This window comes from Sphingomonas sp. DC1600-2 (assembly GCF_049897605.1).
Classification (GTDB): domain Bacteria; phylum Pseudomonadota; class Alphaproteobacteria; order Sphingomonadales; family Sphingomonadaceae; genus Sphingomonas.
The window spans coordinates 1-48,024 of the sequence record NZ_JAFCWO010000012.1; the positions used below are offsets into that span (position 1 = coordinate 1).

Annotated in this window: 32 protein-coding genes; 8 read left to right on the forward strand and 24 right to left on the reverse strand. The window is 64.6% G+C overall.

The genetic code is table 11. The annotated features are described in order from the left end of the window. Nucleotides 1-193 precede the first annotated feature (193 nt). Nucleotides 194-817 carry an alpha/beta hydrolase gene (locus tag ACP7BL_RS15480; protein ID WP_231565029.1) on the forward strand — a complete coding sequence of 208 codons (624 nt, stop codon included), beginning with the start codon at nucleotides 194-196 and terminating at the stop codon, nucleotides 815-817. Here ACP7BL_RS15480 and ACP7BL_RS15485 read toward each other — a convergent pair. Both ACP7BL_RS15485 and ACP7BL_RS15490 read right to left on the reverse strand, forming a co-directional pair. Next, entirely contained in the window at nucleotides 814-1,491 is a 678-nt protein-coding gene (locus tag ACP7BL_RS15485; protein WP_426258777.1) for a FadR/GntR family transcriptional regulator, read from the reverse strand. The two genes, ACP7BL_RS15480 and ACP7BL_RS15485, sit on opposite strands and share 4 nt — an antisense overlap. Nucleotides 1,492-1,527: 36 nt before the next feature. After that, nucleotides 1,528-2,874 (reverse strand): GntP family permease, encoded by a 1,347-nt coding sequence (locus ACP7BL_RS15490; RefSeq protein WP_426258778.1) that lies wholly within the window; start codon nucleotides 2,872-2,874, stop codon nucleotides 1,528-1,530. 322 nt (nucleotides 2,875-3,196) lie between these two features. Here ACP7BL_RS15490 and ACP7BL_RS15495 point away from each other — a divergent pair, with 322 nt between their 5' ends. Next, nucleotides 3,197-3,469, forward strand: coding sequence for a helix-turn-helix domain-containing protein (locus ACP7BL_RS15495; RefSeq protein WP_033964489.1), 273 nt, complete (start codon nucleotides 3,197-3,199; stop codon nucleotides 3,467-3,469). Nucleotides 3,470-3,597: 128 nt separating this feature from the next. Here ACP7BL_RS15495 and ACP7BL_RS15500 read toward each other — a convergent pair whose 3' ends face one another. Further along, nucleotides 3,598-6,498 carry a TonB-dependent receptor domain-containing protein gene (locus ACP7BL_RS15500; RefSeq protein ID WP_426258779.1) on the reverse strand — a complete coding sequence of 967 codons (2,901 nt, stop codon included), beginning with the start codon at nucleotides 6,496-6,498 and terminating at the stop codon, nucleotides 3,598-3,600. A gap of 225 nt (nucleotides 6,499-6,723) precedes the next feature. Between ACP7BL_RS15500 and ACP7BL_RS15505 the strand changes: the two genes are divergently transcribed. Then, nucleotides 6,724-8,247 (forward strand): permease, encoded by a 1,524-nt coding sequence (locus ACP7BL_RS15505; protein ID WP_426258780.1) that lies wholly within the window; start codon nucleotides 6,724-6,726, stop codon nucleotides 8,245-8,247. After that, nucleotides 8,244-9,248: a serine hydrolase domain-containing protein gene (locus tag ACP7BL_RS15510; protein WP_426258781.1), complete on the forward strand. Its 1,005-nt coding sequence runs from the start codon at nucleotides 8,244-8,246 to the stop codon at nucleotides 9,246-9,248. The genes ACP7BL_RS15505 and ACP7BL_RS15510 overlap by 4 nt, the downstream gene beginning before the upstream one ends. Nucleotides 9,249-9,339: 91 nt before the next feature. On the opposite strand, the gene ACP7BL_RS15515 is transcribed toward ACP7BL_RS15510, so the two are convergent. The 3 genes from ACP7BL_RS15515 to dacB all read right to left on the reverse strand — a co-directional run bounded on the left by ACP7BL_RS15515 (nucleotide 9,340) and on the right by dacB (nucleotide 12,613). Further along, a complete protein-coding gene (locus ACP7BL_RS15515; RefSeq protein ID WP_426258782.1) occupies nucleotides 9,340-10,182 on the reverse strand; it encodes a hypothetical protein in 843 nt (280 codons plus the stop codon). A 141-nt stretch (nucleotides 10,183-10,323) separates the two neighbouring features. Then, nucleotides 10,324-11,148, reverse strand: coding sequence for a phytanoyl-CoA dioxygenase family protein (locus tag ACP7BL_RS15520; protein WP_426258783.1), 825 nt, complete (start codon nucleotides 11,146-11,148; stop codon nucleotides 10,324-10,326). A gap of 10 nt (nucleotides 11,149-11,158) precedes the next feature. Then, nucleotides 11,159-12,613 (reverse strand): D-alanyl-D-alanine carboxypeptidase/D-alanyl-D-alanine endopeptidase, encoded by a 1,455-nt coding sequence (gene dacB, locus ACP7BL_RS15525; protein ID WP_426258784.1) that lies wholly within the window; start codon nucleotides 12,611-12,613, stop codon nucleotides 11,159-11,161. Between the two features lie 196 nt (nucleotides 12,614-12,809). Here dacB and ACP7BL_RS15530 point away from each other — a divergent pair, with 196 nt between their 5' ends. Both ACP7BL_RS15530 and ACP7BL_RS15535 read left to right on the forward strand, forming a co-directional pair. Then, the gene (locus tag ACP7BL_RS15530; protein ID WP_426258785.1) at nucleotides 12,810-14,786 is read left to right on the forward strand and encodes a S9 family peptidase; all 1,977 of its coding nucleotides are present in this window, start codon (nucleotides 12,810-12,812) and stop codon (nucleotides 14,784-14,786) included. Then, the gene (locus tag ACP7BL_RS15535) at nucleotides 14,783-16,720 is read left to right on the forward strand and encodes an amidohydrolase family protein (protein ID WP_426258786.1); all 1,938 of its coding nucleotides are present in this window, start codon (nucleotides 14,783-14,785) and stop codon (nucleotides 16,718-16,720) included. Before ACP7BL_RS15530 ends, ACP7BL_RS15535 begins: the two co-directional genes overlap by 4 nt. Nucleotides 16,721-16,723: 3 nt before the next feature. Here ACP7BL_RS15535 and ACP7BL_RS15540 read toward each other — a convergent pair whose 3' ends face one another. The 9 genes from ACP7BL_RS15540 to ACP7BL_RS15580 form a co-directional block, all read right to left on the reverse strand. Continuing rightward, nucleotides 16,724-18,286, reverse strand: a complete 1,563-nt coding sequence (locus ACP7BL_RS15540; RefSeq protein ID WP_426258787.1) for an N-acyl-D-amino-acid deacylase family protein — start codon at nucleotides 18,284-18,286, stop codon at nucleotides 16,724-16,726. Then, nucleotides 18,283-19,272 carry an N-acetyl-D-Glu racemase DgcA gene (dgcA, locus tag ACP7BL_RS15545; protein WP_126849203.1) on the reverse strand — a complete coding sequence of 330 codons (990 nt, stop codon included), beginning with the start codon at nucleotides 19,270-19,272 and terminating at the stop codon, nucleotides 18,283-18,285. The genes ACP7BL_RS15540 and dgcA overlap by 4 nt, the downstream gene beginning before the upstream one ends. Next, nucleotides 19,256-20,263, reverse strand: a complete 1,008-nt coding sequence (gene dgcN, locus ACP7BL_RS15550) for an N-acetyltransferase DgcN (RefSeq protein ID WP_033964637.1) — start codon at nucleotides 20,261-20,263, stop codon at nucleotides 19,256-19,258. Before dgcN ends, dgcA begins: the two co-directional genes overlap by 17 nt. Before the next feature lie 82 nt (nucleotides 20,264-20,345). Next, complete coding sequence (locus ACP7BL_RS15555; RefSeq protein WP_033964632.1) at nucleotides 20,346-21,230, reverse strand: LysR family transcriptional regulator; 885 nt, start codon at nucleotides 21,228-21,230, stop codon at nucleotides 20,346-20,348. Continuing rightward, nucleotides 21,227-22,393 carry a serine hydrolase domain-containing protein gene (locus tag ACP7BL_RS15560; protein ID WP_426258788.1) on the reverse strand — a complete coding sequence of 389 codons (1,167 nt, stop codon included), beginning with the start codon at nucleotides 22,391-22,393 and terminating at the stop codon, nucleotides 21,227-21,229. The genes ACP7BL_RS15555 and ACP7BL_RS15560 overlap by 4 nt, the downstream gene beginning before the upstream one ends. 1 nt (nucleotide 22,394) lies before the next feature. Then, nucleotides 22,395-24,434 carry an amidohydrolase family protein gene (locus tag ACP7BL_RS15565; RefSeq protein ID WP_426258789.1) on the reverse strand — a complete coding sequence of 680 codons (2,040 nt, stop codon included), beginning with the start codon at nucleotides 24,432-24,434 and terminating at the stop codon, nucleotides 22,395-22,397. 196 nt (nucleotides 24,435-24,630) lie between these two features. Continuing rightward, a complete protein-coding gene (locus ACP7BL_RS15570) occupies nucleotides 24,631-27,615 on the reverse strand; it encodes a TonB-dependent receptor (protein ID WP_426258790.1) in 2,985 nt (994 codons plus the stop codon). A 90-nt stretch (nucleotides 27,616-27,705) separates the two neighbouring features. Then, the gene (locus tag ACP7BL_RS15575) at nucleotides 27,706-28,656 is read right to left on the reverse strand and encodes a FecR family protein (RefSeq protein ID WP_426258791.1); all 951 of its coding nucleotides are present in this window, start codon (nucleotides 28,654-28,656) and stop codon (nucleotides 27,706-27,708) included. Continuing rightward, nucleotides 28,653-29,219, reverse strand: coding sequence for an RNA polymerase sigma factor (locus ACP7BL_RS15580; protein ID WP_426258792.1), 567 nt, complete (start codon nucleotides 29,217-29,219; stop codon nucleotides 28,653-28,655). Before ACP7BL_RS15580 ends, ACP7BL_RS15575 begins: the two co-directional genes overlap by 4 nt. 87 nt (nucleotides 29,220-29,306) lie before the next feature. Between ACP7BL_RS15580 and ACP7BL_RS15585 the strand changes: the two genes are divergently transcribed. Further along, the gene (locus tag ACP7BL_RS15585) at nucleotides 29,307-30,254 is read left to right on the forward strand and encodes a metallophosphoesterase (RefSeq protein WP_426258793.1); all 948 of its coding nucleotides are present in this window, start codon (nucleotides 29,307-29,309) and stop codon (nucleotides 30,252-30,254) included. Nucleotides 30,255-30,300: 46 nt separating this feature from the next. Here ACP7BL_RS15585 and ACP7BL_RS15590 read toward each other — a convergent pair whose 3' ends face one another. The 6 genes from ACP7BL_RS15590 to ACP7BL_RS15615 all read right to left on the reverse strand — a co-directional run bounded on the left by ACP7BL_RS15590 (nucleotide 30,301) and on the right by ACP7BL_RS15615 (nucleotide 41,762). After that, nucleotides 30,301-32,634, reverse strand: a complete 2,334-nt coding sequence (locus ACP7BL_RS15590; protein WP_426258794.1) for a TIM-barrel domain-containing protein — start codon at nucleotides 32,632-32,634, stop codon at nucleotides 30,301-30,303. A gap of 32 nt (nucleotides 32,635-32,666) precedes the next feature. Beyond that, nucleotides 32,667-34,814: an alpha-glucuronidase family glycosyl hydrolase gene (locus ACP7BL_RS15595; protein ID WP_426258795.1), complete on the reverse strand. Its 2,148-nt coding sequence runs from the start codon at nucleotides 34,812-34,814 to the stop codon at nucleotides 32,667-32,669. 152 nt (nucleotides 34,815-34,966) lie between these two features. Then, complete coding sequence (locus ACP7BL_RS15600; RefSeq protein ID WP_426258796.1) at nucleotides 34,967-36,838, reverse strand: glycoside hydrolase family 2 protein; 1,872 nt, start codon at nucleotides 36,836-36,838, stop codon at nucleotides 34,967-34,969. A 12-nt stretch (nucleotides 36,839-36,850) separates the two neighbouring features. Beyond that, the gene (gene uxuA / locus ACP7BL_RS15605) at nucleotides 36,851-38,035 is read right to left on the reverse strand and encodes a mannonate dehydratase (protein ID WP_033964636.1); all 1,185 of its coding nucleotides are present in this window, start codon (nucleotides 38,033-38,035) and stop codon (nucleotides 36,851-36,853) included. 47 nt (nucleotides 38,036-38,082) lie between these two features. After that, nucleotides 38,083-39,399, reverse strand: a complete 1,317-nt coding sequence (locus ACP7BL_RS15610) for an alpha/beta hydrolase family protein (RefSeq protein ID WP_137902353.1) — start codon at nucleotides 39,397-39,399, stop codon at nucleotides 38,083-38,085. A 47-nt stretch (nucleotides 39,400-39,446) separates the two neighbouring features. Then, nucleotides 39,447-41,762 carry a TonB-dependent receptor gene (locus ACP7BL_RS15615; RefSeq protein ID WP_126849215.1) on the reverse strand — a complete coding sequence of 772 codons (2,316 nt, stop codon included), beginning with the start codon at nucleotides 41,760-41,762 and terminating at the stop codon, nucleotides 39,447-39,449. Nucleotides 41,763-41,942: 180 nt separating this feature from the next. On the opposite strand from ACP7BL_RS15615, the gene ACP7BL_RS15620 reads away from it, so the two are divergent. Further along, nucleotides 41,943-42,728, forward strand: coding sequence for a FadR/GntR family transcriptional regulator (locus ACP7BL_RS15620; protein ID WP_231565206.1), 786 nt, complete (start codon nucleotides 41,943-41,945; stop codon nucleotides 42,726-42,728). A 10-nt stretch (nucleotides 42,729-42,738) separates the two neighbouring features. Here the strand turns inward: ACP7BL_RS15620 and ACP7BL_RS15625 are convergent, their stop codons facing one another. From ACP7BL_RS15625 to aqpZ, 3 genes are all read right to left on the reverse strand, one after another. Then, the gene (locus ACP7BL_RS15625; RefSeq protein WP_426258797.1) at nucleotides 42,739-45,141 is read right to left on the reverse strand and encodes a TIM-barrel domain-containing protein; all 2,403 of its coding nucleotides are present in this window, start codon (nucleotides 45,139-45,141) and stop codon (nucleotides 42,739-42,741) included. Then, nucleotides 45,138-46,403 (reverse strand): MFS transporter, encoded by a 1,266-nt coding sequence (locus ACP7BL_RS15630; RefSeq protein WP_426258798.1) that lies wholly within the window; start codon nucleotides 46,401-46,403, stop codon nucleotides 45,138-45,140. Before ACP7BL_RS15630 ends, ACP7BL_RS15625 begins: the two co-directional genes overlap by 4 nt. A 734-nt stretch (nucleotides 46,404-47,137) precedes the next feature. Next, nucleotides 47,138-47,872: an aquaporin Z gene (gene aqpZ, locus ACP7BL_RS15635; protein WP_221885188.1), complete on the reverse strand. Its 735-nt coding sequence runs from the start codon at nucleotides 47,870-47,872 to the stop codon at nucleotides 47,138-47,140. Nucleotides 47,873-48,024: the final 152 nt, after the last annotated feature.

The window sequence follows — 48,024 nt, forward strand, 5'->3', positions numbered from 1 at the left end:
CCAAAACCACGAAAGGAAAAATCACCAGCTTGACCCAAAACCCGCTCTGCGGGACATACCTTCACCCGGGTCAATTCTCGATGGAAATACCGGGTCACTTCTCAGCGGAAATCTACAGCATGCCAATGGCGCGGCGATCATCATCGCGCCCGGCGGTGGCCACCGTATGTTGGTGTGGGTGAATGAGGGGTTGATGCCCGCCCGTGCGCTCAACCGCTTTGGCGTGACGGTGTTTGTACTGAAATATCGTCTCGCCCGGGAAACGGGCTCAAACTATCGCATCGAGCGCGACGCGGCGGCCGATGCACGGCGGGCCGTGCGCTTCGTGCGGGCGCATGCTGCCGAATATGGCGTCGATCCCCGTCGCATCGGCCTTATGGGATTTTCGGCAGGCGGCGAACTCGTGTCGCTGGTTGCAGACAACCCGGCACCGCCCGAGCCTTCGGGCGATGCCATCGATCGGATCGACGCGCGACCCGACTTTCAGGTTTTGATCTATCCGGGGCCGCTCGGCGTGCCCGCGCGAGCGGTTGCAGAAGCGCCGCCAGCGTTCCTGGCCGCCGGGACCCTGGACACCTGTTGCGCCGAGCCGACCCTCACGCTCTACCAGCAATTGCGCGGCGCGCATGTCTCGGCGGAACTGCACCTGTTCGCCGATACCGACCATGGCTTCAACGTCGCGATGCATGCCGAGCGCGTCTCGCTGCAACATTGGCCTGACCGGCTCGCCGACTGGTTGAGCGATGGTGGCTGGCTTGTGCCAGGCGGTGGCAAGCGCGCGACGCCCAGCAGCACGACCGCGCTGTTGCGCAATTAGGGCAGCAGCCGCTTGCGGCCTTCCGACAAATGCCAGCGCATTGCCAGCGCCGCGCCGTCGGCATCCTGCACCCGGATCGCGTCGACCAGCATCTCATGCTCTCGCAGCATCGCGCCGATCACCTCGGGCGGGCGCGAGCGCGAAATATCGACACCGGCGCGCATAATCCGGTCGACATCGCCGAACAGCGCATCGAACGCGACCAGAAAGGCGGGGTTGGCGGTCGCCAGCACGATTTGCCGGTGCAACGCCATATCCTCGTCATGCGCCGGTGCGCTCGACAGCAAGGCGGTGCGGAGCGCGTGCATCGCGGCCTCGATCGCCGCCATTTCGGCGCTCGAGCGGCGCGTGGCCGCGAGGCGCGCCGCCTCGGCTTCGAGCACGAAGCGCACCTCATACGTGCCAAAGGTCGCCGACATATGGTCCATCGGCAAAAACGCGATCAGCCGGTCCGAAGGGCGACCCTTGACGAATGAGCCCGCACCGCGGCGCGCCTCGGTAATGCCGTCGGCGGCGAGGCGGACGAGCGCCTCGCGCACGATCGTGCGCGACATGCCGAACATTTCTGCCAGGCGCGCCTCGGACGGCAGGCGATCGCCCACCGCCAGCCCGTCGCCATTGATGATCTCGACGATCCCGGCATAGGCCCGGTCGGCTAAGCGGCCTTCATTCATCGGTCGTTCCTTGGTCACCGCGTCGGGCGCGTGCCGTCAGAATAGGTGGCTGGCAACAAGGATCAACGCCAGTCCGAGCACCGACACGACGGTCTCCATCACCGACCAGGTGCGAAACGTCGCGGGTGTGTCGATGCCGAGATAGCTTTTCACCAGCCAGAATCCGGGATCGTTGACATGGCTGAAGAAGAGCGATCCGGCACCGATCGCCAGCACGATCCATTCGGGCGACGCGCCCGAGGCGGCGACGAATGCGGGCATGATCCCCGCAGTCGTGATCGTCGCGACCGTGGCCGAACCGGTGGCGAGGCGGATACAGACCGCGACCAGCCACGCCAGCACGATCGGCGACAACGGCCCGCCGGTCGCGACCCGCGCCAGCAAATCGGACAGGCCAGCCGTGACGAGCACTTGCTTCAATGCGCCGCCCGCACCGATCGCCAGCAGGATTGCCCCCGCCGGCTGCATCGTCTCGGCCCAGATCGCTTCCTGCACCTTGGCATCGCCGATGCGCCGACCGAACAGCAGCGGTAGCGCCGCCAAACACGCGATCAACAATGCGAGGACCGGATTGCTGGCCACCGCAAGCATGCCAAAGCGCGCTGCGACCGGCGGCGGCAGCAGCGCGACCGCCTGGCCCGCTGCGATGAGGACCACGGGCATCAGCACGACCAGCAGCGCGCGCCAGTTCGCGGGTGCCGGCATGTTCAGCACCGTCGGGGCGAGCAAGGGCGGGGCCAGTTTTACGCCGCGCGCGGTGAATTTCGCGAGCACTGGCCCGGCGACGATTGCGGTCGGGATGCCGATGAGCAAGCCGTAGCCGAGCGTGCGCAGCAAATCGGCGTGCAGCGCCTCGACTGCGAGCAACGGGCCCGGATGCGGCGGCACCAGCGCGTGCACCACCGACAGCCCGGCCAGGGCCGACAACATCAGCCGCAGCTTGGCCGAATCCTGGTTCGCACCCGCCGGGAGCGCCGCCGCAGCAGCCGCGACGATCGGCAGCAACAGCACCAACCCGGTTTCGAAGAATAGCGGCAAGCCGATGAGGAGGCCCGTCGCCACGCTCGCCCAGGGCGCGCCGCGTACGCCGGCCCATCGCAAGGCGGTCCGCGCGAGGCCTGCGGCCGCGTCCGACAATTGCAGCATCGCGCCAAGTGCCAGACCGAGCGCGACCACCAGCCCGGTGCCGCCCAGAATATCGCCCGCGCCCTTCTGAATGGCCTTTGCGGTGTCGGCAATCGGCAGGCCGGCGATGATACCGACGACGAACGCGCCCGACAGCAAGGCGACGAAGGGATGCAAGCGCCCGCGGACGATCAGCACGATCGACAAGCCGATGCCGAGAATGGCGGCCAAAATCAGGCGATAGTCCTCGGGCCTCATCGCGTGTGCGCCGCGATCAGCGCGGTGGCGGGCACGGTGCGCCCATGCGCCAGCGATTGCGAATGGACCATCGGACCCCCTTCTCCGCCGCAGTCTCTCGCAATGTGCGGGCTGCGTAGGAGTATCTGTACGACAACAATGCGCAATATTCCAAGATTATTCGCGTCAAATCGGCAAAAATTGTAATATGCGCTTGAATCTGTCCAACCAATTTGAATAGGATCAAGCCATCGAGACTCGCATCGAGTTTCGTTCGATCGGCAGAAGCCGACAGTCGGACGCGACGTGTGCCGTCACGCCGCGAAAGGGGGAGAGGGCTTAGATGACGAGGCAGCAAATAGCGGTGAGCGAGGCCACGCTGGACCGAGACGCTTCGGCTCCCTTCGCTCGCCTGACCCCGACACAGCGCAAGGTCCTCGACGGCGTCTATTGCGGCCAGCTCAACAAGCAGATTGCCTATGACCTCGGCATAGCCGAGGCGACCGTCAAAGCCCACATGACCGCGCTGATGCGCAAACTCAAGGTACACAACCGCACGCAATTGGCGGTTACCGCGCAGGCGCTTGGTTGGAGCAAGAGCGCTTTGGCGCATTGAGGGCGCGACCTTCGCGCTAACACGATACGAAATGCGGCCTTTGTGACGCGGCGCGCCCGGTTGCAGTCGATACCGCTATTGCAACCGGGCGCGCTTCATTGGTTTGAGGACGGCTTGTGGCCGTCGGTTTAGAATTTCACCTCGGCCTGCATGGTGAAGGAGCGACCACGCGGATCCGCGACGCGCGGCTCCCATGAGCTGCCGCTGCCGTTGTTGCTGTCATAGGAAATCGCGAAGGGCGGGTTGGTGTCGAACAGGTTGCGCACACCGAAGGTCAGCTTGAACCCTTTGATCCCGTTATAAGAAGCGGAGAGGTTGTAGTAGATATAGTCCGCGACGTCGGTGATGTCGTTTGACGGGTTGAAGGTGCCGGCCAGCACGCCTGGCAGCACCTGGTTCTTGTAGCCCGAGCGGAAGATCTGAGTCAGCGACAGGCTGAAATCATCGTTCGAATAGCTCACGAACGCATTGTGCTTCCAGCGCAGGCCGAGATCGGACGCGAGCGAGTATACGCCAAGCTGCTGGATGGTCGCGGCGCTGGCGTTGACCTTCTCTTCCTTCTTCAGCAGCAACGTGCCGTCCAACCCCGCGCCGAAGCTGCCGCCGAGCGCGTCGATGCTGCCGCGCACGGTGAAGTCGATGGCCTGGGTCTTAGTGTTGCCCGCATTGGCATAGGTCTGGTCGATGACGGTCAGCTTGCCCGTGGAATCGCGGATGAAGCGGTCCTGGAAGATCGAATAATTGGCAAACAGATATTGCAGCGGCAGCACCTGGATGGTGTTGTCGCGGTTGATCGACCAGAAGTCTGCGGTCGCGCTGAAGTGGCGCGATGGCTCAAACACTACGCCGCCGCTAAACATCGTCGCGGTCTCCGGTCCCAGCGCCAGGTTCCCGCCGTTGCGGATGTTGACGTTGTTATTGAGCGACGGACAGCCGTTCGCCGCATTGACGGTGCCGTTCGGGCAGTTTTTGGGGTCTGCGAAATCAGACCCGGTATAGACCGAATCCGTGTCCGGATTGAAGATCTGGTTGAACGACGGGACGCGGAAGGCGGTATTGTAGGAGCCGCGGAACATGATCGGCTTGAACGGCCGATATTTGAGCGAGATCTTGGGATTGGTCGTCGTTCCGAAGCCCGAATAATCGTCAAGGCGACCGGCGAGCGTTAGTTCGAAGCCCTTGAAGATGGGCACGAGCAATTCGCCATAGACCGCCTTGATGTCGCGGTGGACGCCGTTGAGCGCATTGCCATTGTCGAATGGTGCCGCAATGATCGTGCGCTGTACGGCGCGCTGGTCACCGTTGAACTTATATTCCTCGCGCCGGAAGTCGACCCCGGCTGCGAGCTTCACCATGCCGCCCCACATGTTGAACAACGATCCCGAGACCGACGCATCGCCCTGCTTGACCGAATATTTGCCGCCATACAGCACGACGCCGTTGGCCGAGGCTGACTGGATGGCTGCCATCCCGGCGGCGCTTTGCGTCTGGCCGGGGAACAGGAACGGATTGACCGCGCCGCTGTTGAGCGCCGCGACCAGCGCGTCCTGATAATAATAACCGCTGCCGAGCGTCGAAGAAGAGATGCTGTCGGCATAGGAAATGCCGGCGCTATAATCCCACCCTTTGAACAGCGGGCCCGTCGCATTCAGCGCCGCGCGGAAAGTGGTGGTGGTGGTCGAGATCTCGCGCTCCCCGCATTCGACGCAGCGCCAGCGATAAGAGAAGGTCGAGTTGGCATTGAGCAGCCCCGGAAACACGCTGTTGATGCGGCTGACGAGGTTGTCGAACGCGACATCGTTGACGCCCGCGATTCGCGCATATTTGTAATTTTGGGTGGTGGTATTGGGGGTGATCTGCACCGGGGAGAAGCGCTTGACCGAGTCCGCGCTCGATCCGGTGATTTCGAGCGCGATCTCGTGTCCGCCGAGGCGCTTCACCGCGCGCCCAAGATAAGTCAGCGTGTTGAGCTGCTGCTGGAGATAGACGTTCTTGCCGGTGTCGTAGGAGCAAGCAAGGCCGTTGCCCGGTGCGCCCCACACGTCGGTATCGTAAATATCCTGGTCCGGCACGGCGTTACAGCCGGCCTGGCCGGGTAGACGCAAGGCGTTGATGCCGCCGGTGGCGCGCACCGTCGTTCCGGGGATCAGCGGGAATGCGGACGAGGTGGCAAAGCTGGTGCCCGCCAGGTTGACGATCGTCGCAAACGGCGTGCCGCGCGTGTCGACGCCAAGCCCACGGTCATGCTGGAAGGTATTGACGAAGCTGCGCGAATGCGCCTCGAGCGGGGAAATCCAGCTATAGCTGACCGTCCCCATCACGTTGAAGCCCTGCTTGTCGAGATCGCCGAAACCGGCGATCGCCGACAGGCGGTAGATCGGCGCGTCGCCTTTTTCGGTTACGTCGGTGAAGGCGGTCGCGCCGAAGCCGCGATAATTCTTCTTGGTGATGAAGTTGATGACGCCGCCGACCGCGTCGGTGCCGTAGATTGCCGATGCGCCGTCCTTCAGCACTTCGACGCGGTCGAGCGCGGCAAACGGGATCTGATTGACGTCGACGGCGGACCCGGTGGTGCCTTGCGCAGCGACCCGGCGCCCGTTGAGCAGCACCAAGGTCGCCGCCGAGCCCTGGCCGCGCAAATTGGCGAAGGACGCGCCGTTATTGCCGCGCCGCTCGGAGGTTACGACGTCGGAGTTGCTGGCGAGATTGTCGGCCGAGCTGCCATTGTCGGTGAGGAAGGCAATCAGCTGTTCGGGGCTACTGATGCTGTTGCGTTGCAGTTCCTTGACCGTGATGACTTGCAAGGGGAGCGCGCTGTCATTCGGGTTCTGCTTGATGCGCGAGCCGGTGACGAGAATGTCGGCCGAGTCCGCCTTGCTCGACGTTTCTCCCGCACCGATCAGGGGCGTGGCTGCCCCGGTCGGCGTCGCCGCTTCCTGCGTCGTCTGGGCGAACCCGGTCCCGGCGAAAAGACACGTCAAGGCGGTGAACGCCGTGCCGGAAATGAGCAAAGTCTTGAGCGACGTCATAGTCTGAACCCCCTTTTTGCGCCCCCGCGCAACCCTGGACATTAGGTAACAGGAATGTTGCATCGCGCCATAGTTTCTCTTGCGAGTGCCATAGCCTATGGGCATCTCTTGCGACGGATTTGACCAAAAGTGTTGCGCGCGCGCACCAGTGCGGGATTGACGCTGGGCCAACCGCAGAGGAGCATGACCGCGGCGCAGCATTGCGGCCGCACGTGGGGGAATGCGATGTCGACGGTGGTATCCGGCGCGTCACTGCCGGAAATGCCGACCGTTGCCAGCGGGCTGGAATCCGCGCGCAGTCGTTTCGCGTTATACTTGCTGCTCGGCTTTTCCGCCGGGCTGCCATATTACATGTTTTCGACGATCCTGTCGGCCCGGCTGGCGAAGCACGGCGTCGATCTGGTGCTGATCGGCTTTTTCGGCTGGGTGCAGTTGCTGCCGACGCTGAAATTTCTCTGGGCACCCTTGCTGGACCGCTTCTCGGTGCCGGGTTTCGCCCGCTTTTTCGGGCAGCGGCTTGGGTGGATCATGCTTTCGCAACTGGGCATTTTCGCCGCGATGGTGGCAATGGCGTTCACCTCGAGCGATGCCAGCCTGCCGCTGACCGCGCTGTTCGCCTTACTGCTGGCGTTCTGGACGACGACGCTGGAAGTCTCGGCCGACGCATGGCGGATCGAGCTGGCTCCGACCCCCGAAACGCAGGGCCCGCTCACTGCCGCCAATTTGTGGGGCTATCGCAGCGCGATGGTCGCGGCGGGCAGCGGCGCACTGATCGTCGCCGATCACGCCAACTGGACCTGGGCCTATCTGGTGATCGCCGCCGGTGCGTTCGCGCCGCTGCCGATCCTGGCGATGATGCGTCCACAGGTTGGCACGGGGCGCGCTGCGCCACCCGCGCGCAGCGTTGCCCTGACAACCGGGCTCGGAGCCAGCGCCGTGATCCTGGGCCTGTCGCTGTTCCTCGCGGCGGGGGTGGGGGCGCTGGTGTTGCGCGCGGCGGCGGCGATCGGGATCAGCGCCAAAACCGATGCCACCACTGCCGTCCTGGTGCTGTGCCTGCTGCCCTTCGTCATCATGGCGGCGCTGCTGCCGCGCATCGTCCGCCTTCCGGCGGGAGCATGGGCACGGCGATCGACGATGGCCGGGCCCTATGTCGATATCTTCTGGCGCTTTGGCTATCCGGTGCTGCCGCTGCTGGCCTTTGTCAGCTTTTACCGCATGGGCGACGTGCTCACGCTGGCTTTGTCCAAGCCACTGGAAATCGCGGCGCATTACGACCTTACCACCATGGGAATTGCCGACGGTTTCGTCGCGTTGCCGAGCAGCATGGCGGGGGTCGCGGTGGGGGCGTTGCTGGCGGTGCGCTTGCGGCTGACGCGTGCGCTGGCGCTGGGGGCGATCGGGTCGGCGCTGGGCAATTGGATTTTCGTGTGGCTGTGGTTTCAGCCGCCGAGCCCGCATGTCATCTATATCGCCACCGCGCTCGACCAATTCGCGCATGGCATGGAAGGGGCGATCTTCGTCGTGTTCCTGTCGATGCTGGTGAACCCGCGCTATCCCGGCGCGCAATATGCGTTTCTGTCGGGCTTTGCCTTCCTGTTGCCGCGCCTGCTGGCCGGAGCAGGCGGCAATATTGCGCGGCATATCGGCTTTGATGGATTTTTCTGGCTGTCGGGCGGGCTCAGCCTGGCGGCGGTGCTGTTCCTGCCGTTGATTGCGCGGGTGCGGGCGCGGGAGGAGGCGGCATGATCGACATCGAACGCGCCTTCGCGCCAGCGGCGGCGGCGGTCGCCGAGGAGCGTATTCCCGGCGCGACGCTCGGCATCGTCACTGCTGACGGCAGGCGCGCGGTGCAGGTCGCGGGTCACGCCGCGCTGTTCCCCGAGCCGGAGCCCCTGACCGAAGCGCATTGGTTCGATCTCGCCTCGGTCTCGAAGGTGATCGCGACGACGACGATGATCCTGCACCTTGCAGATCAGGGCCGGATCGATCTCGATGCGCCGTTGACCGAGGCTATCCCCGACCTGCGGCAGTATGACATTGCGGGCGCGCCCGAGCGCCGCCTGACCTTCCGCGATTGCCTGGCCCACCGTACCTTTTTCCCCGCCGTCGAGCCGATCTACACCTATGGCGATGATCCGAAGCGGCTGCGCGCGTTCGTGCTGCAGCGCGAATGGCGGCACGGTCCGCCGGTTTATTCCGACATCAACTTCATCCTGCTCGGCATCGCAGTCGAACGGCTGACCGGCGCGCCGCTCTCGGCCTGGCCGCTCGGCGCTGGCCTCGCTTATGGCCCGCCGCCCGGCCCGGCGGTGGCGACCGAACGCTGCGCGTGGCGCGGCCGCGTGCTGAAGGGCGAGGTGCATGACGAAAATGCCGCAGCGTTGGGCGGCGAGACCGGCCATGCCGGGCTGTTCGGCACGGTCGGCGGCGTGCTCGATTTCGCCACCGGGGTGCTGGACGGGAGCGGAGCATCACCCGCGATGCGGCGGGCGATCCGCACCCCGCTCTACGAGCATCGCACGTGCGGGTGGGAGCGCAAGTTTGACGGTTGGTCGGGCGGAGCGGCCTGTTCCGCCGAGACGATAGGCCATACGGGCTTTACCGGCACTGGCCTGTGGATCGATTTCGAGCGCGGATATGCGTGGACGCTACTGACCAACCGCGTCCACCCGACGCGGCATTTCGACAGCGGGATCTTCGTGCTGCGACCGGCGACTGGCGATGCGGTGGCGGGGACGGTGGGTTAGGGGGGATTGATGGTGCCGTTCGGCAACTTCCGCCCAGTTGCGGACGTTGACGGGCCTCTTCGCTGCTAGTGATTGGGGGCCGTTCCACTATTCATCGTGCTGCAGTGACAATGTCGAACATGAAGGAGACCACGCCGCGTACAGCTTTGCCGGCTGAATCATGTGCTGGCTCGAACAGGTGCTGCGACACGAGCGCGGGGCAAATCCAGCGATCGGCATCATCTTTTCCGGAGTCCGGGTTGATCCGTGTGCAGCCGTCCACCTTACCATCGACGCTAATCGACAAATAATACTCGGCGTGCATCGCGCTACGATCGTGTTTTATTTCCATCTTGGCGAGTTGCTCGGCCGAAAGCCAATCGTCCCTCCTTCGAAGTGGGGCTGGCGGCATACCATTTGGCGCAAATTGCGCAGGGTCGGCGCCCCACTGAACAAGTTGCTCAGTGATGCAGGAGTTGAGAGCCTCAGCCGCTTTGCCTGCGCCTTCCAATACTGCGAGACCGACATTATTTTTTTCAATTTTTACTCCAACCGAGGCGGCCTGCCCAAGTCTCCTTATAACTGTCCCATCTTCAAACTCTGCTTGAACTGCGTAGGGATAAGGCGACAGGCGAATTCCGGACGACCAAGCGTCGATGCTGGGCTTGCCGTCGTCAAATACAATTTCAGCGCGCTTGTTCGACGCCAGTGAGGTCTTAAGTATCTGCTCCCCGGCAAAGATAAATCTGTATCGATCGCTACCCGGCACTGTGCGAATCGCGAAGAGGGCGGGGCTTGTACCCGGAATGGTTCGCGTGAGCAGGCAGACCCCCGGTGTACCATCGATCTGCCAAGGCAGCTTTGATGTTCCGTCAGTTACAGCAGCGGCAGCCGTTTGGTTGTAGGAAAAGACAACTGTCAGCAGCGCCAATCCTTCGAGCCAGATTTTACCCATAAAATCTCCCTTGAGTCGTCGTGGCGGAATGCTGGCAGCTTGCGGTGACATTCTCCAGTGCTCGGGGTACCAGTGCACAACGTTGCTCACCATCCCGGTAACGCCCGCTCCCCACCAATCCCAGTCGCTTAGCGTTGCCCCCTAAACGAAATGCGGCTCGGGCCGTTCGCGCAATTGCTCGTAATGCACCAGCGCCTGTTCCGCGCCCAAAGCGACCGGCTGGCCGTCGCGGAAGGTCCATTCGCCGCGGTCGCAATCCTCGGCGCGGACATAGCCGTTGATGTAGAAGCGGCGCAGGTGGGTGGCGGTGTTGGTGCCCGAGGCATGGACCAGATACGGGCTCCACAAAGCGATGTCGCCGGGTTCGAGGATCAGGTCGACTTGGTCCTCGGGCGACAGGCCCGCCGCGTCGAGCGCGCTGTCTTCGGGCGAGCGGCCGAGCGACGCGGCGGGGTCGAGCGGCAGCGCTCCGCGCGTGTGGCTGCCGGGGATGAAGCGCATGCCGCCGCTGCCCGGATTGTGCGGATCGATCGCGAGGCCGGTTTGGACGTAAGAGCTGCCGAGATTGCGATACGCTTCGGCCGGGCGGCGCGATTTCGCGTCCTGATGCCAGGCAAAATCGCCACTGCGATCGGGCAGTTTCCAATGCAGTTGGTTGATGATCTGTTTGATGTCGCGCCCGATCAGCGGCTCCAGCAGCGTGGCCCAGCGCGGATCGAGCCGCGTCTGGTTCAGTAGCGCGACATGGTAGGACGGCCATTGCACCATCGGCACATGCGGGGCACCGTCGGGGCCGGGGCGGACGGTGTAGAACAAATTGCCGTGGCGAAAGCTCCGGCCATGCGCGACGCCCTCGGCATAGACCTGGTCCATCGCCGCGCCGATCGCGGCGACCTCGGCGGGCGAAAAGAATCCGCGCACGATGGCGTAGCCATGGGCACGAAAGTCGGCGACATAATCGGTCATTACCCGTCTCTCAGTTTTGCGATGCGATCAGGAGCAAGGCGGCGTCCATCGCCTTGGTCGCGCTCGCGCCTTCGGGAACATCGTTGGCGTAAAACGCCATCGTCAGCGTGCGTCCGCTCTTGGCGATCATATAGCCGGACAGCGCGTTGGTGGCGTTGAGCGTGCCGGTTTTGGCGAACAATCTGTGGTCGAGCGCTGTGCCGGCAAAGCGGCGCGTGAGCGTGCCCTCGCCCCCCACCGGCAGTGTTGCGCGCCACGCGGCACCCCACGGCTGCGCGCTGACCCAGCGCAGAAAGGTAACCACGCCGCGCGGCGTCACCCGGTTGTAGCTCGACATGCCCGAGCCATCCGCAAAGTCGAACGCCACGCGCGGCACGCCCGCCTCGGCAAGCATCGCGCGCACGGCGACCTGGCCATCGGCGATCGATCCGCCGCCGCTCTTCAACGCGATGCGACGCAGCATCAGTTCGGCGTGGAGGTTCTGGCTGACCTTGTTGATCAACGTCAGATCCTCGCTTAGCGGCGGTGGCATCAGCCGGGCGAGCGGGGTGGTGGCCGGTGCGCGTGCGGCGGGAGCACCACGCCGGATTGCCGGGTCGTCGGCGGGCATGAGCGGGCGATGGCGCACGCTGACATCGCCCGTCACGCGAACGCCGCGCGCAACCAGCATATTGCGCAGCATCCATGCAGCATGATGCGCGGGATCGTCGATGCCAAGGCGCAATTGCTCGGGGGGGTGGCCAACCGCGATTGTCCCGCCAAGCCGCACCACCGTGCCATTCGGTGCGCGGTCGAAGGTGATCGCGGATGCCCCCGCCGCCGTTGTCAGCGCGCCATTTTCGAGCGTGTAATAGGGTGGCAGCGTCACCGTTGGCGGGCGACCGGGCGTGGTCGGCGCGACGGTGACGGGCAGTTCATTGTCGTCGAGCGTCAGCGCAGAGGTGGCGGTGCCCGATTTGGTCGGGATGTTGTTCCAGCTCATCCCCGGGCTCCAGCGCTCGTCGGGATAGAGGCTGTCATCGCCGACCACATCGCGCACCACGCGCGTCTTTGCGGCGACCGCATCGGCCAGCGTCCCAAGGCAATCGACCGTGCAAGTGGGCGCGCTCGACAGGCGAGCATCGCCATGCCCTTCCAGAATCACGTCGCGCTGGTTGCCGGTCTGGTCGATCCGCACCGCCGCACCGCCCGCTTCATCGGGCTGGTCGAGCGCGCCCAGCGACCAGAAAGCGGCGGCAGTGGTGAACATCTTGGTATTGGAGGCCGGGATGAAACGCTGATCGGGGTTGATCGCGACGATTTCGGTGCCGGTCTCATCTACCACGACCAGGCCAAAGCGCGTGCCGGGGCTGGCGCTGCGCAAAACGTCTTCGACCCGGCTTTGCAACGCGGATTGGGCATGGAGCGCGGTCGGCAAGGCGGCGACAAGCAGCAGGGAGAAGGGCGGGACAAGGGCGCGGTGCATTCCCGCAGCCTAGGACCAATTGCGCGACAAACAATGCAGTGCGGCACATACAGAGCGTTGCCCCCGGTATAACCGTCGCGCATGATCGTACCGATCGCCGGTTGTCGGCACTCGTGCGCGGCTCCACTATGCCGCCATGACACGGCATATCGCATTGGGGTTGGGGCTTTGCGCCCTGCTATTGGCACAACCGGCAATGGCCGATGATCTGGCCGCGACCTTGGCTTTGCCGATTGCGAGCGGGCTGGTCGGCGCGGCGGACACGCCGCGTTTCGCCTGGGTCGAAAATGCGGGCGGCGTGCGCAATATTTGGGTGTCGGCGGGGGGTAGGCCCGCGCGCGCGATCACGGCGTTCACCGACGATGACGGGCAGCAACTGTCCGATCTCGCGCTGACGCGGGATGGCGCAAGGGTCGCCTTTGTGCGCGGTGGCGACCCCGAATTTCCCGACGGCAGCATCCCCAATACCGCCGCCAGCGCGACGCCGCCCAAGCAACAAATTTTTGTAGCATCCACCACAGGCGGCGCGGCGGAACTGGTGGGCGAGGGCCACGCCCCCGTCTTCGCGCCGGATGGCGAGCGGCTGGCCTTTACCCGCAAGGGCGAAATCTGGCTGTGGAGCAAGGCCGCAGGGGCGCAGCGGGTCGCGACGGTTGCGGGAGACGCCTCGCGGTTGGAATGGTCACCGGACGGTCGCCAGCTTCTGTTCGTGGACGAGCGCGGCGACCACAGCTTCATCGCCTTGCTCGACGTTGCCGCGCGCGGGGAGGCGCGGCTGCGCTATCTCGATCCCGGTTTGGGCTTCGCAGTCGAGCCGTGCTTTGCGCCCGATGGCAAGAGCATCGCCTATATCCGCTTCGTCGATCCGCCCGCCACCGCTATCGGGGATGGCGGTCGCTATTGGTCGATCCGCAGCGTCGAGCTTGCGACTGGCACCGCGCGCACCTTGTGGGCGGCTCCGGCGGGTGCTGGCGGAACCTATGCCGGAACCCGCGCCCGCAATCTGTTCTGGGCGAAGGACGGCACGATCGTCTTTCCGTGGGAGCGGAGCGGCTGGCTGCACGCTTATGCGCTCGATCCGGCGCGCGGCAGCACGCGCGATCTCACGCCGGGCGCATTCGAGCTGGAGAGTTTCCTGCTCTCGTCCGATGGCAAGGCGCTGATCTATGCCGCCAATGCCGGGGACCTCGAACGGCGTCACATCTGGACGGTGCCCCTTACCGGAGGCGCGGCGGCGCGGATGACGCAAGGCGCGGGCAGCGAATCGATCCCGACCTTCGCCGGAACGACGCTGGCGGTCCTGGCGACCAGCGCCACGCAACTCGCGCACCCCGCTCTGGTCGGCGACGCGCTCGCACCGCTGCATGATGCGCCCTCGGTTGCCGGGTTTGCAGCACCGGAAACGGTAACCTTCACGGCGGAGGACGGCGTGCTGGTCCACGCGCAATTGTTCCGCGCGCGCGGCCCCGGCAGGCATCCCGCATTGGTCTATGTGCATGGCGGCCCGCGTCGGCAGATGCTGCCCGGCTTCAACACCTCTTATTATTATTCGAACGCCTACATTCTGAACCAGCATTTCGCGGCCAAGGGCTATGACGTGCTGTCGGTCAATTATCGCAGCGGCACCGGGTACGGCCACGATTTTCGCGAGGCACCCGGCCAGGCGCGCGGCGGTGCCTCGGAATATCGCGACGTGCTGGCCGCAGGCAAATGGCTGGCGGCGCGCAGCGATGTCGATCCGGCGCGGATCGGGATTTGGGGCGGGAGTTGGGGCGGTTATCTGACCGCCTTGGCGCTCGCTCGCAATAGCGACCTGTTCGCTGCCGGGGTGGATTTCCACGGCGTCCACGCAATGGTTCGCCCGGTCGAGAAGACGCTGTCGCCCGATGCCGAGGCCGCGGCGCATCAGTTGCAATGGCAATCCTCGCCGCTTGGCGCGATCGCAACGTGGCGGTCGCCCGTGTTGCTGATCCACGGCGATGACGACAAGAGCGTGGACTTCTACCAATCCTTGCTGCTCGCGCGCGAACTCACCGCGCGGCAGGTGCCGTTCGAACAATTGGTCTTTCCCGATGAGCGCCACGATTTTTTTCGCTACGCCGATTGGCTGGCGAGCTATCGGGCAACCGATGATTTTCTGGATCGCACGCTCATGCATAAGGTCACGCGATGAAGTGGGCTGCCGCGTTTTTGGCCTTGTTGTCGATGTCCCCAGTGTGCGCTGCTGCGGGCCCAGACGACGCGGTTATCATCCGTGGCGCGCGGGTGTTCGATGGCACCGGCGCGCCTGCGACGATTGGCGACGTGCTGCTGCGGGGGGACCGCATCGTCGCGGTCGGCCCGCATCTGCGCAAGCCTCGAGGCGCGCGCAGCATTGATGCGCGGGGGCTTACGCTGATCCCCGGCCTGCACGATCTCCACACGCATTTGCGCTCGCCCGGTTACGATGCGCCCGATGATCTGGGCAAGGCCTATGCCGGTTATTTGCTCGCGGGCGTAACCTCGGTGAACGATTATTCCGTGTCGGGTGAAATGATTGCACCGATCCGCCAGATGGTCGCGTCTGGGGCGGTAGCGGCCCCGCACCTCGAACTGGCGGTGCGCGTCGGCGTGCCGGGTGGGCATGGCACCGAATATGGCTGGGGAGCCTTCTTCACGCTGCAGGCCGCAACCCCCGCCGCCGCGCATGTCGCGATGGCGACCGCGCTGCCGTATCAGCCCAACCTCATCAAGGTCTTTGCCGATGGCTGGCGCTATGGGCGCGACAGCGATCTCAACAGCATGAACGTGCCGACGCTGGCTGCAGTCGTGGCCGATGCGCACAAGGCCGGTCTGCCGGTCATCACGCATACGGTAACCGTGCAGGGCGACCGCGTCGCCGCCATGGCCGGAGTCGATGCCGTGGGGCACGGGGCGGGGGATGCGCCGATCGACGACGATCTGATCGGGCTGATGAAGGCGCATCACACCGCCTATATCCCGACATTGGTGGTATATGAGCCGCAGCAGACCCGCCGTTTCGAACCCGACGAGCAACGCGCGCTGACGCCGCCTGAGGCGGCGTTCGAAGCAAGCCATGCCGCGCAATCGTCCAAGCCGGTCGCGGCTTATGATGCGAAGCGCTGGGCGATCATGCAGGACAATGTCCGGCGGCTGAAAGCGGCAGGGGTGCGTATCGGCGTCGGCACCGATGCCGGGATCGAGGGTGTGTATCACGGGCCCGGCACGCTCCGCGAGATCTGGTGGTTGACCAAGCTGGGCTTCACCCCCGCCGAGGCGTTGGTCGCTGCGACCGCGACCAGCGCGGATATCCTGGGGCAGTCGGCGGACAACGGACGGATCGCGCCGGGCCAGCGCGCCGATCTGGTGCTGATCGCTGGGCGGCCAGATGAACGCATCACCGATTTGTGGAAGGTCGCGCGGGTGTTCGTGTCGGGGCGCGAGATCGCGCTCGCCCCGCTGCGCGCGCTGGTGAACGGGGTCGCACCGACTCCGCTACCGCTGCACATCATGCCGGGGCCAATCGATACCGGTGCCCGGGGTGACGGCCGCACCGACCTCGATACGCTGCCGGTTGAGAGCACCGATTCCGGCGTCGACCACAGCCACCTCGATTTCGTTCGGCCGGGCAGCGACGATCCGAAAGCACCGGAGCGGCCGGTTTTCCTGATCGCGCATATGGGGGCCAAGCCGCGTCCGTTCGCGCAACTGGTGCTGCCGCTCACGCAAGGCGCGGTGCAACTCGCCGATGCGCGCGGCTTTACCGGCGTCGCGTTCGATGCGCGCGGCAGTGGCCGCTACGATCTGTTGTTCGATAGCTATGCGATCAATGACGATGACTGGTTCCGCACCGGTTTCGAGGCGGGGGAAGTCCGCCACACCTTCCATATCCCGTTCAGCGCCTTTGCCAGTCGCGACGCGAAGGCTCAGCTCGATCTCACCAAATTGCGCGCGCTGATCGTGCGGCTTGAGGGCAAGCCCGGCGGCAAGGCGTGGCTGCAACTCGACAATATCCGCTTCTATCGGGAACGCGCGAGCGACGACCGGGCCGCGCCACTTCCTGCACCCGGAAGCCGTAATCCCCAGCATTATAGCGAAACGAACTGACGCTTAAGGGCAGGTTCCGGCGGGCGGGCGATGCGGCAGCGCGCGTCCTGCCGCACGGCCCGTCAGCTTGCCGCCGTCCACCGCGAGGACGCCGTTGACCAGCACCGTCTGCACCCCGACCGCCAGTTCGGTTGGCTGTTGATAGGTCGCGCGCGGCGCATAGCGGCGGGGATCGAACACCACCACGTCGGCGAACGCACCGGCTTTCAGGTGCCCACGTCCGGTAAGGCCGAAGGTATCGGCGGTCAGCGACGAACTGCGCTCGATCATTTCGCGCAATGTCAGCACGTGATCGGCGACGACGTATTTGGCGTATTTGCGCGCGAAGCTGCCATAAACGCGCGGGTGGCCGGGCGAGGCGTCGGAATCGGTCATCACCCAAGGCTGGCGCATGAAGGCGGCGATGTCGGCCTCGCTTTGGTTGAAGGAAATGACGCCGGGATCGCCGACGCGGATCACCGCGATCGCGGCGGTGATCGGGTCCGTCTTGGTCGCCACCGCGACCTTCGCAAGGGTCCGATTGCGTTCGGCACCTTCCGTGATCAACAGCTTGGTCGGCCCGCCGCGTTTGCGCATGTTTTCGGCCATGTCGGTGCGCAATCGCGTGGCCTGCGCGGGGTCGTTGAAGCGTGCCAGCATCGCTTTGCGGCCACCATCCTGCGCCCATAACGGAACCAGCGAGGCGACCATGCTCGAGCCGCTCGCCGACCACGGATATTGACTCGCGGTGATGTTCAGCCCCGCCGCGCGCGCCGCCGCGATCCGCGCGATCACCGCCGGGGCCTGGCCCTGCACATCCACGCCGAGCGCCTTGATGTGCGAGACATGCGCCGGAATATGCGCGGCGCGCGCTATCTCAATCTCTTCGTCGATCGCCGCCAACAGTCCGACGGTGTAGCTCGACTCATCCCGGATATGGCTGTCGTAAAAGCCGCCCCGCTTGCCCGCTTCAGCGGCGAGCGCGACGACCTCATCGGTCTTGGAAAAGCTTTGCGGGGCATAGAACAGCCCGGTCGAAAGCCCGATCGCGCCCTGGCACATCGCGCTTGCGACCAGCGCCTGCATCTGGCCCAGTTCCTGCGGAGATGGCGCGCGCTTGGCCTCGCCGATCACGCGCTGGCGGATCGTGCCGAAGCCGGTGTAGGTGGCATAATTGATCCCGACCGGGCGCGTCTGTGCGCTGGCCAACACGCGGCCGACATCGATCTCGCCGCCGCCGTCATTGCCGATGAACGCGGTCGTCACGCCCTGCATCAGGAACATTGGGATCAGCCGCTTGGCGGGATCGTCCGACGCCAGATCGTCCCCCATATGCGTATGCGGGTCGATAAAACCGGGCGCGACGATCATGCCATGCGCGTCGATCACGCGCGTGGCGGCGCGCACCACGTGCGGGGCGACCTCGACGATGTGATCGCCCTCGATCGCGACATCGCCGACGAACGGCGCGTCGGACCCGGTGTAGATGGTGCCGCCGCGCACGATCAGGTCGGCGGAAGGCGGAGCCGAAGCGCCGACCGCGGCGAGCGCCACGCCGACCAATAACCCGATCCGGCCGATGTTCATGGCGTACCCCAAAAGCCGGGGGGCGGTGGCGACAATATGCCCCCGATATCCGTCACCCCGCCCTCACGATCCTCTGCCAGCCACAAGGGCCCGTCAAGATCGACAAAATCGGACAGCATTGCGACGTGCAAGGCGGGTGCGATCGAGAGTGAGGAACTGACCATGCAGCCCGTCATCAACCCCAGGCCGCGCGCGCGAGCACCGTGCGCGAGCGCAAGCGCGGCGGTCAGCCCGCCCGCCTTGTCGAGCTTCACGTTGACGCACTGATAGCGCGCGGCAACCCGATCGAGATCGTCGGCGGTGTGAACCGATTCATCGGCGCAAATCGGCACTGCCGGGGAAAAATCGGCGAGCCACGCATCCGCGCTGGCGGGCACCGGTTGCTCGAGCAGCGCGACGCGGAGTTCGACCAGCAGCGGCTGCATCGCTTCGAGCAGGGCGCGGTCCCAGCTCTCATTGGGGTCTACGATCAGCGTGGCATTGTGGGCCACGGAGCGAACCGCGCGAAGTTGCTCAGCGGGATTTTCGTGGTTCACTTTGACCTTGATCAGCGGCGCGGCGGCGATCAGCGCTGCCGCCCGTGCCATCGCCGCAGGGGTGTCGATGACGACCGTCAACGCGTTTGGCATTGATGTGAGGTCGGGGCCATCGATCATCGTCGCGACCGCGCGGCCCGAGCGCTTTGCTTCCAAATCCCATAAGGCGCAGTCGATCGCATTGCGCCCCGCGCCCGGCTGCAGCAGGCCGAGCAGATCCTCGCGATCCGCGCCGCCCTCGATCGCATCGCGTACGTGCGCGATCTCGTCGAGCGCACTCGCGACGCTCTCGCCATAGCGCGGGTAGGGGACGCCCTCGCCGTGACCGACATGTCCGTCCTGCATGATCGATACGGTGATCACGTCCGCCGCGGTTTTCACCCCGCGCGCGATGCGAAACGGCGTGTGCAACGCAAAGCGGTCGTGCCGCGCCTCAAGCGTGCGGGGCATAGAGCGCATCGATGATGGACTCGACGCCAAAGGCGATCGGGTCGGTACAGGGCAGGCCGAGCATATCCTCGGTCCGTTCGCACAGCGCCCGCGCCGCCGCTGCATCCAGCGCAGAGGTGTTGAGACACACGCCGATCGCCCGCACGCCCGGGCTGGTCAGGCGCGCCACCTGCAGATTCATCGCCAGGCATTCCGTCAGCTCGGGCAGGGCGCGTCCGGGCAGACCGCGCATGTGCGCACGCCCCGGTTCGTGGCAGAGCACGATCGCCTCGGCCTGCGCGCCGTGCAGCAGGCCGGTCGAGACACCCGCGAAGGAGGGATGGAAGAGCGACCCTTGCCCTTCGATCACATCCCAACCGTCATCGTCGCGCGCGGGTGAGAGCTGTTCGATCGCCCCCGAGATGAAATCGGCGACCACGGCATCGACCGGTATGCCGCCGCCTGCGATCAGGATCCCGGTCTGGCCCGTCGCCCGGAAATCGGCGGCGATGCCGCGCGCGCGCAGCGCTGTGGTCAAAGCGAGCGTCGCGTACATCTTGCCGACCGAACAATCGGTGCCGACCGTCAGCAACCGGCGACCGGCGCGTGGATACCCTGTCCCAACCACCAGATCCGCAGGCGGATCGCGCACGTCGAACAGAGTGAGGCCGCGCTCGCGAGCGAGCGCGGCAAGCCGTGGCACGTCGCGCAAGCGCTGGTGCAGTCCGGCGGCGACGTTCATCCCGGCTTCCAGCGCGGCAACCGCATCCGCGATCAGATCCGCCCCCATCGTCCCGCCCGAATTGGCGATGCCAAGCACCAGCGTGCGTGCGCCAGCGCTTGCGCCTTCGGCAATCGTCAGGCGCTTGATCCCGAGCGTCAGCGGGCAATCGTCATACCGAAACTCTCCGACGCAGTCGTCCGGGCGGAAAGTGGCGAGGCCGCGCGACGTCTTGATGCCGATCGGGTCGGCGCTATGGCCGAGATAGAGCAGATAGGGTCCGGGTATCATGCGGGCCACCGTATCGGCAGCGGCGACCGCCACAGCATAGCGAGTGGATCACCCGGCATAGCCTGTCGTTATGTCGTGCGCTTCAGGCGGCGTCGATAACCCGCGCCAGCGTCTTGAGAAAATCGGTGGCGAGCGCGGTCGGCGGGCGGTTGAGCAGGAACATCGCATGGACATCGAACGCCAGTTGCGGCTTTAGCGGCCGCACCGACAGACCGGGGCTGAGCGAGGCCTGCGCGGTGAAGCTGTCTACCACCGTCATCCCCACGCCCTGCCGCACCAGCGCGGTGGCGATGTAGAAGGTCCGCGCCGACACCACCTCGTCGAGTTCGAGGTCGAGCCGCTGCAACTCCTGGGTAAACAACTGCCCGATCGGACCGCTCGCCGCCAGGCTGATGAAGCGCTTGTCGCGCAGGCATTCCAGTTCGAGCCGTGGCGGGGCGTCGGGCATGTCCTGTTCGCGGTACAGCACGACGAGCTCGCCCTCGCCGAGCCAGCGATGCCCGATCGGGGCTGCCGGGGGCACCGCATATGCGATCGCGATGTCGGTTTCGCGTTCGTAGAGTTTGCGCAGCAAATCGTCGTGATGGACCGTCTGCAGGTCGAATTGGACCGTCGGATGGCTGCGCAGAAAACTCGCCACCGCAACGGGCAGCGCGTCGAGCGCGAGCGACGGCAGTGCCGACACCCGCAAAACTCCGCCGGTGCCGCGCTTTAGATTGCGGCTGGCCTCGCGCAGCGCATAAACGCGGTCCTGAATTTCGCTGACCTCGGCGAACAGGGTGTGTGCGTCTTCGGTCGGCACGAGACGCCCAGTGCCGCGCTCGAACAGCGGAAAACCGAGCAGCGACTCGGCATGACGCAGCGTCTTGGAAACCGACGGCTGCGAGATGTTGAGCGCCCGCGCCGCAGCACTGACCGAGCCATTGATATAGACGGCGTGAAAGATTTCGATGTGACGCAGGTTCATGACGCAACACCCTGTGCGAGCGCTTCTTCGCTTCGGCTATAGGCGGAGCGCGCGCCGGGATCGACGGGTACGTCGGTCGCGAAATAGGCGACACCGTTGCCGTGCTGTGGATCGATCCACAGCCCCGATTTCAGCCCATAGGCATCCCCCAAATGCCCCCAACGCGCCCGTCCATCGCCAAAGGGATCGTCGCGGCAGCCTGCGACCGGCGTCGCGAGAAACGCGACCGCCAGGCCATAACGGCACATTTGCCCGTGCCAGGTGTCGCCATTGCTTCCCGCACCGCTATCGCCGTTCCATGTCCATTGCGGGGTCTCCAGCAAATGGACCGAGCGCCGGGTGAGGATGCGCACGCCGTCGACCCGCCCTTGGTAGAGCAGCATCCGCCCGATCCGGGCAAGACCGCGCGCGGAGATATAAAGCCCGCTTTGCGGCGCAAAGGTCGCGCCGTTTCGGCCCGCACGCCAAAGGGACAGATCACAACTGCCGTCGCGGGCTGGCGTGACCGGGCAGGGCGGGCGCGCACCGTGATTGTCGTCGCGCGTTACCGACCCCGAACGATATTGCACGACGACGCGCGCCACCGTGCGGTCCGAACAGGTGACGAGATTGTAGCAGGCATCCAGTTTCATCGGTGCGAACACGAGCCGCTGCATCAACCGGTCGAAGCGTTCGCCAGTGGCCCGTTCCATTACCGCCGCGATCACTGGAAAATTCAAATTGGTATAGCGAAAATAAGCACCGGGCGCGTGCGCGGTATCCCACACTTTCGGGTCGGCCAGCACGCTGCGGAGATCGGCGTCGAGCGGCAGGACATAGTCGACGCCGTCGGTCAGGCTCGAGCGGTGGGACAGCAACAGGCGCAGGGTGATCGGTCGGTCGGCAAAGGCCGGGTTGTGCAGCGGATAGCCGAGCAGTTCCGACACATCGGCGTCGAGATTGAGTCGGTGCTGCTCGACCAGGCGCAGGACGGCAATCGCTGTGACCAGTTTGGAGATCGACGCAATCCGAACCGGGTCGTCCGCGCGAAGGGTTCTGGCGGCGGCGACATCGGCCAGACCCGAAACTTGTACCGTCCGCTCCCCGCGTCGATCAAAGGTTACCCGCGCCGCCGCGACCGGCTGATGGAGGCTCGCGGCGAGCAAAATCAACGCGGAGATCATATCATTTGGGCATCCCGTTCAGGCCACTCGCCTGGCGCAGTGCCGCGCCGTCGAGCCGATACCCGTCCAGAAAGACGGTGTGGACATGGCGCAGGTTGCCGAGCGCCGCCGACACATCGCCATCGACCAGCACGATATCGGCGGTCTTGCCCACCGCGATCGATCCCGCCCGGTCGTCCATGCCGGTCATCCGTGCGGGAATGATGGTTGCGGTCTGCAGCGCTTCGGCATTGCTCAGGCCCGCTTGCTGGTAGAGTTCCAGCTCGCGCACCAGTTCCAGACCGTAGCCGTCGGTGCCGGCAACGATCGGTACGCCGGCCTGATGGAGTTTGCCGACCAGATCGACCATCTTGGTGAAGCTCTTGCGAAAGTCGTCGCGCGTCAGGCCACCGAACAACGGATAGCCGCCGATTTTCCAGCCGCGGACGACGCTCGGCGGCGCAACGTCGGCGAAGGGCGCATATTCGGGCGAGATCGCGCTGCCATCCGACGTCATCAACGGTTCCCATACCGTCAGCGTCGGATCGATGATGGTGTGGCGTTTGGCAAGCTCGGCATAAAAGGACGTCATTGCCGGAGAATTGAGATCGACGTCCTTGCCATATTTGGCGGGCCCTTCGAGGCGTGCGGCGGTATTGGCCTTGTCGACCACGTCTTGCGGCATGGCCTGCATCAGGATGAAGTTGATGTGGGTCACTTCGTCATATCCGGCGCGCACCGCGTCGAGCGGGCGCATACCGGCAGGTACGTGACCGTGGACGTGCAACCCCAGGCGATGCGCTTCGGCCGCTGCGGGCGCGATCCAGGCAGGATTCATCGAGGTGTAGAATTTGGCACCCCAGAGCCCTGCGGCCTTGATCTTGTCGACGGCAGCGACCGCCTCTGCCGCTGACGACACCGTCAGCGCACCCTGCGCGGCGAGGGGATCCTTGCGATCGATGATGACCGAGACCTTGCCGTCCGGGGCCAGCAAATCGCCAGCTGCCCGCCGTTTGTAGATGCTGAGCGCCTCGTCGATCATCGATCCGGGGCTGCGGTAATTGGTCATGCCGGTGGCGACGTTCTGCAGCAGGTTCCAGTCATCGCCGACGTGCTGATGCGAATCCCACAGGCCCGGGGTCAGCGTCTTGCCGCGTCCGTCGACTACGGTTGCGCCGGCGGGCGCGGTGATCGAACCCCCAGCACCGATCGCCGCGACCTTGCCACCCGCGATTAGCACCGCGCGATCCGCAATGTAGCGGCCCGCGACCGAATCGAACAGCAGCACATGGTCAATCAGCGTCGCCGTGCGGTTGGCCTTGCTCAGGAAGCGATGCGCCACCTCGCGCACCATCGCGGCGGTCGCCTTGTCCTGAAGGTCCTTCAGCTTGGGGCCGTTCTTCTCATAGCCTTCCGGCAACATCGAAATGACGCCGGCGTTGCCGAACAGACGATTGTCGCTGTCGAGCCATACCGGCGATGGCGCGAAGCCATATCCCGTCAGAAAGGCGAGCTTGATCGTCTTGGGGCCTTGCGGGCCTTCGACTTGCGTCGGCTGTCCGATCGCGATGCTGGCATGGCCCGTCGGTAGCAAGTCGATGCCCTTGGCCCCCGCCGCGACCAGCGCATCGATATCGAATTCACCGGCAAGTGGCGGACCGCCATAGGTGTTATAATGTTTGTCGGCGAAGGGGGCCGAGCCCGAATCGATCACCGTCTTCCAGTCCGCCACCCCGTTAGTGCCAACCGTGAAGGTCTCCGTCGCATCCCCGGAATCGGTAAAACCGCGAATGGCGATCGACGTGGGGCGTCGGGTGGGATCGAGCGTGACCACCTCGTCGGTTTCGGTCACCCAGCCGCGCAGTGACATCGACATGCGATACGCGACGCGCCCGTCGGGCATCGTCCACGACCAGATGTCGCCATGCTTTCCGGCGATCGAGCTGAGCGTGAAGTGCCGCGCGCCGGAGGGCGGCACCAGCAATTGTTCCTTCGGTGTCGGTGCCGCTCCGGCGATCGAAGCGGTCGCGGCGAGCAATGTCGCAAGGATCAGTCGGCGCATACAGATTCCCCCCAAGAAGCGGGGAGAGTGCCAACTCGACGCCGTCAGCGCAATGCTCGCCCATCCACAAAGTGGACGATGCCCGTCATCGCGACCTTGGCGACACCACCGGCCAGATCCGCAGCCCGTCCTTGGCAACGCAAAGACGGGCTGCGGCAGCTGAAGCCGGGCTTAGAATTCGGCGCTGATGCCGGGCTTAGAATTCGGCGCTGATGCCGAAAGTGAAGGTGCGGCCGCTGGTCGTATAGACCTCGGTACGCTGGGCGACTGCATCCAGCGACTGCACGATCGGTTCGTTGGTGATGTTGATGCCCTCGGCGATCAACCGGACGCCTCGGCGCAGGTTGATATGGGCCTGGAAATCGACATTGTTGGTCCCGCGAATGCCATCGCCGCTATTGTCGATGGCGTTGCCGGCACCGGTCAAATAGCTGCTGCGATAGGCATCGGAAATGCGGACGCCCCACAGCTTGTTCTCGTAATACAGCGTGGCATTGGCCGCCCATTTCGAGAGATTATACTGCGGGATGATCTTTGGTACATTATAATAGGCGGTCTGATGCCCGTCGAACCAGGTGCCGTTGACCACCGCGCCAAGATTTTTGAGCGCGCCGGGCAGAAAGGTGAAGTCGTGCTGGACTGCAACCTCAATACCCTTGATGTCGGCACCCGCGCCATTCACCGGCTGGCTGACGTCGAACAAGGTGTTGGCGTCTTCCCCTTGCACCAGCAGGGAGAGCGGAAGCCCGGTCTGACCATAGGGGATTTGCTTGGTGGACGAGCTGATGAAGCTGTCCATGCTCTTGTAGAAGAAGCCGACTGAGGCAAAGCCGCTGCGACCCATATAATATTCGACCGATCCTTCGACGGAGGTCGCCTTGAACGGTTTCAGGAACGGATTGCCGAGGCTGAGGGTGCCGCCATTGGGACGCGTGGTGATCGACCCGGCTGCCGCCAGATCGCCCAGCGCGGGGCGATTGACATTGCGGCTGGCGCTCAGGCGAACGACCACCGCTTTGGCAACATCGAGCGCCAGATTGGCCGCAGGCAGGAAGCCGTGGCTGTTGGTGCGGATCGCAACAGGCGTGAAGCCCGCGCCGGTCGCCAGATGCCCCGACGACAGCAAGTCGGTCGAGTAATAGCGCAGGCCCGCATTGGCCCGCAGCCGCATCCCGGCCACGATGGTGTCGAGATCGAGCTGGGCGAAGCCTGCGCCGGTCTTTTCATCGACGCGGTAATCGCTGCCCGCTTGGAGATTGGCAGCGGTCAGGTTCCGATTGTCCCCGATATAGCTGTAAACCCCGTCGACGTTTCCGACGATGTATTGAATCAAGGTATCCGGCGTGACGGTCTGTTTTAGAGTGTTGGGGATGGCGATGTCGGCGGGCACGTTGTGAAACACTTTGTTCACCCACGTATAGCCGCCGTTGATGAAGTGCTTATACTCGCCACCCGCCTTGAAGGTGAGCGCTTCATTCAACGTGTAGGCCGCTTGGAGCTTCCCATTGGCATATTGGTTGGTGATCTTGTTTTCCTGAACGTCGAGCCGCTGCACCGCCCAGTTGTTCGGATCAGTGATATCCTTGCCATAGGTGTTGACCGGAATGGTCGGGCGATCATCATAGCTGAACGGGGTGTTCTTGAGCTCCATGAACACCTTGTCGAACACAGGCTGGCCGAAATCCGATTCCTCATAGCCGCCAAGCGCGCTCAGCGTCAGCCGGTCGGTCACCTTCCAACTGGCATTGGCGACGCCCTGATAGAAATCGGTGCGGTTCTGGACGACATGATGTTCGGACCGCAGATCGATGCCGGTATAGCTTGCCGCGCGCAGCGTATTGGTGCTGTCGATCACGGCGCTCTGAATGACCTGGGCTCCGGTGATCGAGGTGCCGGTAAGCGCGTTGCTTCCGGCCGTCGCCAGCGCATAGTCGTCGCGATGGTCCCACAGCCGACCATAGAGAAAATCGACGTCGAGTTTGAACGCGTCGCCCGGATGATATTGCACCGATGAGGTGATGCCCAGCCGCTTGCGGTCGGTATACCATGACGATGGCGATTGCGCGGTCGGCTGGTATACGCCCGAAAGCAGGTTGGCGCGCGTTGCTGCATCGATGTTCGGGCCGATATTGGCGGCACCATATTTGGTGAGGCCCCAGCCCCAGTTGCGATAGCCGAACTCGTTATTCTTGATCTGGCTATAGGCGACCGAGACGAGCGCGGCGAGATCGCCCCAGCGATGCGAGACGAGGCCAACCACGCGCGGCGTGACGCCGCTGGTGTTGTCATTGGTCTGGCCCTTGGCGGAAACGACCAATTTATTGCCCGTGTCGAAGGGCTTGGCGCTGGTCAGTTGCACCGTCCCGGCAATGCCGCCTTCATCCTGTTCTGCCGAATAGGATTTCTGGACCGACACGCGGTTGAACAATTCCGATGCGAACAGGCTGTAATCGAACGAGCGTGAGCGGGTGACGCCGCCGCGATTGTCCATTCCCGACGCCGTGTTGCCGAGCACTTCCATGCCATTTAGCTGCGTGCGCGTAAAATCCGCCCCAAGCCCGCGCAGCGCGATCTGGCGGCCTTCGCCGCTGTCGCGGGTGATGGTGATGCCGGGAATGCGCTGCAGCGATTCCGCAAGGTTCAGGTCGGGAAAGGCAGCGATATCGGTGGCGACGATGTCGTCCTCATTGCCGACCGCGCGGCGCTTGAGGTTCTGCGCTTCGGTAAGGCTGTGACGATAGCCGGTCACGATGATGTCGGTTCCCTCGCCGACCGACCGGTCCGGCATGGCCGCGCCCGAAAGTGCAGCATCCTGTGCGGCGGCCTTGACCAATGCCGGATGGACCGGGGCGGCGGCCATCGGCTTCAGGATGGCGACGCCGCCCTGGAAGGTCACGCCCAGATTGGTCCCGCGCAGCAAATGGTCGAGTGCCGTTCGCACAGTATAGCTACCACGCACGCCAGCCGTGCGACGGCCGCTGACCGCGTCGGGTGCCACCACCACTTGCACGCCGGTCGCTTGTGAAAAGCGCGAGATGGCAGTGCGCAAATCCGACGGCGCGATGTCGAAGCGCTGCTCCTGGCGAAGGACGGTCGTCTCCGCCGGTCGTGCCTGTGCCACAGCAGGTGTCGCAATCGCGATCGCCAGTGCCATGCCTGAAATTCCCCGAATATGTTTCATAACGTTCCTCCGCTCGGACGCCCCTGCGCCTCGAACGGAAGACGGGTTCCCCGCCGGATCAGGACAAAAGAATTTTGTTGCAGTGCAGCGTCATTGTGATGACATTTTGGTGTCGCTTGGCCCGGTCGGCATCAGCCGCAAGTGTGCGCCCTGACGCACCACCGTGAAGCCATAGGCGGCACCGATCGCGCCCAGCAATTGTTCGGGGTTGTCGAGCTTGAAACGCCCGGACAGCACCAATTTTTCAAGCTGTGGGGGCGGGGTCTCGATCACCGGCCCGCCATGGCGGTTGAGCGCCTCGACCAAATCGCCCAGCCGCATTTCATCGGTATCGAGCCAATTGTGCCGCCAATCCTGCTGCGTTGGATCGAACCGGCTTGGCGCGCTGGCGGTGGTGCCGTCGAAGCGGGAGCGCCAGCCTGCGGGAACCAGCACGCCGGTGTCGGCGTCGCTCGCCCCGAACCGCACGCGCCCGCGAAACACGGCCAGCTTCACTTCGTTGCGAGCCAGATCGATGTCGAATGCGGTGCCAAGCACACGCGTGCTCGATCCGCGCGCAGTGACGACGAAGGGCCGGTCGGGTTCATGTGCCACGTCGAAAAAGGCTTCGCCGCGCCGCAGCACGACGGTGCGCTGCTGTGCGTCGATCGTCACGTCGAGCGCGGTCGCGCCATTCAGTTCGAGCCGCGATCCGTCCGCGAGCGCGACCACGCGCTCTTCGCCGCGTTTGGTCTCATAATGGGTGGCAAGGGCAGGGGCGGTGCCCAGGCGCGTCGCCTGCCATGCGCCGCCGCCGAGCACGAGCAGCACCGCAGCGGTCACTCCCGCCGTCGCCAGGGAGCGCCGCCGGGTCTCGCGCATCGCCAGAATATCGGCGTCGGACAGGCGACCGAACGCTGCCGCTGCCCCAAGCGCCTCCTCCAGCGCCGGGTCGTCAAGCGTTGCGCGGACGCATTCGGCGGTCGCGGCATGCGGCCCCTGGCCGGTCTCGCCCGAAAGCGCGAGACCCGCGGCTTCCTGCAAGGTTGCACGACGGCTCATCGGGCGGCACCGGGCGGCAGGCCGCGGCGTTCCAGCGCCAAGCGCAAGTGGGCCACCGCGCGCGTACAATGCTTGTCGACGGCCGCGACGCTCAGCTGCAAATCCGCGGCGATGGTTGCGCTCGCCGTGCCATCGAGGCGGCGGCGCAGAAAGACTTCGCGGCGCAGCGGCGGCATCACTTTCAAGGCACGCACCAAAATCTCCACCCGCTGGCGATAGTCCAGCACCTCCTCGGCGTGCGGTCTGGCGCAGACGATCTCCTCGCTGAGGTCGCTTGTCGGCGGCAAGGCGCTACGCTGGCGAAAATGATCGTGCACCAGATTGCGCGCGACCGTGAAGCAAAATGCGGCGGCGTCCGCCACCGGACGGGTGCGGCGATAGTCGTAGAGCCGCAAATAGGTTTCCTGGACGATGTCTTCGCCATCGGCATGATGGTTCAATCGGCCCCCGACAAAGCGCCGGAGCGCCTGGCGCAGATCTGCTTCCTCCTGATCGGCGCGTCGCCGAATCAGGATGGCCGAAATCTCATTCACCGCGCCGCGCCCCTGCGGAGACGCGGACACGCGCGTCGTGGCGCTGTCACTTCGTGCCTCCCTGCCCGGATGTCTTTCCGAGTCTTGGCCGCGTTAGGACAGAAGCATGAAGCGCGCGTGACAATCGCGCGGGCGGCGCTAAAGGGGCCGGCGACCTCTATCGGATCGGACCGGACGATGCGCTTCGTGATGCACCTGGCGGCTTTGGCGGGGCTTGCCAGCGCGACGCCCGCCGCCGTGGCGAATGAACGTCCCGACTTCAGCATCGGCGCGATCGCCGATGCGCAATATGCCGCTGAACCCGATAGTGGTCAGCGGCTCTATCACACGGCCCCCTCCAAACTTGCGGCGGCCGTGGCTGATTTCAACCGGCAGAAGCTGGCGTTTGTCGTCCATCTCGGGGATTTCATCGACCGAGACTGGGAGAGCTATGACGCGTTTCTGCCTGTGGCGGCGAAATTGCGGCATCCCTGGCATTATGTGCTCGGCAATCACGAGTTCGCGATCGACGATGCGCACAAGCCGCTGGTCGCGGGTAAGCTGGGCATGCCAGCGCGCTATTACAGTTTTACCAGCCATAATTGGCTGTTCATCATCACCGACGGGACCGGGCTGAGCAGCTTTGGCTGGCCAGCGGGCAGCCCCGAATATACGCGCAGCATGGCCGCACATGCGGCGCTGTATGCAGAAAAGCCGCTATGGGACGGCGGCATCGACGACGCGCAACTGCGCTGGATCGACACGCAACTTGCCGAGGCCGACCGTCGCGGGATGAAAGCGATGCTGTTCAGCCATTTTCCGCTCTTTCCCGAAAATCCCCACAATCTGTGGAATGCCGCAGCGGTGATGGCGGTGATCGAACGCCACCGTTCGGCCAAGGTATGGCTCGACGGGCACAACCATGACGGCAATTACGGCGAGCATGCCGGAGTTCATTACCTGAACCTCAAGGCGATGCTGGATACGCCGGAGACGGCCTATGCCCGGCTCGACTTCTTCGCGGACCGGGTGGTGGTACGGGGCTTCGGCCGACAGCCGGATTATGTGCTGCCGCTCCGCCCTTAGCCTTCCTTCGGTGTCGCGCGATTAAATCTGCGGAGTGTTCGTGCGGTCAGTGGCCGATGACCCTGACCAGCGGAGCGACATCTTGCCCGGTCGGCAATTTGCCCGAACTCGACAGACGCTGCGTCGCTTCGTCCCAGTGCAGCGTGGTGCCGCCGCTTCCAGTGCGATAGCGATTGCTGACGCCATCGTCGTCATACAGCGTGAAGCTGGTCGAGCGGCCGGGATAGACGCGGATGCTTTCCAGCGGTTGCCGCGTCGCGGTGCTGGGGATTGGCGCGCCCATCGGCACGATCGAGCCCGCACGAACGAATAACGGGATCCGGTCGATCGGCGCGGCGGCGGTTATCGTTTGGCCGCCGTGATACCGTTCATTGGTCCAGTAATCATACCAGTCTGCGCCCGCCGGAAGATAGACCGCGCGGCTGGTCGCGCCCTGCTCGGTCACCGGGGCGACGAGGAAGGCGGGTCCGAACATATATTCGTCGCCCAGGTCCACGACCTTGGGATCGTCCGGGAAGTCCATGAACAAAGCGCGCATGAAGGGCGCGCCGCTTTCATAAGTGTGGCGGCCGAGCGCATAAAGATACGGTATCAGCGCATAGCGGAGCTTGAGATACTGGGCGAGGACGGGTTCGGCCGCCTTGCCATATTCCCAGATGGCGGTGGCCGGGCGCTGCCCATGGATACGCAGCGTTGGCGTGAAGCTATTATACTCAAACCAGCGGACGAACAGTTCGGGATAATCGGTATAGCCGGGTGCCATGGCGGTGGCACCTGCCGGATCGAGCAGGACGGGACGTTCCGCCTTTGGCCCATTGGGCCACTGCCATCCGCCGGTATCGCTGCTCCAATAGGCGATGCCCGATGCCGTCATGTTGAGGCCCGTCGGCACCTGGCGCTTGAGCGCTTCCCACGTGGCCTGAACGTCCGACGACCAGAACAGGCAGCCATTGCGCTGCGTGCCCAGATACGCGGCGCGGCACAGGATCAGGTTGCGCAGATCGGGACGATCCTTCGCCGATCCCTCGGCGACGCTGGCGGTATGCAGCAAGGGGAAGACATTGTGGAACCGGTCGCCGGACCCGATCGAATAGAGATGCCCATCCGGCACAAGGTCCGGCTCGGTCTCGTCGAGCCAGAACCAGTCAAACCCCTGCGAAGCGATATTGTCGCGGATTTTGTCCCAATACCAGCGCCGCGCCTCCGGATTGGTGCTGTCGAGCAAGGCTCCGGCGCGATCGGAGCGAATGGGCAGGCCGTCCACCACGCTGCCATCGACGTCATGCAGCAGCCAGCCCTTGGCGGCGAGCATATTGTAATAGCGCGACTCGCGTTCGAAGCGCGGCCAGACGCTGACGATGCTGCGGAGGCCCATGCGCTTGAGCGTGGCGTTCATCGCCTTGGGATCGGGGAAATAGCTTCGGTCGATGTCGAGCTGCCCCATCCGGGTCCAGTAGAACCAGTCGAGCACCATCACGTCGAGCGGATAGCCGCGACGGCGATACCCCTCGGCGATGCCGAGCAGCTCGGCCTGCGTCTCGTAGCGCGCCTTGCTCTGGATAAGACCGAACGCTGCCTTTGGCGGCAGCGGCGTCTGGCCGGTCAGCGTCGCGTACCCCGCGTAGAGTGCGTCCGTGGTGTTACCCGTAATGACGAAAAAGGAGACCCGCTCACCGACCTCCGATTGCCAATGCGTGCTGTTGTACAATCCCGGCGATACGGTCGTCTGCGACGGATTGTCCCAAACGATGCCATAGCCCTTATTGGTGACAAGGAAGGGGACGCAGACCGTTTCGCCCGCTGGCGCATCGTAATTGTGGCGGCAATCGATCGTGCGGCCGCGCAAGTCCAGTCTGCCTTCCTGGTTCTGCCCGAGCCCGTAATAATGCTCATCGAGCGGTGCCGAAAAACTTGCGCCGACTTTGAAGGTCTTCTCGCCCGCAACCATATGCGGTGCCATTTCCCAGCCGGTCATGTGGGTGATGACATGGCCGTCGGCACCGTTGATGGTGATCTCAACCGGCGGAAGCGATGGGGCAAAGTAGCGCTCCATCTGCGTCGGTGCTTTTGGCCAAGGCTGCGCTGCGACTGTCAGGGATAGTGCGGAGGAGGAAAAGATGTCTCCCGTGGCAGCGACGCGATGCGTCCACCCCGTGGCATCCACCGGGGCATTGGGGCCGGGGCCCGGCGCGCCGCTGGCAAGGTTGGGATCAAGCGCGATCGTCACCCGAACGATATTGGGCGCATAGGGTTCAATCGCGACGAAGCTGCCATTGCGCTCGACGGTCGCGAGCGGATCTGCTTGCGCGACTGAAATGGTGATGATGGAGACGGCTGCCATGCCCATCCAGCGGGCAAGCGTCTGTGTACGATTCTTCATTGGGGGGATCCTCTTCGCGGGGCGGGAGGGCATCACGGATTGCCCGGCGCATAAGGGAAGGTTTGCGCCTTATACCAAGCGAGATCGTGTGCGGGTGGCGCGGCACCCGGCGGGAGCGACAGGCCGTTGACCGACATCCAATAGGCCAGGCTGGCATCACGCCACCACCGCGCCTCGCGCTGCTGGATGTCGAGGAAGGCTGCGGTCTTGGCGAAGCGCTCGGCATCGATAGCAGGGCGTAAGGTCGCCCAAGTCCGGCGCATGTCGTCGACATAGGCGACTCCGCGATCGTAATCGGCGACCATCGCCTGCCAAAGCGGCTTTCCGGACTTCAGGCGATAGGTCCACGGCACCCGGTGAAACCACAGCAGCATGGCATCCGGCGTGGTCGCAGGATCGGCCAGCACGCGCGCAAGGGCCGGGGCGTATTGGCTGGTCGCGTTGGTGCCGCCGGGCCCGCGCTCGACGCCAATGCCATCCTTGTCGGCACGGTGGTAATAATAGGGATTCCACTCGGGCCGCTTCAAATCGGAGATCCACGGCCCGGGGCCATAATGGTGGGCGGTCGCCATGAGATGGGCGAGACCCAGCGGGGTCATATAATCGACCACGGCCTCGCGCGACCCGGCCATCATCTTTGTTATCGGCGCGACGATCGCGGGGTCGGGGCCGAAGGTCATCGCCGCCCATTCGCGTGCAACGTCAGCCGACGACGCCTGCGGGTCCCAGGCGAAACGCCCGAAGGCGTACCAATTGCTCTGGTTGAAGGTCGATCCCGACCAGTCGCGCGATCGACCAATATTGGCGACTCCGGCCATGCCCGTCAGCGCGTCGCCCGTTCCCGCGACGACGCGCGCGACGGTGGAGCCGGGGCCATCGGCCAGCGTATCTGACCGCAGGGTTTCTTCGAACAGCGGCCCGAGATAGGCGAGGTGGGTCGCCTGGCCGAGATACTCCTTGGTAATCTGGAATTCGAGCATCAGCGGAGTCCGGGGCATTGCGCCGAACAGCGGATGAAAAGGCTCGCGTGGCTGGAAATCGATCGCGCCGTTTTTGACCTGAACGATCACATTGGGCGCGAATTTACCGTCGAGCGGCTTGAAGTCATCATATGCTTGTTTGGCGCGATCCTCGGCATTTTCCTGCGCATAGACAAAGGCACGCCACATCACGACGCCACCATGCGGGGCGAGGGCAGCCGCCAACATGTTGGCACCGTCGGCATGGCTCCGCTTGTAATCCTGCGGGCCGGGCTGGCCTTCGGAATTGGCCTTCACCAGAAAGCCGCCAAAATCCGGAATGGCGCGATAGAGTTCATCGGCTTTCGCGCGCCACCACGCCGCGACTTGCGGATCGAGCGGGTCTGCGGTCTTCAGACCGCCCAGTTCGATCGGTGCGGAAAACCGGGCGGAGAGGTACACCTTGATGCCGTATGGGCGAAAGACGTCGGCCAACGCCGCTGCCTTGGCGATGTACGGCGCGGTGAGGCTGTCGGCCTTGGCGTTGACGTTGTTGAGCACAGTCCCGTTGATGCCGATCGACGCATTGGCGCGGGCGTAATCGGTGTAGCGTGGGTCGCGAAAATCGGGGAGCGTCCACCAATCCCATAACGACTGCCCGGCATAGCCGCGTTCGACCGTACCATCGAGATTGTCCCAATGGTCGAGCAAGCGCAGCTTGGTCGCAGGGCTCGACGAGAATGTGGCGGCACGCACGGCATGGCCCGTCTGGGCCCAGCGTAGCAGCGCGAACGCCCCGTATAGCACGCCGCGATCGGTTTTGCCGGTAACGAGCGTCACCCGCCGCCCGCCAAGGGTCACCGGGCGGACCAGATATCCTTCCTCGTTCAACGCTGCGACCGGGAGGGCAAGCGCCGCTACCTCGGGTGTTCGGGCGGTGGCCAGGACGACCGAATCGGCGGGGATGGTGTCCTGCCGTCCCACCTCATGTCCGGACAGGCCCGAAAAACCCCGCTCAAGTTCCTCCGCCGCTACGCGAAGCGTTGGCGATTCCCGCAGCACGGTGATCGCGGAGACGGTTGCGGCCTTGCGTTGCAATTGGGGCAGTGGCCGATAGCGTAGCCAGAGATCGTATCCGTCTTCAGCCTGCGCCGGCCGCGCATAGGCTGCGCAAGCAAGGATAGTCAGCGCGCCCGCGAATCGCCCGATTGCACCGATCATATCCCCGTCTCCTGTTCAGCCGGCTCTCCCGGCTTTTTTCCGCCTTTGCGGATGACGAGTGATAGCGCTAACGCAAAAGGGGCGGGCAGGGCAATGTGCGTTTCCAACAACGCCCGCGATATCCAAGTTTTGCGGGTTGAAACCGCGCCGGTTCACTGCCCGGCCGCCTTTCGCTGATAATAGCCGGCGAGCACATCGAAGGCTGCCTTGCGCTGTCCCGTCTCGGAAATCAGGCCCTTGCGGTTCCAGCCCTGCTGGAAATCGGGATTCTGCCGCCGGGGCGAGCGGAAGTCCTTGAGGATCCATGGCGACATACCGCGCAGGCTGGGCAGCGTATCTGCCATTTTCAGCGTGTAGCGATAATAATCTGCCTGGAACTCCTCGGAGAATTTCTGCCCGTTGACGGGATCGTGAAAGCCCGCGCGCGCGTCGGCACCGAACTCCGAAAACACCAGCGGCTTGTCGAGCGGGACCCGCCACTCGCTGGTCTGCAGGTCGGCCAGGCGATCGGTCGTATACCAGCCGTTATAGGTGTTGATCGCCAGCACATCGAGATCCTTGGCGAGCGGATCGGCGAGCGTCATCACCGGATGGTCGGCGGTTTTGGATCGCTCGACCAGCAGCGCCGCGCTGACCAGCCGCGTATCGTCGAGCCGCCGCACATCGCCGACCAGCGTACGCAGGAAGGCGTTGCGTGCGTCGGTCACCGGGGTTTCGTTGGCGACGCTCCAGATCGCGATGGCGGCGCGGTTGCGATCGCGCAGGACGTTCTCCGCCACCATGGTGCGGGCGCGCGCCAGCGTATCCGGGTTCGACCAGGCGACTTGCCAATAGACCGGCACTTCGCTCCACACGAGCAGCCCCAGCTCATCCGCCAGGCGGAGTGTGCTGTCGCTGTGCGGATAATGGGCAAGACGGACGTAATTGCCGTGCAGACCTTCCTTGATCTCGCTCAGCAACGCGCGTGCGGCGGCCGGGGTCATCGCGCGGGTTGGGTCGGTACCGAGCTCTTCCTCGTGCATCGATATGCCGCGCAGGAAAATGGGTTTGCCGTTGAGCAAGATATCGGCTCCGCGCACGGTGATCGTGCGGAAGCCGATGCGGTCGCGCCAGCGATCCTCGCCCGCATTGATTGCGACGTCGTACAAGCGCGGGCGCTCGGGCGACCAGCGGACGAGGGCGCGGGGCGCGGCCATCGTCGCGCGCCAATTGCCCTGTGCATCGGTCGTGCCGCTGCGATCGAGGCCGAGTTCGGGAATGCGAAGCTGCACCGCCTGATTGGCCGCCGCAGGTCCGTCGAGATGGAGGTCGACCGCCAACTTGCCGTCTCGCGTGAGCCGCACCCAGGCATCGTCGACATAGGTATCGGGCGTCGCGACCAGCCGGACCGGTCGCGTGATGCCGCCGTAATTCTCCCAATCGGTGACCGGAGGCGGCACGGTTGCTTCGGTCGCCTGCGAATCGACGCCGACGGTAATCTGGTTGTCGCCGTCGCGCAGCAGCTTGGTGACGTCGAAAGCGAAGGGGGTGAAGCCGCCCTCATGCCGCCCGACCTGTTGCCCATTCAGATAGACCACCGTCGCATAATTGGCTGCGCCAAAACGCAGGAAATAGCGACCGTGGCGCTGGGTCGGCGCGGGGAAGCTGCGCTGATACCACATCAGCCCCTGATAATGGCGCAGCTCGGGTGCCTCGGTCAGCCAGGAAGAGGGCAGAGTCGTCAACGGCGAACGCGCGAGGTCGAATTCGTAGAGGACGCGGCTGTCGCTCGCCATCGCTTTGCGTACGTCGACGTCGCGCCAGCGTTGCTGCCCGATATCGGGCATCCCGCCGTGGAAGCCGGAAATCCCTGAGCGGAATGGATCGATCGAATAATGCCATGGCCCCGACAGATCGGTGCCGTCGCGCAAATCCCCCGCAACCAGCAGCGGGGTTGGCGAGGGCGGGGCGTCTTGCGCGGCTAAGGGCGCGCCCCACAGCGCCAAGGCTGCGATAACGCCACGTGTCCAGAACGGCCGGTGCATCGTCTCTCTCCCTTAGCGAGCGGGGCGATCCCTACGCTCGAACAATTGCGCAACACCGCGCTCAAGCCCGCGCAATTCGGCCAGGCCGCGCATGCGGCCGAGCAGCGAATAGCCGGGATTGGTCTGCTTCCCGAGATCGTCGAGCATTTGATGGCCGTGGTCGGGCCGCATCGGAATCGATCGGCCGGTGCGCTGCTGCAATCGGTGCACCGCGACCATGACCGATGCCATTTGCGCATCGCCTTCGAGATGCGCGGCCTCGTGGAATGCCTGGTTCGGCTCGCGCTGGACCGATCGCAAATGCAGGAAACCGATCCGATCCCCGAGCCGCTCGACCATCCCCGGCAAATCGTTATCGGCGCGCACGCCGAACGACCCGGTGCACAGGCACAGACCGTTCGACGCATTCGGGACGCGCTCGAACAGGGCGGTGACGTCGGCCTCGGTGCTGACGACACGCGGAAGGCCGAAGATCGGGAAGGGCGGATCGTCGGGATGAACGACAAGCTGCAGGCCCAGCGCATCGGCCACCGGGCAGACTGCCTCCAGAAACGCTACATGGTTGGCGCGCAACTGATCGGCATCGATCGTGTCATACGTTGCGATCGCCTGGCGAAAGGCGTCGACGGTAAAGCTCTCCTCGCTGCCGGGCAGGCCAGCGATGATGGTGCGTTCGAGCGTGCGGCGAGCGTCGTCGTCCATGGCAGCGAAGCGTCGGGCAGCAGCCTCGACCATGCCAGCGCTGTAATCCTGTTCCGCCCCGGGACGTTGCAGCAGATGAAGGTCGAACGCAGCGACCGCTTCCAGCTCGAAGCGCAGCGCGAGCGCGCCGTCGGGCAGCGGCCAAGCCAGATCGGTCCGCGTCCAGTCGAGCAACGGCATGAAATTGTAGGTGACAACACGAATGTCGCAAGCGGCCAGGTTGCGCAGGCTGGCGCAATAGGCGGCGATCATCGCATCCCAGTCGGGGCCGCGCCGCTTGATCTCTTCATGCACGGGCAGACTTTCGACGACGCTCCAGCCGAGCCCGGCGGCTTCGATCATGGCTTTGCGCTCGGCGATCGCCGCCTGTTCCCACACAGCGCCGTTATGCACTTCGTGCAGCGCGGTAACGACTTCACTGGCCCCGGCCTGCCGGATGTCGCGCAGCGTCACGGGGTCGGTCGGCCCGAACCAGCGCATGGTTTGCGTCAGCATCGTGGGCCGCGTCGCAAGGGCAGCGTGATTGGAAGGAAGCGTCTCGATCATTGCGCAGGCTTGGCCTCGAATAGCATGCCCGTGGCACGGCTCGGCTGGAATCCTTTCCACACGGTCGCCGCAGGCGCACCGGGGCTGTAGCCGGTATAGCGTCCGGCTGGCGCGCCGGGCCAGGTGCCCGTATCGGAGTCGACGACGAGCCCGTCGAGATAGGCACCCTTGGCCATATCGTCCTTCACATAGCGGTCGAGAAAGGCGGTGATGAAATGCGTCTCGATCGGCAACAGCCGGTCCTTGCGCCACACCGCGTCCTCGAACCAGTCGAGGTCCCAGAAGCTGTGCCGCATCGCGGGCGGCGCGCCGATCAGGCCAATGCTATGGCCTGCTTCCTTGAAGGTCAGCAGGTAGCGTTGCGCGTTGCTTTCCTGGTCAAACAGCGCCCGCACCGCCGGATAGCCGACGACATGATCTTGCCCGCCGACGATATACAAGGTCGGCGTCGTTATCGCCGCCAGGCCGTCGCCCGACCAGATCGGTGCGTCGCCGAAGCGGTTGGCGGGCGAAAGCGCGACCACCGCTTTCAAGCCGGTGACCTTGAGCTCCGCCGCCTTGGGGCCACCTGCGGCATAAGGTGCCAACACGCCACGCGTCATGTCCGCGAGCGCGGGGTTGAGCGGCGCGCCCGCCGCCGTCAATACGCCGTAACCGCCCATCGAATACCCGATCAGCGCAGTGCGCGCGGCATCGGCGCTGGCGAAAATGCCTTCGCCTGCGCGCGCGCGCCGTTGCGCTTCCCCCGTCACGAAGGCGATGTCGAGCGGACGCCGCGCAATCGGTCCGGCGCGTGCGGCCGCCGTGCGCAGGCTGATCGGCGGATCGCGGAAGGCCGGGGTCACCACCACATAGCCCTTGCTCGCCAGATTTTCGCCCAGCCAGGACAGCACCTCGGGCGTGTTTCCATAGCCATGCGCGAGGACGACAAGCGGGAAGCGCCCCTTGGCGGCGGTCGACCCGGCAGTGGCGATGCCGGGCACTTCGAACGGAACATCGACCCCCGTTTCACCCGACAGCGCGGTACGGTAGGAGATGCCGTGCCCGGTGGTTGCGGCGGGATACCAGATCTTGAGCGGCACGCGCCGATCGATCCGGCTGGCGTTGGGGGCATCGACCCGCAGGTCCGCCTGACCGGGCTGCACGAATTCGACGTCGGCGACACCAACCGGATAGGCTCCGAGTTTTGACAATTCGGGCGAGTCGATGCCCGGGCGAGCGGCGGGCTTTGGGGCTTCCTGAGCGAAAGCGCCCGCCGTTGTCGCCGCCAGTATGACACTGGCCAGCGTGGTCAACCGGGTCCTGAACCGCATCGTCGTCTCCGTAATTTCAGGACCCTAAAACGCCCTAGGCTGCGCCGTCAGAAATTGACCGACAACCGCACGCCGCCATAGCGACGGAAGTCGCGCGGTAGGAGGGCCTGCGTGGCTTGCTGGTTGCCGAAGTTACCGGCCGTGTTGACCAACGAGGCAAAATATTGCTGGTCGAACAGGTTGTTGACGAAGCCGACCACTTCCCAACGATGATCGGCATCGCGCACGCCAAGTCCGACATTGACGATATGGTAGGCCGACTGGAAGGTCTCCGGGTCACGCAGGCCGAAGTTCAGGCTGCTTTGATATTGCCAGTTGAACTGCGCGATTCCGCGAAGTTTGTCGGTCAGCGCGGGCGAATAATCGCCGCTGATCGTAAATTTCCACTCGGGGGCCTGAATCGCGCGGCCACCGGTCAAATTCTGCCGCGCGGGCGATCCCGAGCACCCCTGGGCGAGCGTCTGCATGGGATAGCATTGTGCGATCGCATAGTCGGTATAATGCGCGTCAAGATAGGTCACGGCACCGCCAAAGGTCACATCGCCACCAAGGCGCGCCGAGCCTTCCAGCTCGATGCCGCGCGTTTTCAGGCCGCCGACATTGGTAAGGCGGTAATTCTGCGTGCCGTCGGCCAGCGTCTCGATCGATTGCGCCTGGAGGTTGGTGTAATCGGTATCGAACAGCGTGAGGTTGAGCGTCAGCCGCCGATCGAAGAATTGCGTGCGTGCGCCGATCTCGCGATCGCGCGAGCGTTCGGGCTTGATCGGCCCGGCCAGTGCGCGGTTCAGGTTGAAGCCGGTGGTCAGATCGTAGGTCTGGCCCTTGTACCCTGTCGCATAGGTCCCGAACAGCATCAGGTCGGGCGTGAATTCGTAGCGCAGATTGACCTTGTAGGTGCCCGCCGTGTCTTCGGCGTGCCCGCTATAGAACGCGTTGTTCGCTTGCCGATCAAGGAAGGTGTAGCTAACCGCTTCATTCTGGACGCGACCGCCCGCCGTCAGCGTTGCCTTGGGCAGGAATTGCCAGTCGATCTGTGCGAAGCCGGCGATCTGGCGCGACTTGGAGGTCGCCGACCAATTGGCGAGCGAGAAGACGGGGCCGCGCGAGAACGGACGACCGAAACTCAAATTGGCGAAATAGGTGCCGACCGTATAGCGAAACGGCTTGGTGCTGGCGGATTGCAGGCGGATCTCGTTGGTGATCTGCTCGGAATTGAACGCGCCGATCTGATTGTTGTTACCGAACGCCCCCGGTGCCGATGTGTCGTCCTGATCGAGATAGTCGTCGAGGTGGAAGCGGTCATAGGAGGTGACGGTGATCAGGTTGGAATCGCCGAACACGGCAACCTCGGTCCGCAAATATCCGCCGCCGCCCGAATATTTTGTACGCGCGTCGAAATTGTTGCTGACGTCCTGGTTTTTCTCGCTGATCGTCACGCCCGGAAATACCACTGCGGGGGTAAGGCCAGCCTGTCCGCGGAACAAAGCATTGGACGCGACGCGGATGAACGGACGGCCGACATCGGTGTTGCCGTTGACATAATTGGCCGAGAGCGTGACCGACGAGGTGTCGGTCGGGGTCCAGCGCAGTTTGCCGCGCAGGTTGATCGATTCACGACCATTGACCCGCTTGCCGTCATAAACGTTGCGGACGTTGCCATCCCAATAATTGTACGCTGCAGACACGACATAGCCGACCGAGTCCGAGATCGGCCCCGAAATGCTGACATTGCCGCCGCGCTCATTGTCGGTTGTCACCACCGCATTGGCGCGCACGTGCAGCGTATCGGTCGGTGCGCGCGTAATGATGTTGATCAGACCGGCCGAGGCCGATTTGCCGTACAGCGTGCTCTGCGGCCCGCGCAGAACTTCGATCCGCTCGACATCGGGCAAATCGGTGAAGGCGCGTGCCTGGAACGCCAGCGGGACTTCGTCGACCAGCACCGCCACGCTCGATTCCACGCCAATGCCGAAGGCGAAGGTGCCGACGCCGCGCAGCGATACGTTTGAATTCTGCGGCTGCTCGGCCGGGCGCACGACCAGCGAAGGCGAGAGTTTTGCGACATCCTGAAAGTTGCGGACCCCCGCGCTGGCGAGCGCGGCCGGGGTGAGCACCGATACGGCGAGTGGAACCCGCTGAATATTTTCCGCGCGCTTGTTGGCAGTGACGATGATGTCGCCTGCAGTGGCGGCTTCGTCGGCGGGGCTGGCGGGCGCGGTCTGCGCCGCTCCGGCGGCTTGCGCCAAGGCCGGGTCGGCCGGGGTTGGTGCCGCCGCGCCGGTTTCGGCGATGGCGGGAGCCGCCGTGGCAATGAGCGAAACCGCCAGGGCTGCGCTGGCAACCGACGTGCGTAGAGTCTGCATATTTCCCCTCCCAAAAAGTGCGCGGCCGTTGCGTGTCGACCGTCGTCGCGACTCTCATACCAAATGGTCTTACCAATTGCAAATGATGGAATGACCTGCAGAAGGATCGGGCCTATCGCGATTGCGCGAGCCCGGCATGTTGAGTAAACCGAAGCGCTCCGTTCTACAGGCGAACATCAAGTGATCAGGCCACTTCGTCCCACTCCGTCGACCCTGCACCCCGGGGGGCGAAAGCTGTATCAGCAGGCGGCGGCCACGATCGCGGCGGCGATCCAACGCGGCGACTATCGGCCCGGCCAGCGCATCCCGTCCGAGCGCGAACTGGCCGAAGAACATAAGGTCAGCCGTCCGACGATTCGCGAGGCGCTGATTGCGCTTGAGGTGACGGGGCTGGTGCGTTCGCGCCATGGCTCGGGTATCTTCGTCGTCGACAATCCGCCCAACGACACGCTTATGCTGAGTCTCGATATCGGCGCGTTCGAGCTGACCGAGGCGCGGCGGCTGTTCGAAGGGGAAACAGCGGCGCTGGCGGCGGTCTCGATCTCCGACGAGGATATCGCACGGCTGGAAACGCTGGTGGCCGACATGGAACGCGAAAATCAGGAACATGTCAGCGGTGAGCACGCCGATCGCGAGTTTCACGTCGTGATCGCGCGCGCGACGCAAAATTCGGCGATCGTCGGCGTGGTTGAATCGCTATGGGACGCGCGCTACAGCTCGCCGCTCTGCGCGCACATGCTCGAACGCGCCCGCAGTGTCGGCGTACAGCCGCGGATCGACGAACATCTCGATATCCTGCAGGCATTGCGGGAGCGCGATCCCGTTGCCGCGCGCGCGGCGATGCGCGACCATCTCGCCCGCGTGATCGAGGGGCTGCTCCAGGCCACCGAAATCGACACGATGGAGCGTACCCGCGCCGAGCTCGAGGTCAAGCGCACCGCACTGGCCAAGCGCGGCGCGGTCTGACCCGCCGCCGTTACGCGTCCCCGACAGTCAGCGAAATACCGCTGCGCCCTGCAATCATCACCGCTTCGCCCGCGCCGCCATTGACGATGAGCGTCCGTTTTTCGCCCGGCGGGAGCAACAGTGTCACGCGGTCGTCGCCCCAGGTGCCGGGGCCATCGCGGCTCAGCGTGAGATCGATCCGTTGGGCATCGGCCTGGCCCTTCATCCGCCAGCGGTCGATCGGCCCGTCGCCGTCGCCGCCATCCTCGGCAGCCGACCAGGCGAAGGGGCCCTTGCCGGGCGGGAACAGCCAAATGCCGCGCTTATAGGGCTCGGGCCGCCATCCGCCGGTGGCGAGGTCTACCAGCATCGCCGATCCGGCACGTGCGAGCAGCGGCGGCGGGCCATCCAATGCCGCATCGAGCTCGACGATCACGCCGCCCGCAACGCGGTTGCCGGTCCAGACATCGATCCAGTCCGCGCCAGCGGGCGTACGCACCGTGCGCATTGTCGCCCCCGGTTCGGCCACCGCTGCGACCAGCAAATCGGGCCCGAGCAGATGATCGTCCCCCTCGGCCCAGGCCGCCGGGTCACCCGGAAAGTTGAGCCAGAGCGGGCGCACCATCGGGTCATACGCCGCGTGATAGCGATGCAAAAGGTCGTAGAGAAACGGCAGCAGCGTCTGCCGCAACGCCATCAATCGCCGGATCGCGGGCAGCGCTTGCGGGTACATCCACGGCTCGTTGACGGTGCGGTCGTCATTCCAGCTATGGATGCTGAAGCGCGGCATCAGCACCCCCGCCTGCACCCAGCGTACCAGCAGTTCGGGCGAGGGGGCGGGGCCCGAAAAGCCGCCGACATCGTGCCCGCTGTTGGACACGCCCGATAGAGCAAGGCCGATCGCCTGGCGCATATTGTAGCGGATCGTCTTCCACTCGGTGCGGTTGTCGCCGGTCCAGGTCTGCGCATAGCGCTGCAGTCCCGCCATCCCGGATCGCGTCACGACATAGGGGCGCTGGCCGGGGCGTGCCTCGATTTGCGCCTGCCGCGACGCGCGCGTCATCAACAAGGGCTGCACCGGACGCATCGCCGCTGCTGCGACGGGGCTGCCGAAGCCGTGGAAGCACGCGCGCCGATCCCACACTTCATATTCGTTATTGTCGTTCCAGGTCGCTTCCATGCCCTGGTCGAGCAGGCTGGTCGTCACCTGTGCGCGCCACCACTGCGCGGCTTCGGGCCGGGTGAAATCGATATAGCTGCCGACTTCGTCCCAAAATTGTGCCTCGACCGGCTGGCCCTCGGCATCGGCCACGAACAGGCCGGCCGCCGCTGCTTCGTCATAGCGCGGGTGGCTGCGCAGAAGGGCGGGCTTGATGTTGGGCACCAGCCGCACACCCGCATCGGCATAGGAGCCAATAAAGGCGGCGGGATCGGGAAATTTGTCGCGGTTCCAGTGGAACACATAGCGCTTGTCGCCGATCGAGGTGTAGCCCGAGGAGAGGTGGAACGAGGTGCAGCCGAGATCGTGCCTGGCGCATTGGTCGAGGAAGCTCGCCATCTGCACTGCGGCATCGGGCGCGTCGGTATAGCTCATCGTCGAGCCCGAATAGCCCAGCGACCAGCGCGGCATCAGCGCGGGGCGGCCGGTCAGCCAGGTGAAGCGGCGCGTCACCGCCAGCGGGTCCGGCCCGGCGATCATCCACAGATCGACATCGCCTGCGTCCGCCACGACATGGCGGTAGAGACCGTGATAATTGTCGAGTTCCCGGCCGAGATCGACCGTTACATCGGCGACGCTGTCGTAAAACGTACCGTGGCAGCGGCCATCCCCGTCGGCGACCAGGAGATAGGGAATGGACTTGTAGAGTGGGTCGCTATGCTCGGCATCGAACCCCATCGGATCGACGTTGGTCAGGCGGAAGCGGCGACCCGCGCGGTTGGTGTCGCCGGTGCGATCGCCCAGGCCGTAAAAGCGTTCGTCGGGCCGGCGCGCGAGATAATGGTGCGCGCGGCCGTCCCACCAGCCGAAATCATAGGCTTGCGTCGGGCGATCGGCCGCCATTGGCCGCCACGTGTCGCCGTCGCGCTGCTCCCAGCTGCAATGGAGGCCGTGCAGACGGATGGTGAGGCGAAGGCGGGTGGTCGTAAGCGTCAGCCTATCTTCCGTCGCCACGCAGTCGAAGGCAGGGCACGTAAAACCGCCGACATCCATGCGGTCGCGGCCGGGTTCGGCGATGTCGGCGGCACCGGGGGCGATCGCCCAGCTCGGCGGGCTCGTCACCGTGCCGGTGGCGAGCAGCAACAGGCGCACGATATCATCCTCCAGCACGAACACATGCGCGACGGCACCAGTGTCGGCGGTGAGCGTGATGCGGCCCGGCACGCGCGCGGTCAGCACGAAGCGGGGCGGGTTGGACAAGGTGGCGTGTCTCATAGTGTCGGTTCCGTGGCAGGGACGGGGGGCAGGGTCAGCTTGCGGATGAAGAGGATCAGGACGGCAGCGCCGATCAGATCCAACACCCCCAGCACCGCGAACAGCGGCGCATAGCCGACGGTATCGGCCAACTGGCCGATCATCAGCGAAAAGAGCAGGCCGCCGATCCACCCGGCCTGCCCGATAAAGCCGTTGGCGGTGCCGACCTCGCTCGGCGCGAACACGTCGGCGGACAGCGTGTTGATCAGCCCCGAGATCATCTGATGCGCGAAGCCGCCCACGCAGAACAAGGCGATCGCGGTATAGGGGCTGGCGGCAAGGCCGATACAGCCCGGCGCGATCATCAGCACCGCGCCCAGCGAAATGCCGACGATGCGCGATGGAATCAGCGCAACGCCGCGCTTCATCAGCCACGGCGACAAATAGCCGCCGAGGATGCCGCCAAGATCCGCTGCGAGAAACGGCAGAAATGCGAACAGCGCGATCTGCTTCAGATCCATGCCGCGTTCGGTGGCAAGGTAGAGCGGGATCCAGAAGCTGAAGGTTTGCCAGGCGGGCTCGGCGAGGAAGCGCGGGATGGCGATCACCCAGAAGCGGGCCGAGCCAAGGATTTCGCGCGGCTTCACGCGCTTGGTGGTGGCGGGCGGGCGGTCGGTGGCGATCATCCTCCGTTCCTCGGGCGTGATCGCGGGGTGCGTCTCCGGCGTCCGGTAGAACGCATACCACGCCGCCGCCCAGACGATCCCCACGGCACCGGTAACGATGAACGCCCAGCGCCAGTCGGCCCACAGCGCTACCGCGACCACGACGGGCGGCGCGATCAGCGCCCCGAGCGAGGTTCCTGCGTTGAACCAGCCCACCGCAACCGAACGCTCGCCCGCCGGAAACCATTCGGCAACTGCCTTGATTCCCGACGGAATCGCGGCGGATTCGGCGAGCCCCAGCAAGCCGCGGAACAATGCAAGGCTGATCCAGCCAAAGGCAAAGGCATGCAGCATGTTGGCGAGCGACCAGGCGATGCCGAACACAGCAAAGCCCGCGCGCAGCCCGAACCGGTCGATAATCGCACCCGCCACGGGCTGCATTACGGTATAGGCAAGCTGGAACGCGCCGACGACGTAGCTGTATTGCTTGGTCGTCATGTGCAGTGCGCTCTTCAGCTCAGGTGCAAGGACACCGAGCGAATTACGCGCAAGGTAATTGGCCACGGTGCCCGCGCAGATCAGCGCGACGATCCACCAGCGCAGATTTCGTATCCGCATGCCCGTTCCCCTCCTGCGCCGTATGCAGCGTCTGCCCGCCATCCTAGGGACCCACAGTTGGTCTGTCCATATTGGTCGGGCCAATTTGCACGGTTGTGGGTTGCGCATGGCTGTCCGCGCGGGAAGGGAGGGTGGCACGGTCCTTGTTGCAGCCACGACGCTTGGTTTCCTGCCCGTCTCGGCAATCGTCCGAAATTTTGGTGGCCCTACGGGTACCGTTGTGAAGTTTCAGGCACCATCATTACGTCTCAGCTTTTTGAGCTTGTTGAAAATATTGGAAAACTGTTGAGCCAGTGCATCCCACAATTTTCCGCTAAATCCGGATCAAAGTGTGGGACTCGATCTGGGACTGCATTGCGGAGGTTCCGATGGCGTTGACGACCCTCGAGGTCCAACATGCAGGCCCCGGCAGGCAGGCCGATATGTTTGGCCTCTACCCCCCTCGTTAGCGACAGCGGAGCGCGATCCTCCGGCAACACGCGAGTGCCGCGATTGGCCAGGACGTTCCTCTCGTCGACGCGCATTCCGACCGCGAATTTGCGCAAGGCCGTTCGCGCGGGCGACGGGCCTGCCTCATGGCGCGTAAGGCCGCGCCGACCTTTGAGAAGGTGACGCGCGACTGCCATGACGCGGGAAGGGGGGCTGGATGGATCCGCGTCACGGTTCCTAAATATTGAGGATCGAACGCCGCGTCTTTCCAGTCTGCTGCCTGCCAACAGAATAAGCGTGCGGCGTTAAAGGGGCTCACCCGAGATCGGGGGCTTAATTTTGGCATCGGCCCCAAGTGCTTTGTATGCGACACCACCAAGCATACCGCCGACGATCGGTGCCAGCCAGAACAGCCAAAGCTGTTGCAGCGCCCAGCCGCCCACGATCAAAGCCGGCCCGGTGCTTCGCGCCGGATTGACCGAGGTGTTGGTGATCGGAATGCTGATCAGGTGTATAAGGGTGAGTGCGAGGCCGATCGCGATCGGCGCGAAGCCCACCGGTGCGCGCGTGTCGGTCGAACCCATGATAACGAGGAGGAAAAAGAAGGTCAGCACCAGTTCTGCCATCAACCCCGCGAAGAGCGAATATCCACCGGGCGAGTGCGCACCGAAGCCGTTTGCGGCAAATCCGCTCGTCACCGCGTCGAATCCCGGTTTGCCGCTCGCGATCAGATAAAGTGACCCGGCGGCAAGCACGCCCCCGATGAGTTGCGCGGTAATATATAACGGAATGTCTTTCGCCGGGAATCGTCCTCCCGCCCAAAGTCCAACCGTAACCGCCGGATTGAGGTGACATCCCGAGACATGGCCGATCGAATACGCCATCGTCAGCACGGTCAATCCAAACGCCAGCGACACCCCGACGAAGCCAATGCCGAGCGCGGGGAAGCCCGCCGCGAGCACAGCGCTACCGCAGCCGCCGAAGACGAGCCAGAATGTGCCGAGCAGTTCGGCTAGCCCGCGTTGTGTATTGCTCATCATCACGATCCACCCCTGACCTGGGCATGAGGTTTTATGGACTTGCCCCGCAAAAGTGGAGAGGCATTTGCTCAACGTGACGCGGTTCGTTCGAACTGCGCGGGGCTGATATAGTCGAGCGCGGAATGGCGCCTGACGGGGTTGTAGAAGCCGTC

Coding starts and splice junctions, on each gene's coding strand:
- ACP7BL_RS15480 (WP_231565029.1), top strand. CDS start 194: ATGCCCGCCCGTGCGCTCAACCGCTTTGGCGTGACGGTGTTTGTACTG.
- ACP7BL_RS15485 (WP_426258777.1), bottom strand. CDS start 1,491: ATGAATGAAGGCCGCTTAGCCGACCGGGCCTATGCCGGGATCGTCGAG.
- ACP7BL_RS15490 (WP_426258778.1), bottom strand. CDS start 2,874: ATGAGGCCCGAGGACTATCGCCTGATTTTGGCCGCCATTCTCGGCATC.
- ACP7BL_RS15495 (WP_033964489.1), top strand. CDS start 3,197: ATGACGAGGCAGCAAATAGCGGTGAGCGAGGCCACGCTGGACCGAGAC.
- ACP7BL_RS15500 (WP_426258779.1), bottom strand. CDS start 6,498: ATGACGTCGCTCAAGACTTTGCTCATTTCCGGCACGGCGTTCACCGCC.
- ACP7BL_RS15505 (WP_426258780.1), top strand. CDS start 6,724: ATGTCGACGGTGGTATCCGGCGCGTCACTGCCGGAAATGCCGACCGTT.
- ACP7BL_RS15510 (WP_426258781.1), top strand. CDS start 8,244: ATGATCGACATCGAACGCGCCTTCGCGCCAGCGGCGGCGGCGGTCGCC.
- ACP7BL_RS15515 (WP_426258782.1), bottom strand. CDS start 10,182: ATGGGTAAAATCTGGCTCGAAGGATTGGCGCTGCTGACAGTTGTCTTT.
- ACP7BL_RS15520 (WP_426258783.1), bottom strand. CDS start 11,148: ATGACCGATTATGTCGCCGACTTTCGTGCCCATGGCTACGCCATCGTG.
- dacB (WP_426258784.1), bottom strand. CDS start 12,613: ATGCACCGCGCCCTTGTCCCGCCCTTCTCCCTGCTGCTTGTCGCCGCC.
- ACP7BL_RS15530 (WP_426258785.1), top strand. CDS start 12,810: ATGGCCGATGATCTGGCCGCGACCTTGGCTTTGCCGATTGCGAGCGGG.
- ACP7BL_RS15535 (WP_426258786.1), top strand. CDS start 14,783: ATGAAGTGGGCTGCCGCGTTTTTGGCCTTGTTGTCGATGTCCCCAGTG.
- ACP7BL_RS15540 (WP_426258787.1), bottom strand. CDS start 18,286: ATGAACATCGGCCGGATCGGGTTATTGGTCGGCGTGGCGCTCGCCGCG.
- dgcA (WP_126849203.1), bottom strand. CDS start 19,272: ATGCCCCGCACGCTTGAGGCGCGGCACGACCGCTTTGCGTTGCACACG.
- dgcN (WP_033964637.1), bottom strand. CDS start 20,263: ATGATACCCGGACCCTATCTGCTCTATCTCGGCCATAGCGCCGACCCG.
- ACP7BL_RS15555 (WP_033964632.1), bottom strand. CDS start 21,230: ATGAACCTGCGTCACATCGAAATCTTTCACGCCGTCTATATCAATGGC.
- ACP7BL_RS15560 (WP_426258788.1), bottom strand. CDS start 22,393: ATGATCTCCGCGTTGATTTTGCTCGCCGCGAGCCTCCATCAGCCGGTC.
- ACP7BL_RS15565 (WP_426258789.1), bottom strand. CDS start 24,434: ATGCGCCGACTGATCCTTGCGACATTGCTCGCCGCGACCGCTTCGATC.
- ACP7BL_RS15570 (WP_426258790.1), bottom strand. CDS start 27,615: ATGAAACATATTCGGGGAATTTCAGGCATGGCACTGGCGATCGCGATT.
- ACP7BL_RS15575 (WP_426258791.1), bottom strand. CDS start 28,656: ATGAGCCGTCGTGCAACCTTGCAGGAAGCCGCGGGTCTCGCGCTTTCG.
- ACP7BL_RS15590 (WP_426258794.1), bottom strand. CDS start 32,634: ATGAAGAATCGTACACAGACGCTTGCCCGCTGGATGGGCATGGCAGCC.
- ACP7BL_RS15595 (WP_426258795.1), bottom strand. CDS start 34,814: ATGATCGGTGCAATCGGGCGATTCGCGGGCGCGCTGACTATCCTTGCT.
- ACP7BL_RS15600 (WP_426258796.1), bottom strand. CDS start 36,838: ATGCACCGGCCGTTCTGGACACGTGGCGTTATCGCAGCCTTGGCGCTG.
- uxuA (WP_033964636.1), bottom strand. CDS start 38,035: ATGCTGACGCAAACCATGCGCTGGTTCGGGCCGACCGACCCCGTGACG.
- ACP7BL_RS15610 (WP_137902353.1), bottom strand. CDS start 39,399: ATGCGGTTCAGGACCCGGTTGACCACGCTGGCCAGTGTCATACTGGCG.
- ACP7BL_RS15615 (WP_126849215.1), bottom strand. CDS start 41,762: ATGCAGACTCTACGCACGTCGGTTGCCAGCGCAGCCCTGGCGGTTTCG.
- ACP7BL_RS15625 (WP_426258797.1), bottom strand. CDS start 45,141: ATGAGACACGCCACCTTGTCCAACCCGCCCCGCTTCGTGCTGACCGCG.
- ACP7BL_RS15630 (WP_426258798.1), bottom strand. CDS start 46,403: ATGCGGATACGAAATCTGCGCTGGTGGATCGTCGCGCTGATCTGCGCG.
- aqpZ (WP_221885188.1), bottom strand. CDS start 47,872: ATGATGAGCAATACACAACGCGGGCTAGCCGAACTGCTCGGCACATTC.